This is a genomic window from Streptococcus sp. 4094 (assembly GCF_013277125.1).
In the GTDB taxonomy this organism is placed as follows: domain Bacteria; phylum Bacillota; class Bacilli; order Lactobacillales; family Streptococcaceae; genus Streptococcus.
The window spans coordinates 1-48,113 of sequence record NZ_VMMI01000028.1 but is presented as its reverse complement, the minus strand read 5'-3'; the positions used below and the strand labels follow the sequence as shown (position 1 = coordinate 48,113).

The 48,113-nt window shown below is 41.7% G+C and carries 38 protein-coding genes; 4 read left to right on the top strand and 34 right to left on the bottom strand.

Annotated features, from left to right (window positions below; all coding sequences use genetic code 11):
* The 7 genes from HT721_RS06935 to HT721_RS06905 all read right to left on the bottom strand — a co-directional run.
* On the bottom strand, nt 1–1,053 hold a 1,053-nt coding region (locus tag HT721_RS06935; RefSeq protein WP_173229383.1), incomplete at its 3' end, for a HAMP domain-containing sensor histidine kinase.
* The gene (locus HT721_RS06930) at nt 1,050–1,748 is read right to left on the bottom strand and encodes a response regulator transcription factor (protein WP_173213906.1); all 699 of its coding nucleotides are present in this window, start codon (nt 1,746–1,748) and stop codon (nt 1,050–1,052) included. The genes HT721_RS06935 and HT721_RS06930, both read right to left, overlap by 4 nt.
* A 166-nt stretch (nt 1,749–1,914) precedes the next feature.
* Nucleotides 1,915–4,158, bottom strand: coding sequence for a PavB family fibronectin-binding SSURE repeat adhesin (locus HT721_RS06925; RefSeq protein ID WP_173213908.1), 2,244 nt, complete (start codon nt 4,156–4,158; stop codon nt 1,915–1,917).
* 115 nt (nt 4,159–4,273) lie between these two features.
* Nucleotides 4,274–5,290, bottom strand: coding sequence for a glycosyltransferase family 2 protein (locus HT721_RS06920; RefSeq protein WP_173213910.1), 1,017 nt, complete (start codon nt 5,288–5,290; stop codon nt 4,274–4,276).
* 271 nt (nt 5,291–5,561) lie between these two features.
* Nucleotides 5,562–6,227, bottom strand: coding sequence for a TrkA family potassium uptake protein (locus HT721_RS06915; protein ID WP_050082205.1), 666 nt, complete (start codon nt 6,225–6,227; stop codon nt 5,562–5,564).
* A gap of 13 nt (nt 6,228–6,240) precedes the next feature.
* Nucleotides 6,241–7,620, bottom strand: coding sequence for a potassium transporter TrkG (locus tag HT721_RS06910; RefSeq protein WP_173213912.1), 1,380 nt, complete (start codon nt 7,618–7,620; stop codon nt 6,241–6,243).
* Nucleotides 7,621–7,653: 33 nt separating this feature from the next.
* A complete protein-coding gene (locus tag HT721_RS06905; RefSeq protein WP_173213914.1) occupies nt 7,654–8,418 on the bottom strand; it encodes a nucleoside phosphorylase in 765 nt (254 codons plus the stop codon).
* A 464-nt stretch (nt 8,419–8,882) separates the two neighbouring features.
* Here HT721_RS06905 and HT721_RS06900 point away from each other — a divergent pair, with 464 nt between their 5' ends.
* Entirely contained in the window at nt 8,883–9,098 is a 216-nt protein-coding gene (locus HT721_RS06900) for a hypothetical protein (RefSeq protein WP_173229381.1), read from the top strand.
* Here the strand turns inward: HT721_RS06900 and HT721_RS06895 are convergent.
* The 3 genes from HT721_RS06895 to HT721_RS06885 form a co-directional block, all read right to left on the bottom strand.
* Nucleotides 9,076–9,633: a sugar O-acetyltransferase gene (locus tag HT721_RS06895; protein WP_173213917.1), complete on the bottom strand. Its 558-nt coding sequence runs from the start codon at nt 9,631–9,633 to the stop codon at nt 9,076–9,078. The genes HT721_RS06900 and HT721_RS06895 overlap by 23 nt on opposite strands.
* 102 nt (nt 9,634–9,735) lie before the next feature.
* Nucleotides 9,736–10,590 (bottom strand): VOC family protein, encoded by an 855-nt coding sequence (locus HT721_RS06890; protein ID WP_173213919.1) that lies wholly within the window; start codon nt 10,588–10,590, stop codon nt 9,736–9,738.
* A gap of 240 nt (nt 10,591–10,830) precedes the next feature.
* Nucleotides 10,831–12,063: a carbohydrate-binding domain-containing protein gene (locus HT721_RS06885; protein ID WP_173213921.1), complete on the bottom strand. Its 1,233-nt coding sequence runs from the start codon at nt 12,061–12,063 to the stop codon at nt 10,831–10,833.
* Between the two features lie 229 nt (nt 12,064–12,292).
* Between HT721_RS06885 and HT721_RS06880 the strand changes: the two genes are divergently transcribed.
* Together HT721_RS06880 and HT721_RS06875 are read left to right on the top strand one after the other, a co-directional pair.
* Complete coding sequence (locus tag HT721_RS06880) at nt 12,293–13,069, top strand: polyphosphate polymerase domain-containing protein (RefSeq protein WP_173213923.1); 777 nt, start codon at nt 12,293–12,295, stop codon at nt 13,067–13,069.
* The gene (locus tag HT721_RS06875; protein WP_173213925.1) at nt 13,062–13,745 is read left to right on the top strand and encodes a DUF4956 domain-containing protein; all 684 of its coding nucleotides are present in this window, start codon (nt 13,062–13,064) and stop codon (nt 13,743–13,745) included. The genes HT721_RS06880 and HT721_RS06875 overlap by 8 nt, the downstream gene beginning before the upstream one ends.
* Before the next feature lie 226 nt (nt 13,746–13,971).
* Here HT721_RS06875 and HT721_RS06870 read toward each other — a convergent pair whose 3' ends face one another.
* The 9 genes from HT721_RS06870 to HT721_RS06830 form a co-directional block, all read right to left on the bottom strand.
* Entirely contained in the window at nt 13,972–16,335 is a 2,364-nt protein-coding gene (locus HT721_RS06870) for a cell surface protein (protein WP_173229379.1), read from the bottom strand.
* Between the two features lie 601 nt (nt 16,336–16,936).
* Entirely contained in the window at nt 16,937–18,124 is a 1,188-nt protein-coding gene (locus tag HT721_RS06865) for a CAP domain-containing protein (RefSeq protein WP_173213927.1), read from the bottom strand.
* Nucleotides 18,125–18,253: 129 nt separating this feature from the next.
* Complete coding sequence (locus HT721_RS06860) at nt 18,254–19,291, bottom strand: aldose epimerase family protein (protein WP_173213929.1); 1,038 nt, start codon at nt 19,289–19,291, stop codon at nt 18,254–18,256.
* A gap of 116 nt (nt 19,292–19,407) precedes the next feature.
* Nucleotides 19,408–20,574, bottom strand: coding sequence for an SIS domain-containing protein (locus HT721_RS06855; protein WP_173213931.1), 1,167 nt, complete (start codon nt 20,572–20,574; stop codon nt 19,408–19,410).
* Between the two features lie 361 nt (nt 20,575–20,935).
* The gene (locus HT721_RS06850; protein WP_078706327.1) at nt 20,936–21,340 is read right to left on the bottom strand and encodes a PTS sugar transporter subunit IIA; all 405 of its coding nucleotides are present in this window, start codon (nt 21,338–21,340) and stop codon (nt 20,936–20,938) included.
* A gap of 6 nt (nt 21,341–21,346) precedes the next feature.
* Nucleotides 21,347–22,162, bottom strand: coding sequence for a PTS system mannose/fructose/sorbose family transporter subunit IID (locus HT721_RS06845; protein WP_050235419.1), 816 nt, complete (start codon nt 22,160–22,162; stop codon nt 21,347–21,349).
* Nucleotides 22,149–23,054, bottom strand: coding sequence for a PTS mannose/fructose/sorbose/N-acetylgalactosamine transporter subunit IIC (locus HT721_RS06840; protein WP_000617004.1), 906 nt, complete (start codon nt 23,052–23,054; stop codon nt 22,149–22,151). Before HT721_RS06840 ends, HT721_RS06845 begins: the two co-directional genes overlap by 14 nt.
* 27 nt (nt 23,055–23,081) lie before the next feature.
* Nucleotides 23,082–23,558, bottom strand: coding sequence for a PTS system mannose/fructose/N-acetylgalactosamine-transporter subunit IIB (locus HT721_RS06835; protein ID WP_050289171.1), 477 nt, complete (start codon nt 23,556–23,558; stop codon nt 23,082–23,084).
* Nucleotides 23,555–25,342, bottom strand: a complete 1,788-nt coding sequence (locus tag HT721_RS06830; RefSeq protein WP_173213935.1) for a beta-galactosidase — start codon at nt 25,340–25,342, stop codon at nt 23,555–23,557. The genes HT721_RS06835 and HT721_RS06830 overlap by 4 nt, the downstream gene beginning before the upstream one ends.
* Nucleotides 25,343–25,689: 347 nt before the next feature.
* Between HT721_RS06830 and HT721_RS06825 the strand changes: the two genes are divergently transcribed.
* On the top strand, nt 25,690–26,406 hold the full coding sequence (locus HT721_RS06825; RefSeq protein WP_001007208.1) for a GntR family transcriptional regulator: 717 nt from the start codon (nt 25,690–25,692) through the stop codon (nt 26,404–26,406).
* A gap of 259 nt (nt 26,407–26,665) precedes the next feature.
* Here the strand turns inward: HT721_RS06825 and purB are convergent, their stop codons facing one another.
* The 15 genes from purB to comA form a co-directional block, all read right to left on the bottom strand.
* The gene (gene purB / locus HT721_RS06820; RefSeq protein ID WP_033688008.1) at nt 26,666–27,961 is read right to left on the bottom strand and encodes an adenylosuccinate lyase; all 1,296 of its coding nucleotides are present in this window, start codon (nt 27,959–27,961) and stop codon (nt 26,666–26,668) included.
* A 174-nt stretch (nt 27,962–28,135) separates the two neighbouring features.
* Nucleotides 28,136–30,523, bottom strand: coding sequence for an AAA family ATPase (locus tag HT721_RS06815; RefSeq protein WP_173213937.1), 2,388 nt, complete (start codon nt 30,521–30,523; stop codon nt 28,136–28,138).
* A gap of 22 nt (nt 30,524–30,545) precedes the next feature.
* Nucleotides 30,546–31,619, bottom strand: a complete 1,074-nt coding sequence (gene purK, locus HT721_RS06810) for a 5-(carboxyamino)imidazole ribonucleotide synthase (protein ID WP_173213939.1) — start codon at nt 31,617–31,619, stop codon at nt 30,546–30,548.
* Nucleotides 31,606–32,097 carry a 5-(carboxyamino)imidazole ribonucleotide mutase gene (gene purE, locus HT721_RS06805; RefSeq protein WP_038804287.1) on the bottom strand — a complete coding sequence of 164 codons (492 nt, stop codon included), beginning with the start codon at nt 32,095–32,097 and terminating at the stop codon, nt 31,606–31,608. Before purE ends, purK begins: the two co-directional genes overlap by 14 nt.
* A gap of 14 nt (nt 32,098–32,111) precedes the next feature.
* The gene (locus tag HT721_RS06800) at nt 32,112–32,570 is read right to left on the bottom strand and encodes a hypothetical protein (protein WP_173213941.1); all 459 of its coding nucleotides are present in this window, start codon (nt 32,568–32,570) and stop codon (nt 32,112–32,114) included.
* A 19-nt stretch (nt 32,571–32,589) separates the two neighbouring features.
* Nucleotides 32,590–33,852, bottom strand: a complete 1,263-nt coding sequence (gene purD / locus HT721_RS06795; RefSeq protein ID WP_173213943.1) for a phosphoribosylamine--glycine ligase — start codon at nt 33,850–33,852, stop codon at nt 32,590–32,592.
* A 121-nt stretch (nt 33,853–33,973) separates the two neighbouring features.
* Entirely contained in the window at nt 33,974–35,521 is a 1,548-nt protein-coding gene (purH, locus tag HT721_RS06790; RefSeq protein ID WP_173213945.1) for a bifunctional phosphoribosylaminoimidazolecarboxamide formyltransferase/IMP cyclohydrolase, read from the bottom strand.
* A 24-nt stretch (nt 35,522–35,545) separates the two neighbouring features.
* Nucleotides 35,546–36,055 (bottom strand): VanZ family protein, encoded by a 510-nt coding sequence (locus HT721_RS06785; RefSeq protein WP_050391181.1) that lies wholly within the window; start codon nt 36,053–36,055, stop codon nt 35,546–35,548.
* An 84-nt stretch (nt 36,056–36,139) separates the two neighbouring features.
* Nucleotides 36,140–36,685, bottom strand: a complete 546-nt coding sequence (gene purN, locus HT721_RS06780) for a phosphoribosylglycinamide formyltransferase (protein WP_173213948.1) — start codon at nt 36,683–36,685, stop codon at nt 36,140–36,142.
* Nucleotides 36,682–37,704, bottom strand: a complete 1,023-nt coding sequence (purM, locus tag HT721_RS06775) for a phosphoribosylformylglycinamidine cyclo-ligase (protein ID WP_173213950.1) — start codon at nt 37,702–37,704, stop codon at nt 36,682–36,684. Before purM ends, purN begins: the two co-directional genes overlap by 4 nt.
* 213 nt (nt 37,705–37,917) lie before the next feature.
* Nucleotides 37,918–39,360 carry an amidophosphoribosyltransferase gene (gene purF / locus HT721_RS06770; RefSeq protein ID WP_049522364.1) on the bottom strand — a complete coding sequence of 481 codons (1,443 nt, stop codon included), beginning with the start codon at nt 39,358–39,360 and terminating at the stop codon, nt 37,918–37,920.
* A 93-nt stretch (nt 39,361–39,453) separates the two neighbouring features.
* Complete coding sequence (locus tag HT721_RS06765) at nt 39,454–43,179, bottom strand: phosphoribosylformylglycinamidine synthase (RefSeq protein WP_173213952.1); 3,726 nt, start codon at nt 43,177–43,179, stop codon at nt 39,454–39,456.
* A 67-nt stretch (nt 43,180–43,246) separates the two neighbouring features.
* On the bottom strand, nt 43,247–43,954 hold the full coding sequence (gene purC / locus HT721_RS06760; RefSeq protein ID WP_173213953.1) for a phosphoribosylaminoimidazolesuccinocarboxamide synthase: 708 nt from the start codon (nt 43,952–43,954) through the stop codon (nt 43,247–43,249).
* Nucleotides 43,955–44,123: 169 nt separating this feature from the next.
* Nucleotides 44,124–45,473: a competence pheromone export protein ComB gene (gene comB, locus HT721_RS06755; RefSeq protein WP_173213954.1), complete on the bottom strand. Its 1,350-nt coding sequence runs from the start codon at nt 45,471–45,473 to the stop codon at nt 44,124–44,126.
* Between the two features lie 12 nt (nt 45,474–45,485).
* Complete coding sequence (gene comA, locus HT721_RS06750) at nt 45,486–47,639, bottom strand: peptide cleavage/export ABC transporter ComA (protein ID WP_173213955.1); 2,154 nt, start codon at nt 47,637–47,639, stop codon at nt 45,486–45,488.
* Nucleotides 47,640–48,113: the final 474 nt, after the last annotated feature.

The window sequence follows — 48,113 nt, the reverse complement described above, 5'->3', positions numbered from 1 at the left end:
CTTAGTTTGGGAATTTACCCCAGAGAGGTTAAGAAGGAGGGTAAAGGTGCTTCCGAGGCCGTACTGGCTAGTAACTGTGATTTCTCCACCCAATTGATGGGCCAATTCACGCGCAATCGCAAGACCTAAGCCATGACCACCTGTTTTCATATTACGCGAAGTCTCTACACGATAAAGGCGTTTGAAAATATTCTCCAAATCCTCTGGGGCAATGCCCTGTCCCTCATCCGTCACACTGATTGAAAGCTGGTTCTTCTCCAGCTTAGCCACCACTTCCAGCTTGGTTCCTGGAGCAGAGTATTTAAAAGCGTTATTGACCAGATTCACCAAGATACGAGAAAGCTTAGCATAATCTCCCTCAATCCGGGCAGACTCTGGGATTACCTGCAAGTGGACATCTCTTCTTTCTTGCTCAATCAAGAACTGAAATTCACTCATGCACTCAATCAAGAGCTGGTCCAGAAAAATACTGTCCTTGCTGGTAGTTTCTACCTGATTTCTAGCTGTATTTAGAGTCAAAAAATTCAACTCTTCAACCAGTTTATTGAGTCTTTCCGTCTGGCGCCCAATAGTTGCTAGATAATGGTCCTGTTCTCCTTCCTTGATAACCCCATCCAAAATCCCTTCTACCGTCGCTTGGATTGAAGTGATGGGAGTCTTAATATCATGCGAAAGTTGAGCAATCATCAAGCCCTTTTCTCGTTCGCTTTCTTCCAAGGAATCAAAGCTTGCCTGCAAATCATGGGACATTTCATTAAAAGCTTGCCCTAATTGTTGAAATTCTAAAGGGCCTTGAACCTCCAGATTTGAAGGAAAATCCTTGTCCGCTACCCGCTTGGCATGTTCCTTGAGTTTGCCCAACGACGTAAAGACCGGTGATAGGAGAAAGAGACTAATCCCAGCACCGACAAGGCTGGCAACGATGGTCATCCCAAGCAAAAAGTAAATCTCGCTTTTCTCAATCAGCATTTTTTGAACAGCCCAAAAAACAACCAAAATGGTTAAGAGGGTTGAAATAATATATCCAACCAAAATATAACTTTTTAGTTTCATGTTTGTCCTCTCGGTTTCTCTATCTTATATCCCAACCCCCAAACGGTCTTAATAGTGGGCGTTTGGTCACTACTATATTTTGCCAACTCCTGTCGAAGAGCATGGATATGCACATTCAAGGTATTGGTATCATCCACATAGTCTTCTTGCCAGACCTTTTCATAGAGGTCTGTCTTGGAGAAAACTCGCTCTGGATTGCTAGCTAAAATCCACAGCAATTCAAATGATTTAACAGTCAAATCCAGCATTTCTTCTTCTATTTGAACTTCATGACTACTATGATTCATTTTCAGATTACCAAGGGAAATCAGCTCTGTTTCGCCCCCACGATGAAGGCGGCGCAAAATATTATGGACCCGCAAAACCAGCTCACGAGGGCTAAAGGGCTTAGCAATAAAATCATCTGCTCCCAAGCTCAGACCGTAAATCTTGTCCTGTTCACTGGTCTTAGCAGTAATAAATAGGAAAGGCTGCTCTGGTGATAAGTATTGAACTTCACTGATTAAATCATAACCATCCATCCGAGGCATCATGACATCTGTGATAATCAAATCAATCGGTTTTTTCTTGAACAGCTCTAGCGCTTCCAGTCCATCATGGGCTACCAAGACCTGATAACCTGCCTGAATTAAGTATCTCTGATGAATATCGGTGATTTCTACCTCGTCGTCAACGAGTAAAATTGTCTTTCCCATCTGTCTCTCCTTTGATAAAAACAGTGCTATACTGCTTTAAGTATAACACTATTTCTATTGTTTTACGATGATTTTAATCTGCTATTGAAAGAAAGTCCTGATTGCTGATTGAGTTGGTAAACTAGCCTTAGTCAGCCCACTATCCATCATTTATTTCCTTAGCTGATTAGTTTTCTTCTTTTTTGTTTTTCAAACCTAGACCACCGAGTAAACCTGCAAGTGCAAGCCCAAGGAAACCAATACTTGCCATTGATGTTTGAGCTTCACCAGTATTTGGTAGCATAGCTTTATCATCTGACATCATCTTGTCTGACATCATCGTATCAGACATCTTGTTAGCAGAAGCAGCCATGTTTTCACCTGCCATCGTATTGGTAGAGCTTGTCATAGTGTCAGCAGGCATGCTATCTGTAGTACCTGGAGCTGGAGTCTCAGTCTTCATACCTGATTTTTCCATTTGGTCATTTGCTGGCATTGCTTTATCAGTCTCTTTGGCTGGTGCCATCATGTCCTTATGGTCAGTAGCTGTTTGATGAGTCGCACCTGTAGCATGACTGTGATTCATCGGAGTCACGCCAGAGCCAGAGTTAGAAGGTGAGAAAGAACCATTCGCTGTGTCTGATGTTTCTTTAACATTTATCTTAATAGTAACTTGTTTAGTTGCTACGACATTTGTCAAGTCAGCTTTACCATCTTTGTTACCGTAAACTTTAACAGTAGCATTGTAAGTCTGAGTACCATTAGCACGAAGCTGATCGATTAAAGCTTGACCTTGTTTACCAACAGTATTGCCATTTAAGTCTACTTCATAGAAATATTGACCTTTTGTTTTCACATTTTCTCCTAATGGAGATAAAGCAGGATTTTTAGCTACACCATTATCAGACCATGGAGCCTTGTCAGAAGCTTTTAGTAATAGACGAGTCAACATACCATCACCAGCGAATAGTTCATAAGGAATTACTTGGTTTACACCGGCTGTGAATGGACCTTTTCCTTCAGCTTTTTCAAGATAAGCAGCAGGAACATCGATACTGTCTTTAATGTTATCTTTAACAGCTTTTTCGACAGTTTCTTTAGCAACTAATCCATTGATGTTGATGTCTACATTTTTAGTAGCAACTAGATTAGTCAAGTCAGCTTTACCGTCTTTATTTCCGTAAACTTTAACAGTAGCTTTATAAGTTTGAGTACCATTAGCACGAAGCTGATCAATTAAAGCTTGACCTTGTTTACCAACAGTATTGCCATTTAAGTCTACTTCATAGAAGTATTGACCTTTGGTTTTCACGTTTTCTCCTAATGGAGATAAAGCAGGATTTTTAGCTACACCATTATCAGACCAAGGAGCCTTATCAGAAGCTTTGAGCAAGAGACGAGTCAACATACCATCACCAGCGAATAGTTCATAAGGAATTACTTGGTTTACACCGGCTGTGAAAGGACCTTTTCCTTCAGCTTTTTCAAGATAAGCAGCAGGAACATCAATACTGTCTTTAACGTTGTTTTCAACTGCAGAGTTAACATCGCTTCTTGTTACAAGACCGTTCAAGGTAATATTTACTTTACGTTCCTTGACAACCTTAGTCAAATCAGGTTTATCTCCGGCTGCTTCATAGACAGTTAGGGTAGCTACATAGGTATTTGTACCATTAGTACGAAGTGTATCTAATAAATCCTGACCCTGCTTACCTGTGGTGTTACCATTCAAAGATACTTGATAGTAATACTTGTCATCAGGTAAATTTTTCACTGGTGGAATTTTCTCGTTTTGAGCGACACCGTTATCTGACCATGGAGCCTTGTCAGATGCTTTGAGCAAGAGACGAGTCAACATACCATCGCCTGCGAAAAGTTCATATTTAAGTGGTTTGTTTACACCAGCCAAGAAAGGACCGGGAACTTTGGCTTGTTCTAGGTAGCCCGCTGGGACATCAATACTGTCTTTAACATCCTTATCGACAGCTTTTTCAATATCTTCTGGAGTTGCTTGTGTCCCTGCCACATCATCTGTATCTACAGCGTCTTTTAAGACATCTGTTAGCTCTGGATTTTCTTGAGCTTCTTCACCTTTTTCAAAAAGTGTATCCAGACGAGAAGGGCTTGTTTCCTCGCTCACTTCAGTTCCTTCTGTAGTTGTCGGAAGTGAATTCGTATTTCCAGCAACGGCCTCAGGTTTCGCTTCAGCAAGAACGGTGTCTCCCTGAGTTTCTGCTAAGTCACCCTCTTTCGTTACCGATTCCCCTTCAGGTAAGACTTGAGCAGGGGTTGGATTGAGCCCATCGGCACGTACAGAACTTGGCTGACCAACTAGGACAAAAAAGCCACTGGCTACAACAACTGAGGCAACACCGACACTAAGACGGCGAATAGACCAACGAGTATATCTTTGATTTGGATTGAATTTCATAGGATTCTCCTTAGAGTTTTTCTTTATTTGATGACTCTAGTATAATCTCCTAAAATTAAAAAGGACTAAGAAAAAGTTAAAATTTTTCTTAAATCCCTCTTATAAAATACTTATATCAATTAAATCCATAAACAGATTTGGTGATTTGATAGACAACATTGGACAGTTTGCGAGCTGGCAAGACAGAATGTTTGGTCAAACGGCTGAGCATGGTCTTGCGGATAGCCTGAAAAACCTCTGGATTTTCCTGCTGAATATAGGTCCACAGCTCCCGTTTTTTGGCAAGATGCTCTGCTGTGCCTGCTCGGTTGAGCAGGGCACTGGAAATCACCGTCGTAATCTCAATATGATTCAGCAAATATTCTCGCATTTTGGGGTGACTCACTTGGGATAAATCAAGCTGGTCTACCAAGAGTCGATTGACTTTCAGTTGCTGATCAATGCGCTTAATCATCACTTGCTCATTGACAGACTGGTCCTCACGCCCAATCAAATAACGATAGAAATCGACAGGTAGATAGTACATGGTTTTGACCTGCTGAAGGGGTGTAAAGACAAAAAGATTATCGACATAAAAAGTATGCTCAGGCAATTGGAACTGGCTCGCTCGCAACAAATCTGTCCGGTAAATCAGCGAGTGCATCATGATATACTGGCCTTTTGAGAAATTTCCGACCTGATCCCAGCCAAAAATCTGCTGGACAGGCAAGACTGACTCGTAACTCATACTCTTCTTACGAGACTGACCTTCCTTTTCATAGACAAAATTAGTCACAAAGGCGTCAACCTCTTGACCCTTGCTCTCAAGTTCCTGCAAGGTTTCAAGAATTTTCAAATAAGCACGAGGATCCACCCAGTCATCACTATCAACTACTTTAAAATAGCGCCCAGAAGCCTCCGCCAAGCCGCGATTGACAGCACCTCCATGGCCTTTATTTTCCTGATAGATGGCTCTAACGAGGTTAGGATACTTGCTAGCTAAACGCTCAGCGATTTCCTGAGTCTGGTCCTGAGACCCGTCATTGATAATCAAAATCTCAACTTGCTCACCACCAATCACTAACGACTCCACACAGTAATGAAGATAGACTGCTGCATTATAGCTAGGAATGGCGATAGACAATAACTTCATAATCTGCTCCTTTAGGGGACTGATTTTTTCTTATACTCTTCGAAAATCTCTTCAAACCGCGTCAACCCTATCTGCAACCTCAAAACACTGTTTTGAGCAACCTGCGGCTAGTTTCCTAGTTTGATCTTTGATTTTCATTGAGTATTACTCTCTCTTGTCACTTCTTTCTATTTTACCATAAAGTTCAGCCTTTGAAGAACTTTTACTAGAATACAAGGCTTCTGTCTCTCTTTGCTATCTTGGGCATCAAAAAAGAGGAGAGCTTCCTCTTTTACGAATTCAATGCTGCTAGGGTATCCAAATACTGGTTGTTGATGACCGCCAAAATATAGGTATCTGCCTTCAAAAGGTCATCTGGTCCAAATTCAACATCCAATGGGGAATTTTCCTGCTCTCGGAAGCCCAAAATATTCAGATTGTATTTGCCACGAAGGTCTAATTTACTCAGACTTTGACCTGCCCAAGACTGAGGAATTTTCATCTCCACAATAGAGACATTTTTATCCAACTGAAAGACATCAACACTATTATGGAAAAGAATGGTCTGTGCTAGGGACTGCCCCATTTCATACTCTGGCGAGATAACCGAGTCAGCTCCAATCTTTTCCAGCACTTTCTTAGCAGTCTGACTTTTGACCTTAGCAATAACAGTCGGTACCCCCAAACTCTTACAGTGCATAACCGCAAGCACACTCGACTCCAGATTTTCACCTGTCGCGACTACAACGGTATCGCAGGTATCAATCCCTGCTGATCTCAATAATTCTTCATCTGTGATGTCACCAATCACTCCACGCGCCAAAACTGGCTCAAACTGATTGATGCGCTCTGCGTGGTCATCAATAGCGATAATATTCATATCCTGCTTGGCTAGGGCAGCTAGGACACTACTTCCAAAAATTCCCAAGCCTAAAATTCCAATCGTACGATCTGACATGCTCTTTCCTTTCTTAACCAATACTAATATCTGCTTTCATATAGTGAATCATATCTTTCTTTTCTGGATGGTAATCTGCTAGGCTGACCAGCAGAGTCAAGGGACCAATTCGTCCGATAAACATGAGAACCATAATCACACTTAGAGCTAATTTCCCTAAATCTGGAGTTAAATTTGCCGTCACTCCGACTGTCCCAAGAGCAGAAATGGTTTCAAATATGAGGTGGATAAAGGGAGGATTTCCCTTGGCTGTCATCCCTAGTAAAATCAAGCCCAGCAAGAAGGTCATCAAAAAGATAATAAAGACACTAAAGGATTTTTGAACCGTTCGCGGCGCAATCGTCCGTCGAGCGATATTGGCATGAGGTAAGCCTAGAAGCTCACTTCGTGCAAAGACCAAGAGGACAAAAAATGTGGTAATCTTGAGCCCCCCAGCTGTTCCTCCTGGAGCCCCACCTAGAAACATCTGCAAGATATAAATCAATAAGGTAACAGGACGAGCCATGCTGTAATCAATTGTCCCAAAACCAGCCGTTCTCATGCTGACAGTTTGGAAAAAGCTGACCAAGACCTTATCTGCAACAGGGAGATTGCCAATCGTCCCTGCATTGTTCCATTCAAGAACGAGACTGCTCACCGTCCCAAAAGCTAGTAGCCCCACCGTCAGTAATAAAACCAGTTTGGTGTGAAAATGCAGGCGCCCTTTTTTCTTTTTCCCTATATGCGTAGCAAGGTCAAACCAGACCATAAATCCAAGACCACCTGTGATAATCAAGCCTGCGATGACCAGATTGACCAAGGGATCAGTCTGAAAAGCAATCAAGCTCGTACTTCCAAAATTATCAAAACCGGCATTACAGAAGGCGGATATAGCTAGAAAAATAGCACTAAAGAGACCGCGCCCCCAGCCAAGTTGAGGAACAAAACGAAAACTGAGGAATAGAGCTCCCAAACCCTCAACCAAAAAAGTCGTGAGAAAAATAGAATAGACAAACTTTCTCAAAGATCGAGTCTCTCCATAACTAAAACTATCCTGAATAGTTGTACGGCTACGAAGACTAAGCTTTTGCTTGCTCTGGATATAGAAAACCCCAATAAAGGTCATGAGCCCCAGACCACCAATCTGAATCAAGAACATACAAATGAGCTGACCCCAAATATTGTAGGTATCAGCGACAGGCTGGGTAAAAAGACCTGTCACACAGACCATGGATACAGTTGTAAAGAGATGGTCAAAATAAGTCGCTCGAGAGCTAGGCACTTGCACAAAAGGCAAGCTCAAAAGAAGAGAGCCTAGTAAAATAACCAAGGCGAAACTCAAAAAAATACGACGAGCAGGCGACAAACGAGATAAGCCTAGCTTTATTTTTTCCTTAGATAATTTAAATAACATACATCCATTGTACCATAAAAAGTAGGAGAGTAGCTATATCTGAAAGGATATCTCAAGGCAGAGTTCCAAGGCCTTATCAAAAGCTTCCGAGCCCCAGTCACGACTATCGTACTGGTCCAAGTCAGCTAGGGAATCTGCTGTGAACAACAATTCACCCCAGAGAACCCCACGCAATTGAGCTACTGCCGCAAGCGCAGCACACTCCATCTCCACAACAGCACAGCTTTCTTCCTTACGATAAGCCACCTTTTCAGCCGTTTCTCGGTAAAAACCATCTGTCGTCCAGGTCATAACTTCTTCATAGGGAATCCCTCTGACTTCCAAAACTCGCTCAATGGCAGCAATAGCCTCTGGCTGCATTTCCATATAACGAGAAGGTGCCACATAGTGGTAACTGGCTCCTTCATCTCGCAGAGCGCGAACAGGGACTAGAAAGGCATTTTCCTCTATATCGGCTAGCACACCACAGGTACCTGTGGAAATAATCTGCTCCACACCATAGCCAATCAACCAATCCATAAACTGGGCTGCTGGAGCTGAACCGACAGGAGCCTGAGCCAGACAAATCTCCTCGCCTTTGTAGTTGATGACGTAGACTGGATAGGTCTTGGTGGCAGAAACGAACTCACCAACACTGTCCGCCCCTACTTCCCTCGCATAGCGGTCAATCTCCTCACCTAAAAAAGCATAAACACACTTCTTGGGCAACTGCAAATCCAATCTCTCGTGATTGGGCATGATAACCGCCTGAGGATTGTCATCAAACTCTAAAATAGGAATCGCATGCTTCTGAATCATAGTCTACCTCCTCTAATTTTGTACTATTGTATCAAAAGCTGACCGAATGTCAAGGAGGAGGCTGAGAATAAAAACAATACAATAACAATATTTTTGACAGAGACTCTTTTTAATGGTACAATGGACTTGCTTAAAAGTTCGATGAAATAAGCATATAAGAAAACACCACCGGTTGCCGCCAGTGGTGTTTTTTTGCGCTTGCTCAAGGCGCTCAGGCTATTTCTTTTTCTTGTCGCATTTGCTTGCTACAAATCGGATAAGCCACTCCGATAAGACATTCGCTAGTGTACCAGCAAGAATAGGTAGCAAGACAAGTTCGATGAAAACGCACATAAGATCACCTCCTGCCTGCGCAGTCTAGTGTTTGCGACCTTACTATTGTATCATCTTTGACTGAAAATAAATAGAAAAATCATTGATATCATCTAGTCATCCACAAAAACTCTCTCCTACACTAATACTTCTTGTATCAAAAAGCATCCCAATTACAAGATGCTTTGCAATTGCTTAATGAAGCAGACTTGCTAAGATATAGAGTAGGTGAATGTGAACCGGGTAAAAATGTAGAAGAAGTTTTTATCTCCACTCCCTTTTTCTCCATTATTGAAGAACAAGAGAATGATAGAAAAAAACAACACCCGCTGTTCCTTTTTACTTCTATTCCACAGATATCTCCTTAATCACGCGCGCAGGGTTGCCAGCTAATACAACATTGTCCCCAAAGGACTTGGTAATCACTGCCCCTGCTCCTGCGACGACATTATTTCCAAGTGTGACTCCAGGCAGGACAATGACGCCACCACCAGCCCAGAAATTGTCTCCGATTGTGATAGGCTTACCGTACTCAATACCTGAATTACGCTCATGTGGATCCAGCGGATGAAGTGGAGTCAGGAACTGACAGTTGGGACCAATCATGGCATTGTCCCCGATACGAATAGGGCAGACATCCAGCATGGTCAAGTTCCAGTTAGAATAAAAATTTTCCCCTAGATGGATATTGACACCGTAGTCCACCATCAAGCGAGTATTGATATAAAGATTTTGCCCAGTTGAGCCAAACCAAGCCTTAATGATTTCAGCTCCCTTCAAGGGATCTTCTTCCTTATTAAAAGCAGCCTGCTTTTGGCGAGAAGCCTGAGCCAAGGCCCGCAATTCTGGGTCCGATGGACGGTAAACCTCTCCTGCAATCATTTTCTGGTATTCACTAGTCATTGTGTTCTTCTCCTTATTCCCTACTATCATATCAAATTTTCTACATATCTGACTAGGATAAGGAGCATTTTATACAATCTATGCTCTGGTCTTTATCACATCCTATCTAGCTAAGCGGATACGCGTCACGATTCCGTCTGGGTCTGTCACTTCCAACTGAGTTGATGTCAGCCACTTGATAGACGCTTCAACTTCCTGTCCTCTTTCGGCAATTGCTAGAAATTCTTCTTTGCTTGCGACTTCAATGACATAGTAGGCCAAGCCGGGTAAACCTTGTTCACGTCTGGCTAGCCTTTTTCTTCCCCACTCGTTGACCGCTAAATGATGATGATAATCCCCAGACGCAATCCAACTAGCGCTAGGTAGACTAAATTTATCCTCTAGTCCTAAAACCTTTTGATAAAACCGGCTTGCTACTTGACTATCCTTGACAGAAAGATGGATATGCCCCATGCGCGTAGTAGAGACTATCTCAAAAGGTTCTACTTTACGTCCCATCTCATATATTTCTTGAGCAGATAAGGCTTCGGTTACTCCGACAATGCGCCCATCCTCACGAATATCCCAGTCCTCTATAGGCTTATCACGATAAATTTCAATCCCGTTCCCTTCTAAATCTTCCAGATAGATTGCTTCACTGTAGCCATGATCCGCCCCACCGACTAGCTGAATTTGCAGCTCTGCTATATGCTTAAACAGATTTGCCAAATCCTCACGACTTGGTAAAAGGATAGCTAGATGATAGAGACCATAGTGATCTTGCACCTCCTCTAGCCTGTCTGTTTTCAGTAAATGAACCAAAGCCTTTCCACCAGCTCCTAAAATACTTTCAGATTCTGTCTGAGAAAGGATCTCCAAGCCTAGAATCTGATGATAGAAGGCAGTCTGACTCACCACATCCTTTACATTTAAAACTGCCTCTGCCAAATAAATCTTACTATTGTATGCGTAGGTCACCTATTTCTCCTTTGCTCTTTTTATTGTAACTTTATTCATTACAACATTATACTCCTTTTTTACTTGGAGTCAAGTAGAACAACTCAAATAGCAGGACCAAACGAGGTTGGGCAAAAAGTCGACTTCAGGAGAAAATGAAGTAAATCTCCCCACAATAAAACGCATAGTACCAAGGTTTCTCTGACCTGATACTATGCGTTTTTCTGATTTCAAAGACTTCTTGCCCAGCATCGTTTGTGTTTATCCTCGTCCGCCAGGGGCTGGACCGCCAGGACCTCCATTCGGACCTCCGCCTCCAGGCATAGAATTGACAATATCTGTTTGTTTTTCGCCGTTGATGTAGATATCCCCACCTGTGTAGGTTGCTGTTCCATCAAAGTCAAAGCCTGATTGTCCTATCAATTTAATGGTTCCGCCTGTGACCGTGATATTCCCGTTTGAGTCAATTGGATCTGTGTCCCCTTGACCAACTTCTACAGTTAGATTTCCACCTGTCATGGTAAAGTAAATGTCGCTTTGCTGGGCATTTTTATTGGCTGCATTGACCCCATCATCTGTCGAGTAGACATTGATATCTCCACCATTGATCGTAATGGCTTTCCCTTCAATTCCTTCTGTGGAATTCTTGACGGTGTAAGTACCACTATCAATCACTAGGTTGCCAGAAGCGTGAATGCCGTCATCGCCTGCTGTGACTGTTATGGTATTGTTCGCCAAATACATATTTCCGACAGTCATATCGTCATCATTATCAACTTTAACACCATCTTCCTTGGCATCGATCGTCATGGTCGTACCAGTGATGTTGAGTTCATCATTGACATTAAAGGCATCTCCTACTGATGTGATGTTAAAGGTTCCACCAGTGATGTGAAGCGTATCATTTGCCTTGATAGCATTGCTTTTCTTGCCATCTACAGTAAGAGTCCCTGAACCATTGATGGTCAAATCAACCTTAGAAAAGAGAGCGGTATTTGCCTTTTCATCACTGTTAGAGCTTGAGTCAGAGAGACTGTTGGTGGTTCCCTCTGCTAGAGTGAGGTAGACATGACCTGCGCTTGTAGCCGAAATAGCCGCATCTGTATTGGTCATGGTCGCGCCTTTTAGGACAAGTTTCACATCATCAGACTTATCAGCTGCGATTTTAATTTGCACTCCGTCAGACTGACCAGAAATGACATAAGTACCTGCTTTTGAGATGGTCACCGTTGAGCCAGAAACTGTCACACCATCTCCAGAGACGTTTGCAGATGAACCAGACAATTCAATCTTAGAAGCAGTGCTTTCATCATAAGAAGTGTCGTAGTCCTTTTCTGTAAAATAAGAAGATTGACTGTTTTTAGCTGAAGTTGTGATAGCAGTGGTATCTGCCGCTGCAGTTGTACTTGACTTGGTCGTTGACTGCCCACAAGCTGTCATCAAGGTCAAAGCTGTTAAACTGGTTAAGATTAGAGTCCATTTTTTTGATTTCATACTTTTTTCCTCGCCTTCATTTAGCTTGACCTTAGTTTACAGGGTAAGTCTGAAAAAAATCTAAACTTTTTCTGAAAGTTTTCTTAAGTTCAGTTTCAGTTAAGTTATCTTTAACAAAAGTTTTAGGAAAATTCCATAGACTAATTACAAGCAAGTTCAACTTGCCCAGACACACCTATCTGCTAATAAGATAGTGTACTGAAATAGTTTGATAAAGGAGACAAGATTTATGAAGCCAATTGAAACAAGCTTTAAACGAATTGAAACCAAATATGTCGTTACCAAAGCTGACTTGGCTAATTTAATAGAGGACTTAAAAATATATCTCGTCGAGGATGATTATCCAACTTCGACCATTTCCAACATCTACTTTGATACAGAGCAATTTGATATGATTCAGAATGATAGCCAATATACTAAGCGCAAAGAAAAGATTCGGATGCGAACCTATCTCAGTCAAGTCCAGCCTAATAGTCAGGTGTTTTTAGAAATCAAATCTAAGGACAGAGCTGGTGTCGGGCTAAAATATCGTCTCTTATCGACTCCCCAGTCTATCACCCAGTTTATGACCAAGGGACAGCTGGATAGCAGTATCAAGGATCGAATGATGATTGAAAAAATTCAACAACTCCAAGAGGAATATCAGAAAGCCATCATCCCTCGTATGTATATCTACTACGACCGTTTTTCTCTCAAGGAAAAGAAAGAAATTAGCGGATTCCCCTACAATAAAATTCGTGTCACCATTGACCAAAATCTAACCTATCGTAATAATAATATCAGTTTATTTTCAGGAAAGGACGGTTTCCCTCTACTAAGCGAGGACATTGTTATCATGGAAATCAAAGCACCGGGCAGAAAACCCCAATGGCTACAAGATATTCTCGACCAATATGGACTGGTAGAACAGAAATTTTCAAAATATAGCTGCGCCTACCACAAGTCTCAAGGGCTGGACTATAACCCACGACCAAGCACAGAAAGTGTAGGTACTACTTATGTCTAATCTTTTCAACTCTATTTTCAACGACACAACTGCTACTGCCAATCCCATCCAGCTCTTTCTAGCTCTCTTGGTCAGCCTGATTTTAGGTTTGGCTCTGACCTGGGCCTACAAACACCGTACCCTCTATACACGGGAATTTGCGGTTAGTTTGACCCTACTCCCCTGCTTGATGACCTTGGTCATCTTTCTGGTAAATGGCAGCTTAGGAACCTCTATCGCTGTTGCAGGAACCTTTAGCCTCATTCGTTTCCGTTCAGCCACCAGTGGCTCACGGGAACTAATTGCTATCTTTCTTGCCATGATTATCGGGCTGGCGGCAGGGACAGGCTACCTAGCCTTAGCTGTTCTCTTCACCGTCTTTATCTTAGCAGTATGGCTTCTTTTAGAAAAACAACAAAGCAAGAGCAACCACCAACGTCGCAGACTATTAACTATCACAATCGCCAACCAAGAAAATCAACTCCAAACTATCCAATCTGGGCTATCACAATTCTGTACTGAGTTAGACCTCATCTCCATTGATACCAGCAATGATGGAGAACAAGTCACCACTGTCTACGAAGTGGATTTCAAGGCTCAAACTAATGATTTCCAAATCATCAATTACCTCACTAAAGAACAAGATACTTACCAGGTTTCCCTGACCAAGAATGCCAAGAAGAGAAAGAATTTGTAATTTTCAAATCAAATAGCAAACTAAGAATCTCTTGAGTGCCGCCATTCTTTACCAATCAAAAAAACTCCGTAGTCTCTAGCGCCATAAATCCGGCTAGAGATTACAGAGTTATTTTTTAATCTAAACTTCCTACAAGAGTATATTGTCTACTGGAAGGATATGGTATTTGTAGGGAATACTTTAAAGAGTTCTTACAGGAAGTCAATATTAACTAGTTATATTAGGTTTAGTTTACCCATTCACCATTAGCATTGACTCTATAGCCCTCTACAGTTGTGTTGACTGCAAGGGCACCTGAGCCATTGACATAGTACCATTTGTCTGATACTTTGAACCATTGGCTTGCTTTCATAGCACCTGATGCTTCAAGATAGTACCAGGTATCTCCATCTTTCACCCAACCTGTTGCCATTGAACCGTTAGCATTTAGGTAGTACCATGAACCGTTGACTTTAGCCCAACCTGTTGCCATAGCGCCGTTAGCGTTGAGGTAGTACCATGAACCATTGTATTGGAGCCATCCTGTCGCCATAGCACCATTAGCGTTGAGGTAGTACCATGAGCCATTGTTTTGGAGCCAACCTGTTACCATAGCACCATTAGCGTTTAGGTAGTACCATGAACCGTTGTCTTGTAGCCATCCTGTCGCCATTGAACCATCAGTATTGTAGAAGTACCACATACCATTTTCTTGTTTCCAACCTGTTTTTGGAGCGGCTGGTTTAGCTGGTTCTACTACAGAATATGAGCTGTATGATGGAACATATGATGAGTATGAAGGGACATATGTCGGATTAGATGGTCTTGCAGGAACAGAAGGTTGTGCTGGAGTTTCAGCTGGTTTTTCCGCCGGTTTTTCCGCTGGTTTTTCTGCTGGAGTTTCAGCTGGTTTTTCCGCCGGTTTTTCCGCTGGTTTTTCTGCTGGTTTCTCCGCCGGTTTTTCTGCCGGTTTTTCCGCTGGTTTTTCTGCTGGTTTTTCTGCTGGTTTCTCCGCCGGTTTTTCTGCTGGTTTCTCCGCTGGTTTTTCCGCTGGTTTCTCTGCCGGTTTTTCCACTGGTTTTTCTGCTGGTTTCTCCGCCGGTTTTTCTGCTGGTTTCTCCGCCGGTTTTTCCGCTGGTTTTTCCGCTGGTTTTTCTTTAGCTTTATCTTCTTCTGCAGCTTTCTTATTTAATTCATCGATAAATTTTTCAGCTTGTTTTGCAGTTAAGCCTTTTTTGAAGCCTTCTACAATTTGTTTTCTTGTTTCATCTGATGCTGCTTTTAATGCTGCAATTGTATCAGCTTTTGCTTTTGCTTCTTCTGGACTATTAGTTTCAGCTTTTTCTAATTCTGCGATTGCTGCTTTCAATGCTGCATCATAGTTTGCTAAAAATTCTTCCTGAGCCGCTTTCTCTTTTTCTGCTGACTTTTTATTTGCATCATCGATTGCTTTTTCAGCGTCTTCTGCAGTTAAGCCTTGTTTGAAACCTTCTACGATTTTAGCTTTTGTTTTATCTGCTTCTGCTTTTAATTTTGCAATCGTATCTTGAATTTGTTCTTCTATTTCAGGATTATTTTTTGCATCTTCTTCTAATTTTGCAATCGTATCCTTTAATGCCTTGTCAAAATTAGCTAAAAATTCTTTTTGAGCAGCTGCTTCTTCCTTAGCTTCTTGTTCCTCTGCTACTTCCTCTTCTTTAGCTTTTGCTTCTATTTCTTCTTCAGCATCTTCTGCAGTTAGACCTTTTTTGAAGCGTTCTTCATAGTCAGCTTTCTGAGCTTTAGTTCGTTTTTTAAATTCATCAATAAACCCTTGAATTTGGTTTTGTAATTCTGGATCTTCTTTTGCATTGTCTAAATATTCTTTTAATTCTTTAACTGTAGCTTCTGCAGCTTTATCAAAATTAGATAAGAATTCTTTTTGAGCAGCTGCTTCTTCCTTAGCTTTTTCTGCAGCTTCTTCTGCAGCTTTTTTATTAGCTTCATCTATTGCTTCTTCAGCGTCTTCTGCAGTTAGACCTTCTTTGAAGCGTTTTTCATAGTCAGCCTTCTGGGCCTTAGTTCGTTTTTCAAATTCATCAATAAACCCTTGAATTTGGTTTTGTAATTCTGGATTTTCTTTTGCATTGTCTAAATCTTCTTTTAATTCTTTAACTATAGCTTCTGCAGCTTTATCAAAATTAGATAAGAATTCTTTTTGAGCAGCTGCTTCTTCCTTAGCTTCTTTTTCTTCTGCAACTTCCTCTTCTTTAGCTTTTTCTTCTACTTCTTCTTCAGCCTTTTCTACAGTTAGACCTTCTTTGAAGCGTTTTTCATAGTCAGCCTTCTGAGCTTCAGTTCGTTTTTTAAATTCATCAATAAACCCTTGAATTTGTTTTTCTAATTCTGGATCTCCTTTTGCATTCTCTAAATATTCTTCTAATTCTTTAACTATAGCTTCTGCAGCTTTATCAAAATTAGATAAGAATTCTCGTTGCTTCTCTGATAAAGATTGTTCGACAGCTTGTGGAGCGTCTTCTGCTCTTACAACAGTAGGCTGAGACGCAACAAAACCAGCCCCTAAGATAGCGACGCTGGCTAGACTTGTTAAAATCATTTTTTTCTTATTCATCATTTACCTCTTTTCTGATAATCATTTTCAGACTATGCCTATATTAAGTATACCCCCCCCCACAAATCTTTGTCAAGTGTTTTATATTAAATTTTTGTTACATTTTTGTTCGGGATTTTATTTGTTTTATCAAAGTTTTTATGAAAATCGTTTTGAAAACTTTGATATTTCTTTACATTTTCTTTCCTAGAGTTTCTCTTTTATTCTGGTGTGTATTTGCTTCTCACACTGCTTTTCTATTGCAGATGAGACTCAATGAAAATCAAAAAGCAAACTAGGAAGCGAATCGTAGGTTGCTCAAAACACTNNCGAAGTCAGTAACATATACCTACACCAAGGCGAAGCTGACGTGGTTTGAAGAGATTTTCGAAGAGTATAAAGCTCACATTCCAGAAATAAACAGATACCAAAAGCAAATGTTCAAGCTTGATTTTTGAATTAGGAATACTCCAGCGATGACTCGTCCTTATTTTCAGTGAATAGCAACTGACTCTAAACACTCCAAAAAAAGAGGCCAATGTTTGCCATCAACCTCTTTCTTATCGTTCATTCTTTTTACTAAGTAAGATGAATACTTTACCTATGACTTACTATCTTCATTCTAGTTTACCCATTCACCATTACCATTTACACGGTAACCATCTGGTGTTGTTGTGCTAACAGCCAAAGCGCCTGAACCATTTGCATAGTACCAGTGTTGACCTACTTTAAACCAACCCGTCTTCATGATCCCTTCTTCATCAAGGTAATACCAGGTACCATTTTCCTTGTACCAGCCTGTTTTCATAGCTCCTGAGCTATCAAAGTAGAACCATCTGCTACCATCTGTTCCCCAGCCTGTAAACATAGCGCCTGAGTTACTTAGATAATACACCGATCCATCAACTTCTACAAATCCAGTCTGCATGACACCTAGGTCATTCAAGTAGTACCATTGACCACCTGTTTTCAACCAGCCTGTCTTCACATCACCAGACTCATAAAAATACCACTTGCCATTAGACTGCACCCAGCCAGACTGATCAGACGTAGATTTTCTGAAATCTTTCAGCGGTGTTTCTACAACCATTGCTTTACTTTTAACTGTTGAAAGGTTTGAGGCAGTCACTTCTGTGTACTGAACAGCAGAACCATATCCACCAGCTAATTCCTCTGAAGAAGTCGTAGTTCCTAAAGCCAGAGCAACCGTTGCTGCCTTCTGAGGACTAGCTGCATTTTTAAAAGCAGCAAGACCCACATGGGTAAATTTAGGGTTAATCAAGTTCTCATAATAAGATGAAAATTCTTTTGATGTTTTATCTTTCTTTTTCGCCACATATTGCGCCTTTTCAGCATGCCAGTTTTCAATTGCTTTTAGAAATCCATCAGGATTCAAATCTAAAGCTTCTCCACTTAGGCTATTACCAGATGGAAAGGCAGTCCAGTTGTTTTTGCTGGAAAGACGTTCAGCCTTCAGCGCAACAGATACCTCAGCAGCGCGTACAAAAGCCGTTTTTTCATGGTCAACTGACCATTTGACAGGAACATACTTATCTACCAAACCTTCGTCGGCTGCTTCTTTACGAATTTTATTGATAGCATCTAAAATAGATTGTTGATGAGGAGGCAAAAATTCTCCCTTGATTCCAACCAAAACATTGCCACTAGAAGGTTTTAGCACCTCTGAGGTCAATACATTACCATCAGCAGATTGCGTTGCCACCAATCTGTCATTCGCAAAAACATCATTTGTCAAAACTGCTCCTGCCAAGGTCAAAGCCAAGGCACTAGCAAATACAATTTTCTTCATTGTTTACTCCTTATATCTTTTGAATCGTATCTTGATAAATACTTTTTAACACCTAATTATATCATATTTTCCTACTATTTGTCTTTGCTTACCTATTCCTAAATCCCAAAAGTAGGCGCAATGATTCTTTTATTTCACAACAAGCTCATAACGTGTCTTACTTGTAAAGATTTGACCGGCTTTGAGAATGACTTGGTCTTTGAGGTTACTGTGAATGGCATCTGGTAAAGCTTGCGCTTCAAGGGCAATCCCATTGTGCTGTACCATTGGCTGACCTCTTATGATGACACTCTCATCCACAAAGTTTGCTGTGTAGACTACAAAGCAAGGAGCCTCTGTCTTGAAGAGCAGGAAGCGACCTGAGTTTTGGTCATAAAGGAAACCAGCATTATCATGACCTGCAGGAAGGGCAAATGGATGATCCAAACCAGATACCAGCTGGATTTGCTCATCTTCTTCTGCAAAGATATCCTTCAACAAGGCACCATTGTAGATGTGTTTGACCACATCACGATTGGCATCTGGAGTTTTGGCTGGAACACCGTCGGGAGCGATTGGATAAATGCCCTCTGTGTTTAGTTGGAAGACATGGCGGTCAATGGTCTGCGTGAAATCACCAGACAAGTTGAAATAGCTGTGGTTGGTTGGATTGACCAGCGTATCCTGATCTGTTGTTACCTTGTAGCTGATTTCATAGGCACCAGTTTCTTCCAAGTGATAGCTGATCCAGATTTTGAGATTGCCGGGAAATCCTCCTGTCCCATCTGTACGCTCTGTGTAGAGGGTCAAGCCATGGTCGCTCACTTCAACTCGTTCAAACAAGCTGGAATCCCAACCAGTTGAACCACTGTGGTTACAGTTGCTAGCATTGTTGACTTCCAGATGATAGGTCTTGCTATTCAGCTCAAAGGTCGCACCTGCAATACGGCCCGCCACAGGACCTACGCTAGCTCCATGCTTGGGACTATTGCCTACATAGCTATCAAAATCATCAAAACCCAAAATAACATTGGCAAAATTTCCAGCCTTGTCAGGTGTGACATAGCGCAGGATGGTCGCACCATAAGTCATGACCTCAAGTTGGTAGCCACCGTTCGTCTCAAAACGATAGGCCAAGACATCCTTGCCCTCAACATTTCCAAATACACGCTCTGTATATGCTTTCATTCTGTTCTCCTTTTACTATTTCTCCCAAGCAAACAAACCATAGAAAGCACCTTGACAATCTATGGTTTACTTGTATGATTTACAAACCCCTTTATCAAGAATCTATAAACGCAGTATTACTTTTGATATTCGTGGATGATAACACCTTGTACCACACGGTTTACTGTACCAGTAGGTGATGGTGTGTCTGGTTTATTTTCTACCTTGAGTGAAGTCAATAGGGCAAAGAGTTGGGCATAAACGATGTAAGGGAAGACACGGTAAATATCATTCAAGACACCGCCACAACCAAGGGCAACTTCTTTGACATTTTCAAGACCAAAGGCTTGATCACTCAAAAGCACAACACGGCGAGCAATCTGATCACCAGCAACTTCACGAACCAAGTCCAAGTCGTACTTGCGAGTGTAGTCTGTTGTTGTACCAAAGAGCAAAACAACTGTATTTTCGTTGATAAGAGATTTTGGACCGTGACGGAAGCCGACTGGACTTTCATACATGGTCGCCACTTGGCCAGCTGTTAATTCCAAAATCTTGAGCTGAGCTTCATGAGCAAGCCCAAAGAAAGGACCAGCGCCTAGATAGATGACACGGTTAAAGTCTAGGTCAACAAGTTCTTTGACATCTTCTGCATTGTCTAAAACTTTACGGGCAAGACTAGATACAACTTCAAAACGTTCAGCTTTCACAGCAAATTCTGTAGGATCAAAGACCAAAAGAGCTGTCAACATCATAGAGGTAAAGCTAGAAGTCATGGCAAAGCCAGCATCATTAGAGGCAGCTGGTTGCAAAAGCAAGAGATTGCGCTCATCTCCATGAGCTTGAAGAGCCAATTTACCATCTGCTGCACAAGTAATCGTCACTTGGTAAAGCTCATCCACCAAGGCTTTTGCCAAATCAACAGTCGCCACACTTTCAGGCGAATTTCCACTACGGGCAAAGGAAACAAGGACAGTTGCCACATCTTTTTTCAAATAGGTTTCTGGATTGGCAACGATATCTGTTGTCGCAATAGCATTGAAATTCCATTTGCGTTCGTCATAGACTTCCTTAAAGTAAGGTACCAAGGTATCTCCCACATAAGCAGAAGTCCCCGCACCTGTCAAGATAACCTTGATATAGTCATGTTTATCCGCAATCCCTTGTAGAAAGGCTGCAATTTCTTCACCTTGTGCTTGATAAGATTCAAAAGCTTCTTTCCATACATCAGGCTGTTGGTAAATTTCACGTGTAGTGATTTCTGCACCCAATTCGAGTAAGTCTTCTTTTGTATAATGTAGCATTGAGTTCCTCTTTTTCTATTAAAGATGGGAATGGGAGTAAGCCCCATTCCCATGTATATTCTATATCAGTTATTCTGACGATGTTCACGTTGTCACATGAATTGAATCGAGTTCCAACTAAAATCTTTGGGAAAAAGACCGATTATCGTCGGAGCATCGCTCCATCCTCCTATCGCCTATTTTCCCTGTGATTTTCACGCTGTCACATCGTATACTCAATGAAAATCAAAGAGCAAACTAGGAAACTAGCCGCAGGCTGCTCAAAACACTGTTTTGAGGTTGTGGATAGAACTAACGAAGTCAGTAACCATACCTACGGCAAGGAGACACTAGTATGGTTTGAAGAGATTTTCGAAGAGTATTATTCATCTTCGTCATCATCGAAGCCCGCTAACAGGTCATTGACTTTCACAATGCTTTCTGCAGCACGGTTCTTATAGTCCGCATCTGCGCCTGTAAGGCTCGCATTGATAAATTCAATCACCATTGGAAGATTCATCCCTGCGTAAAGTTCGATGTCACGACCTTCCATAATCAAACGGCTTACCACGTTACATGGTGTTCCACCGAGAAGATCCGCAAAGACTAGAAAATCATCCAATCCTTCAATAGCAGCTTCAAATTTTGCAGTAAATTCTTCTGGCCCATCTTCTGGAAGAAGAGCTACTGTGTAAATGTTGTCTTGTGGGCCCATAATCATTTCTGTGCTACCTTTAAGCTCCTCACAGAAGCGACCATGGCTCACCAAAATTAATGATTTGGTCATAAGGAATTACATTCCAAATGCAAAGTGACCAAGGGCAGAAAGACCTACTGCAAGAGCGATAATGATACCGATAGCTTTAGTAGAAGTCATACCTTTCTTACCAAGCAACCAGAAGATAAAGGCAGTAAAGATTGCTGGAAGCAAACGTGGGAAGATTTGGTTCAAGATGTCTTGGAAATCAATCATCTTTTCACCGATTGGCAACTTGTAAGAAATTTCAAAGTTGATCATTGTTGCTACAAGAGCACCCATCATGAAGACACCAAGTACAGATGCAGCGTCAATCAAAGCTGTCAAGGTACTTTGCATGTTGTTGATAAGGTTAACCCCTTCTTTGTAGGCAAATTCCAACTGTTTCCAACGGAAGATGTCATACGCTACTGCAACTGCAATCCAAAGGAAGATACCCCAAGGTTGGCCAGCGATAGCCATAGTTGCTGCGACTGACCCCATGATAGCAGGTACAAGTGAACCAAAGATTGTATCTCCAAGAGGAGCAAATGGTCCCATCAAACCTGTCTTGATACCGTTAACGGCGTCTTTTGAACCCACACCATCTTTTTCTTCCATGGCAAGGTCAAAACCAGCGATAATGGTATGGAAGAATGGTGAAGTATTGAAGAATTGAGTATGAACTTTCATCATTTCTTTCAATTCAGGAGTTCCATCCCCATACATTTTACGCAATTGAGGCAAGATCATATAAAGGTAACCAGAAGCTTGCATACGTTCGTAGTTCCAACCTAATTGGAAAGTAAACAAGCTACGTTTGTTGATTTGATTAAAATCTTCTTTTGTTAGTTTGTAATTAGAATTCGTCATCTTCGATTTCCCCACTTTCTGATGGTGTAGAAGGTGCTGCTACAGCTACTTTTTGGCTATTTTTGAAGTGAAGCACTGCAAGGAAGATACCTACGATAGAAATACCAATCATAGACAAACCTTTGAAGTTGTTCACGAAACCAATTTTTTCAGCAACTTCAGCAGGAAGAGTACCTACGATACCAGCAACAGCGCCACCAAGACCTGTTACATATGAGTAAAGAACAGTCAACATAGCTGTCAAACCAAATCCCATAGCAAGGTAGTGAAGGTTACGTTTAACTGGAAGGTAACGAAGCAAGATTGCAAATCCAAGACCTGGAAGCATACGTCCTGCGAGTGTCAAACCATCTGCAATCCATTGGTATTCTGTCACTAAGTCTACTACATGTTGTACAAAGGCACCACCAAAAGCAAGCGCAAAGAAGACTGGAAGGGCACGAGATAGAGCCCAAGGAATCGCACCAAGCAGGTAGTTGCGTTCAATACCTTTATAGTCATAGCGTTCGATTGCAGCATCCACACGGTGAGCGAAGAAGGTAGTAGTCATACGACCAAGAACGTCGAAGTAAGTCAAGAGAGCTGCTACTGGTACAGCGATTGTAGTAATTGCAAGCGGTGCATCAATTCCTTGTGAAACAGAGAAGGCTGTCGCAAGAACCGCACCAGAAGTTGCGTCGATACGAGAAGCACCACCGAAGGTACCAACCCCAAGAACGAACAGTTGCAAGTTACCACCGATAAGCAAACCGGTAGTCACATCTCCCATGATTAAACCAGTAATGAAACCAGCAAATACAGGGGAACCTGCAGATGAAACGATCGTCAACTCATCACAGATTTGATAAGCTGAGTACAAAGTGAGAAGTAAAATTTGCCACCATTGTATCATAACAATGACCTCCTAAAAATTTTTTTCCTATTTTAATAAGCTCAAAAAGTCTGAAATTGGATCATTTGGAACCATTTGAGCAGTAAGTTTAACACCTTTTTCTGCCAGTTTGTGGAAATCTTCCACATCCTTGTCCACTACGTTGATAGAACGTGTAATAGAACGAGTTTCTGGTGTTTGAGACATATTCCCAACATTTAGGGTTTCAAGTGGTACACCTGCTTCTACCAAACCAAGGAAGCGGTCTGGCTTACGAGCCACGATAAAGAGACGTTGGCTATCGTATTTACCAGCAAGAATATTGGCTGCGGCTTTCTCAACTGGCAAAATACTCAATTTTACACCTGGTGGTGTCGCAAGTTTCAAACCACTCTTTTCAACGTCATTGTTGACAACTTCGTTATCTACAACCATAATACGTGAAACATTTAGTTTCCCAGCCCAAAGATTGGCTACTTGTCCGTGGATCAAACGTCCATCGATACGGCATCCTACAATTGTCATAAGTTTTCCCCCTTTATATGTTTTAGTGTAGGTTTACGAGTTAAATGAATCTCTTCTTTATATTGACCTTCTGTTTCAAAGATGATGATGCGGTTATCACCTTCCTTGAGATAGCTATGAGGGATATAAAGCGAGAGGGTCGGGCCGACGTTCCAAAAACGTCCTAGATTCTGCCCATTGACAAAGGCAACTCCCTTACCAAACTCAGACAAGTCTAGGTAAGTATCTTTTGGCTCTTGGACTGTAAAGTCATAAGCGTAAAAGGCTGGTTGTCCTTGAGTCCATCCTTTTGAAAAATCAATTTTCTCAGGATTATCTAGTGGGAGTGGATAGTGTTTCCAGTTTAGTAAGAAGTGCAAATCCTTACAAACCCCTGTCCGAATTCCCTTACGTTGCGTATCCGCTAAGAACTTATGACCATAGTTGACACGCCCCATATTTTCTATCAAGACATCAATCCTAGATAACGCTTTCTTTTCGCCTTGATAAAAAATATCTTCCCCAATCTCTGTCTGATATTGGGTTTTGACCCATTGATCATCGACATACAGCTGAGCCCTATCTCGACCATCAATGATACGAAGTCTTTCTTCTTCTGCATCCCAGTTTGTTTCTGTTCGATAGAGTAGGTAGCCATAGCTTTGTCCCAACTCCTCCATCTTTTTAGGATAGAGACTTTCTACTGGACTTGACAAGCTATCCAAGGTTTCAAACAAGGAAACTTTTTCAACCAGTGGAATAGCATCCAACTCCATACTCTCTTTGTAGAGGGGTTCCAACTGCGGATACTCTGGAAAATGTGTTGCCATCATCTTCTTGACTGCCAGATATTTGGCAGTTGGATTTCCTTCTTCATCCAGAAGGGCATCGTAATCATAAGATGTAACTTGTGGCAGGTCCAAGGTTCCTCGAGCTGAGCAACCATTCATGAAGCCAAAGTTTGTACCACCGTGGAACATGTAAAGATTGATGGAACCTTGCTCCAAAACCTCTCGAACTGCATCTGCCAATTCCTTAGGATCCCGTGTGATAATCGGTTCTTTCCAACGATTGAACCAGCCATCCCAGAACTCCATACACATGAGCGGCCATTTCTTGCCATGTTCATCAAAGAATTCCTGCATCTGTGAAAAGTTGTAAGGTGCCTTAGAACCAAAGTTGCCTGTTACAAAGAGATCATCTTCAATTAAGGTTCCCGCTTTTAGAGTAGCTCTCCAAGGACCATCTGATGTAAAGAGAGGACAGGTTACGCCACGCTCTTCCATCAGCTGTCGAATGGCTCTCAGGTAAGCCTTATCTTCTCCGTAAGAACCATACTCATTTTCAACCTGCATCATGAGGATATTGCCACCATTGTCCAACAGATGTGGAACCAATCGTGGTAAGAGCTGATCATAATAGCGACCGACAGCCTCAATATAGGCAGGATCTGAAGAACGAATCCTCATGTCTTTGGTTAAGAGCCAAGCCGGCAAACCACCGAATTCCCACTCCGCACAGATGAAGGGTGACGGACGAACGATAGCGTAGAGACCCAAATCTTGTGCTGTCTGAAGAAACCTCTCCAAATCCAGAGCCCCTTCAAAGTTAAACTCGCCCTCACGAGGCTCGTGTAAATTCCAAGCAACATAAGTCTCTACCGTATTAAAGCCAAGAGCCTTCAAGTTATAGAGCGAATGATACCAATCTTCTGGAGGAACCCTAAAATAATGAATGGCGCCAGATAAAATCTTAAATGATTTTCCATCGAGATAGAAATCATCTCGTATCTCAAATCGTGTCATAAAACTACCTTCTGACCGCGAAAGTTTACGCTTTCATTTGTTGTTATAGCAATTATAAACCAATCTGTTTGAATTGTCAATAGAAATTGTCGGAATATTTGCTAGAATTTTACTATTATACACACGTTCAATTAGTTTCAAACATTTTCAGACCCATTTCAAACGCTCTTTACATTCAGAATATAGAACCTAAAATAATTTTGTATAAAATACATTTATAAAATACGAGCAATCCCTATATAGCTTAATTTTTCAAACTATTATTCTAATTTTTTATTCAAAAGACTACTATTTTTTTCGCTTTTATGGTAAAATTTTCTATGGAGAAGGAAAATAGAGGTAAAAATATGGCAATTCCCAAATATCAATACATAAAAGACGAATTAAAAAATAAAATCATCTCTGGGCAGTTTAGCAGTGGAGATAAATTTTACACTGAAGCAGAACTCATTTCAATGTACGATGTCAGTTCTATCACAGTTGTCCGCGCCTTAAACGACCTTGCTAAAGATGGATATATTGTCCGCCAACAAGGAAAAGGAACCTTCGTTTCACGTGCACGCAAACACAAGCTTGTAGAGTTTTCGGATGTAGAAGTTTTTGAAACTAAAGATGATAAAGTTACCGTCCTTTCTATTGAGCGCGGAAACAAATTAAACTACTTAGAAAAACTTGGGCTACGCGGTGACCAGTTCTACTACAAGATTGAACGTATACGCGCAACGAATGGTGTCGTATACATCTACCACACATCTTACATTCCAGAACAATACATCAACGCAAATTATCCAAATCTTGAATATTATAGCTCTATCTATAACCGTTTCAAATTGGATTACCACATTCATATGAATGATGAACATTTTGAAGAAATCAATGAAATAACATTTCCAACTCCAGAACATGCGGCTTCGGTCCTCGGAGTCGATGAGCAATTCCCAACCGTTTTACAAACCAAGACTACTAAGTTAGAATCCACTGGCCAAGTTCTCGCATACAGCGAAACTTATAAACGAGCGGATTACTACAAGATTAAATTCATCTCATGTGACCGTGATCACTAAGAAGAAAGCCTGAGCCTAATCGCTTGGGCTTTTTTCTATGCTTATTATATGACATAGTAGATTGAAATAGAATATGGACAAATCGATTAGGAAATTCAAATCAATTTCTAGTAATATTTTAGAAGTCACAGTATACTATTCTATATTCAACATATTATAAAATATTGGTTATTTTTTTCAAAAGCACTTTAATAAAAAAGAAACATCGAAGTTCTGCTACTCCAGTAAATAGAGTAATAGAACTTCGATTTTATTTTAATTATCCTAAACCAAGACGTTCAAAGATATCATCCACTCGTTTAGTGTAGTAAAGAGGGTTGAAAATCTCGTCGATTTCCTCTTGTGTGAGGCGTGATGTTACTTCTGGATCTGCTTCCAACAGTGGTTTAAAGTCTACTTGATTATCCCAAGAGTAGGCTGTTTTTGGTTGTACCAAGTCATAGGCTTGCTCACGGGTCATCCCTTTTTCAATCAAAGTCAACATAGCCCGTTGGCTAAAGATCAAACCAAATGTAGAGTTCATGTTGCGAATCATGTTTTCTGGGAAGACCGTCAAGTTCTTGACAATATTTCCAAAGCGGTTGAGCATGTAGTCAATCAAGATAGTTGTATCTGGTGTGATGATGCGCTCAGCTGATGAGTGGGAAATATCGCGTTCGTGCCAGAGAGCAACGTTTTCATAGGCTGTAATCATGTGACCACGGATAACACGCGCCAGACCAGTCATATTTTCAGAACCGATTGGGTTGCGTTTGTGAGGCATTGCTGAAGATCCTTTTTGCCCTTTAGCAAAAAATTCTTCTACTTCTCGTTGTTCTGATTTTTGCAAACCACGAATCTCAGTCGCCATACGCTCGATTGAAGTCGCGATGCTAGCAAGAACTGCAAAGTACTCAGCGTGAAGGTCACGAGGAAGGACTTGTGTAGAAATTTCTTGGGCACGGATACCCAATTTGTCGCAGACGTATTGCTCAACGAATGGTGGGATGTTGGCGAAGTTTCCAACCGCACCAGAAATCTTACCAGCTTCCACACCAGCAGCCGCATGCTCAAAACGCTCGATATTGCGCTTCATTTCACTATACCAAGTCGCCAATTTAAGACCAAAGGTTGTCGGCTCAGCGTGCACACCGTGGGTACGACCCATCATGATGGTAAACTTGTGCTCCTTAGCCTTATCAGCGATGATGTTGGTGAAATTTTCAAGGTCACGACGGATGATGTCGTTGGCCTGCTTGTAAAGGTAACCGTAGGCCGTGTCCACCACGTCAGTAGAAGTCAAGCCATAGTGGACCCACTTGCGCTCTTCACCAAGCGTCTCAGAAACCGCACGCGTGAAAGCCACCACGTCATGACGAGTCTCCTGCTCAATTTCCAAAATACGGTCGATGTCAAAGTCCGCTTTCTCGCGGATCAAAGCCACATCTTCCTTAGGGATTTCCCCCAACTCAGCCCATGCCTCGTCAGCCAAGATTTCCACCTCAAGCCAAGCACGGTATTTATTTTCTTCACTCCAAATATTCGCCATCTCAGGGCGAGAGTAACGGTCGATCATTGTTGTTTCTCCTTAAAAATCTTTTTTATCTATGAGGCTCAGGAAACTTTGCATTATTAGATGCTAAATTAGGGTTTGTAGAAAATAAAATTAGGAAGTAATAATCCTTTGATTACTCTAATCAGCTATCATGCAAACTTCAACCATTGCAATAAGTCAAATGGTATGATTCTCTTATTCTAAAATCTCACACTTCCATTGTTCAAGTCTATTTTCCGCATTTGATACACCCTCTAAATGTTTTAAAACATGTAAATCATCTAAAAGATAAAGCAAAACTAGTAAATCTCTAGCTGTTTTTTTTCGTTCTTCATCAGAAATGGTATCAAAGAAATCAATACTCAAAGTTTTAACCGGATCCTTAAAATGACTTTCACCGTTTAAAACCAGTCTATACATAAGATTCTCAAAATAAGTTCTGTATTCTTTATCAATTTTTTCAACAATTAAAGGATCTGTTGTTAGCTCGGCAATTCCCTTCTTATAATTAAAACTACCATAGGCTTCTAAAATTTTTCTCATTGCATTCCCAACAAAACTTTCCGAAGTAGGTGTACTATTTCCCAATGCATAACCGAAGACTATTTCAAGTAGTTCTGTATAATCGTGAGTACTAGTTTTGAATTCTTGTAATTTACCAGAAACCAATTCTAACTTCTTGTATTTAGATTTTTGTCCACCTTCCTCTTCTTTACAGGATTCCATTATCTCTTTCAAAAAGATATCAAAGTCATATATTGTTTGTTTATCATGGGTCATTAGTAAAACTCTAGTATTACTATTCCCCTTAAAAAATCTAGTTAAACAGTATTTTAAATACGAGGTTATTCCAACTTTATTTTCCATATCAAAACTAGAAATTGGATCGTCAATAACAATAAAATATTCATGACTATAAGCATCTGCTAACTCTCTCTGTTGAATTATCTCAGTAAAGAAATAACATAATGCCAGCGCATTTCGTTCCCCTACGGAAACCCTACTGGGGACCACAGACTTACCTCTTGATAACAGATAGTATTTTCCGTTTTGATTCTGTATAGCTAACCGATTTTTTGAAAAAAATATGTAATTTAAACTTTTATTAATTTCATCAACTGCAATATCTATATTAAGTTTCTTGTCTTCTAAATCAGAAATCTGCTTTTCATAATCCTTTACTCGTTTACTACTGCTATTATAATTATTTTCACAAATTGCTTTTTTATTTGTTTTCTCTTGAAACTTTTTGTATGCATCTTGAATTTCATAAAAAGCTAATTCATTATTTATTTGAAGGAGATCTACTTTTAACTTTTGAATATCCGAGATTTCTGAATTATGTTTGATAATTGCTTGGTTAATTTTTTCAATATCATGCTCTGCTTGACTTAATTCTTGAGAAAAGCTTATATTAGGTAACTCAACTATATTATATGGATTATCAATCTTCTTATCGATTATTGAGTTAATTTCGTTAAATTTAGCATTCAAAGCATTAATACTATTTTGATAAGACTGAATTAATATTGGATCTATCTGTTCATAACCAGAAAAATCTTGATTAATCTCATCAATTTTTTTACCTCTCAATGCGGATTGGTGTTCTTCGACTGCTCTTGATAGTAGTTTAGTTATGCCATTCGTGAGTTCAACTTTAACATCTTCTGATACTGATTGAGTACAGAAAGGACATTTTTTTTGATGTTCATCTTCAAAGAAATCTTTAACTTCTCTCAAATGACGTTCACCTTTTGTGGAATCAGATAATAATGTCAGTAAATACTTATCCCTAGAATTCAACTCAGGTTCTTCGATTTTTTCAGACAATAAAGTTGATAATTCATTGCTATCAAAATTAATATCAGGTAAAGATAGTTCATTATTTATAGTAACTGCGGAATCTCTTATTGAAAAATATCTAGCTTTTTTATTGTTGAATTCAACCTCTAACTCATTTTTATCTAAGATTGGTTGTAAATCAACAAAATTTTGAAAGGTATTATTATGAACGGGAGATGCAGCTCGATTTCCTTTTATCTCCCTATCTCTTTCGGCCCAGTTGCCTACTCCTTTCAAAGAATCTGTCATTTCCTTTTTCCAAAAGTCTGGAGATTTTTCATTTTTTTCATCTAAATATTCTTCATATTCAGCATAATAATCTTGAGATTCAATTTGTGATTCTGATAACTGCGTTCTTAATCTATCCAGTTCCTCATCGATATCAACCTGTTCACCTAAAATTACAATTGTATCTAACCCTTCTTGAGCAATTTTGACTTTCTGATCAACATAGTGTTCATTGAAAACAAATATCGATTTTCGTTCAGTATCACTAAGTACAATATTATTATTATTTTTATCAATAAATGATACTCTATCTGTTCCAAACTCACCATTTTTTAATTGATTTATTCCTCGAGCAATGGTACTTTTCCCTGAACCATTCCTTCCAAACAATAAACTTGCCCTATCGTTTTGTACTGGATTTGTTCCCTCAAAATTTCCTTCAAAGAGTTCTAATTTTGTTTCATCTTCAAAAATACCTGATTTTATATTAATTCCTTTAATTTTTTCAAACATTTTTTCTTTAGACCCCTCTCCCCTAAAACTCTCCCACACTATCTGGTTCATCACTAAATAAAGTCACATGTCCCATCTTGCGGTTGTGCTTCGCTTCTATTTTACCATACATGTGGAGGTGGGCGCTTGGATTTTCTGTGACATATTTTTCAGCAGCTTCGACATGCTGGCCGAGGACATTGAGCATGACGACTGGAGCATGCAGTTTGATAGCTGGCAATGGTGCCCCCAGAACACCCAGAATATGGGCATCAAACTGGGAGAAGTCGCAAGCTTCAATAGAGTAGTGCCCAGAGTTGTGTGGTCGTGGGGCAATCTCGTTGACAATGATATCATCAGCTGTCGCAAACATTTCCACGCAAAGGGTTCCAGACAAGTTGAGTTGCTCAGCGATTCTCACTGCCATAGCTTTGGCTTTCTCGGCTAAACTTTCAGAAATGCGAGCAGGCACAATAGTTTTTGAAAGGATATTGTTTCGGTGGATATTTTCCTGAACTGGGAAAACCGTCACGTCCTTGCCATTTCCTGATACAATGACAGAAATTTCAAGGTCAAAATTGACAAATTCTTCCAAAACACAGTCTGCTGAATCGGCTAGTGCATTGGCTTCTTCCAAGTCTTCTGCCGAGCGAATGACCTTTTGTCCATGGCCATCATAACCACCTGTTGCCGTCTTGAGGACATAGTTTTTCGACAGGTCGATATCTGCCAAGTCTTGGCTAGAAGTCACAACCTTGTAAGGTGCTACAGTGACTTGAGCCTTGTTTGAGAGGAAGTCTTTCTCAAAGATCCGGTTTTGGGAGATGCGAAGCAGGTCGGTCCCTTGAGGGAGTTGCCCATCCTTGATAACAGCATCAAGACCGTCAGCATCTACATTCTCAAATTCATAAGTCAGGACATCGCAACGCTCAGCTAGCTGACGAAGGGCATCCACATCGTTATAAGGCGCCACAATGATTTCCGCCACACGAGAGGCTGGGCAATCCGCAGCAGGATCCAGCGCAATGACCTTGTGCCCCATATAGATAGTTGAGATCGCCATCATCTGACCCAGCTGACCGCCACCGATAATTCCGATTGTTTTAGATGAGCTCATTGGTAGACTCCTCTGCGATTTTTCCTTGTTCTTCTGCAAAATCTGCCAAAGCTGTCGCGATAGCTTGATCCTCTACTGAAAGAAGACGGAGGGCGAAGAGAGCCGCATTTGTCGCACCAGCTTCACCGATAGCCATTGTCGCAACAGGCACCCCACCCGGCATCTGAACGATAGAATAGAGTGAATCCACTCCACTAAGAGCACGAGATTTGACTGGCACACCAATGACTGGAAGGGTTGTTTTAGCAGCGACCATACCTGGCAAATGGGCTGCACCTCCAGCACCTGCGATGATAACCTTGATGCCACGACTACGAGCTTCTTCGGCATGTTGGAACATGAGGTCTGGTGTACGGTGGGCAGAGACAACTTTCTTTTCGTAGGCTACACCGAAGCGGTCTAAGACTTCTGCTGTTTTTTGCATGGTTGCCCAGTCAGATTTTGAGCCCATGATGATGGAAATTACTGGTTTAGTCATAATTTTTTCTCCAACTAATTCAATTTGTTATATAATTTTGAAAGTTGTTTTTGTAAACTTTTCTTAAATAAATCATCAAATTTTATACACTTTTTATTTAATTCTTGTCTGAACTCTTCATATTCATCAGAATCTTCAATTATCAAGTCTTTATTTTTAATATACTCAATTATCAATTCAGTTAACTCATTATATGAATCATCTATTCTAAATTCTTCATCCAGTAAAAATTTTATAGCATCATATTGCTGTCTTGAATATGTAGCAGTTTTGGATAGATTACGTATATCTAATTTAGAAAATTCTTCAAGATAAGATTGATAAAAATCATAAAGTTTCTCATATCTAAGTATTACAATTTTATCTAACCTATTTTTATAGAATGATCTTATTGAAAACATTGCTTGATAAATTGCAATGAAAGCAGTTAAAAAACTAGTGATAATTGCTATATTTTCTGTCGAAAAATTCATGAAAAATCTCTTTTCTGGTTTATTTTATCGCCTTACTTCCGATATCTGTTCGGTAAAAGAGGCCTTCTGTTTTTTGTTGGGAGAGTTCTTGGTAGATGGTTTCTTGGGCTTCTTTGACGGTATCTGCTGTGGTAACGAGCATATAGACTCGTCCGCCGTTGGATAGCAGTGCTCTGCTATTTTCCGCAAACTTAGCACCTGCATAGTAGGTGATGATGTCGCCATCGGTTTTGGCTGGAAGCTTGATACCCTTCTCATAAGCCAGTGGGTAACCGTTTGATGCGACAACCACACCCAGAGTCACACCCTTGTCCGTCCAAGTGATGGCTGGTTCTTTACCTTCCAAAATATTAGTAATATTTTGCGCAAAGTCAGATGTCAAACGAGGCAAGATAATCTGTGTTTCAGGATCTCCAAAGCGAGCATTGAACTCGATGACTTTAGGACCTTCTGCTGTCAGGATAAGCCCTGCGTAGAGGATGCCAAGATACGGACGGCCTTCTTTGATCATCCCTTCAAGAACTGGCTTGACAATAGTCTCAACCGCTGTGTCAACTACACTCTGTGGCAAGTGTGGAACTGGCGCATAGGCACCCATACCACCCGTGTTAGGCCCTTTGTCGCCATCATAGACACGTTTGTGGTCTTGCGCTGTCGGCATGATATAGAACTTGTCGCCATTGACAAAGACAAAGAGTGAAAATTCCTCTCCTTCAAGGAATTCCTCAATAACTACACGTGCACCGGAGTCACCAAATTTATTGTCCAAAAGCATCTCATGAGCGGCTTCGACCGCTTGCTCAACCGTCTTAGCAACGACGACACCCTTCCCAAGCGCCAAGCCATCCGCCTTGACCACGATAGGAGCTCCCTGCTTTTCGATATAGGCCTTGGCTTCCTCAAAGTCCGAGAATGTGCCATAGGCTGCTGTCGAAACGCCATATTTGACCATGATTTCCTTAGCAAAATCCTTGGACCACTCCAGCTCAGCTGCCAATCTTGTCGGACCAAAGGCTTTGAGACCAGCTGCATGGAAATCATCCACGATACCAGCCGCAAGGGCGTCATCTGGCCCGATAAAGGACCAAGCAATATCGTTGGCCTTTGCGAAGTCAATCAATTTAAAATGTTCGGAAATAGAGATATTTACCAATTCCAGACTATCCAGAGTCATCCCATCATTCCCAGGAGCTACAAATACTTTTTCAACGTCTTTTGACTCAAGCAACTTCTTAGCAATCGCATGTTCACGACCACCCGAACCGACAACTAACAGCTTCATCTTGTTACCTCTTTTGCGAATTATTTAATAACATTATACCACAAACGTTCGCTTTAATCTTGTTTCACTCCGCATTTTTACGCAAAAAAGGAAAGAAACTGTTCTCTTCCCTTTAACGTTCTTAATGTCTAAAATGTCTCACGCCTGTGAAGACCATGGTCAAGCCATACTTGTCAGCGGCTTCGATAGACTCTTGGTCACGGACGGATCCACCCGGCTGGATGATGGCCCTGATCCCTGCTTTGGCGATTTCTTCCACATTATCCGCAAATGGGAAGAAGGCATCCGAAGCAAGGACAGCGCCATCCAGACGATCCTTGGCTTGGTCGATGGTAATACGAACGGAGGCCACACGGTTGGTTTGACCTGGGCCAACACCCAGTGTCATATGGTCATTGGTGATGATGATACCATTTGATTTGACGTACTTGATAGCTTTCCAAGCGAACTCAAGAGCAGTCGCTTCTGTCTCAGTTGGCTGGCGTTTGGTCACCACTTGCCAGTCAGCTGGGCTTTCTTTGACCACGTCTTGGTTTTGTACCAGAAGTCCACCGACAACACCTGTGTATTCTGCTTCCACTTCGCTAGCCTCTTGAGCATCAAATGGCAAGGCAAGGATACGCAAGTTTTTCTTTTTATTAGTCAAAATAGCTAGCGCTTCATCCGTATAGCTTGGTGCGATGATGATTTCAAGGAAAACACCATGCATCTTTTCAGCTGTCGCAGCATCCACCTCACGGTTAAGAACAACGATACCACCAAAGATAGACACTGGGTCAGACTCATAAGCGTAGTCCCAAGCAGTCTCAATGTCATCAGCCTGACCAATACCGCATGGATTCATGTGTTTGAGAGCCACAACGGTTGGACGGTCTTTGAAGTCACGGATGATACGGATAGCAGCATCCGCATCACGGATATTGTTGAATGACAATTCTTTACCGTTGAGCTGTTTGGCTGATGCAATTGAGTAGTCTGTCGGCAAAGCTTTTTGGTAGAAGTCCGCATCCTGTTGAGGATTTTCACCGTAACGCATAGCCTGCTTAAGGTCATAGGTCAAAGTGAGTTTTTCAGGTTTGCTTTCTCCGACTTGAGCTGTAAAATACTCTGCAATCAAGGCGTCATAAGCCGCTGTGTGACGGAAAACTTTGGCTGCCAAACGTTGACGGGTTTCGTAAGTGGTTTCGCCGTTGGCTGACAATTCGTCAAGAACTACAGCATAATCCTCTGGATCTACGACAACTGTTACGCTGGCGTGGTTCTTCGCTGCTGAACGAAGCATAGATGGCCCACCAATGTCAATGTTTTCCACTGCATCAGCGTAAGTCACATCTGGTTTGAGGATGGTTTCCTTAAATGGGTAAAGGTTGACCACAACTAGGTCAATAAGCTCAATTTGATTATCCTTAGCTGCTTCCAAGTGACTATCAAGGTCACGACGAGCGAGTAATCCACCGTGAATATTTGGGTGAAGCGTCTTGACACGACCGTCCATCATTTCTGGAAAACCGGTCACATCATCAATCGCAATGGTATCTACCCCAGCATTGTCAAGGGCAACCTTTGTCCCACCTGTCGAGATGATGTCCCAACCAAGTTTTTTTAGTTCTTGGGCAAATTCAACAATGCCCGCTTTGTCTGAGACGCTGATTAAGGCGCGTTTAGTCATTATATTCTCCTTTTTAATCATTAGTTAAACACCAATTAAATGCAGTAACAGTAAAACAAGATAAGCAAAACCAAGGCTAAGCATACCTAAGATATTGACCCATTTTCTAGTCTGTGATTTGAACACTCTTATAAACATTTGGTAAATCAGCAAGCCTACACAAACACCTAGCGTATTTAAAGCCAAATCCGTTATATCTGTTATACCTATTGCTAAAATATACTGTAAGCACTCAAACAATAAACTAATCAAGAAACCTGTCCCGACTATTCTTAAACTAGATAAATTAGTTTTTATCAGAGGGAAACAAACACCTAATGGAATAAAGGAAATCAAATTAAATAACATTTCAGCAAAAACAATTTTTCCATCTACTATTAGTGGTTCTGAAAATGGAATCCAATTGATGTACCTTGGAGCTAAGAAAAATGCTATAAATTCAGGATTAGTTTCAAACTTAAATAAGATTCCCCAAGTTAATAACATCAGATAGACATAAAATACATATCGAGTTGTTTTTTTAGATTCTAACATTACAAATACCTCCGTTTGAAGCCGTCTTCAACAAGATACTGACTCCAATTTAAAATCAAAGATATCATATGAATCAACAAAAAGTCAATCTGTAAATAGAGTCTTCACTACTTCCGGATACAACTTGTACTCTGCCTCATGAATCCTAGCTTCAAAGCTTTCTATGGTATCATCAGCTAGTCGCGGCACACGTACTTGTTTGATGACCTTTCCTGTATCCACTCCAGAATCCACCCAGTGAATGGTCACGCCAGACTGATCCACGTCAGCATTCCAAGCATCCTCAATCCCATGAGCTCCTGGAAATTCTGGCAGGTAGGCTGGATGAATATTGATGATTCGACCTTCATAAGCTGCCAGCAAGGTGGGCCCAACGATTTTCATGTATCCTGCTAGACAAACCAAGTCAATCTGGTGCTCTTCCAAGAGTTCGACAATGGCTGCTTCGTAGTCTGCCTTGCTCTCAAACTCCTTAAGTTCAAAGGCATAGGACAGAACGCCGAGCTTGTCTGCACGCTCAAGCACATAGGCGTCACGATGGTCTGAAAAGACAAACTCTACTGGAAATTGTTCCGCTATCACCTGAAAATTTGAGCCATTACCAGAGGCAAAAACCGCTATTTTTTTCATTTGATGATGACACTTTCGTTTTCTTTCTTGACGATACGACCGATTTCATAGACTGGTTCATCCAACAATTCCTTGATACGACTTACATTTTCAGGGCTAACTGCCAGCATAAGCCCCACACCCATATTGAAGATTTCAAACATTTCTTCATGTTTGATTTTACCATATTTTTCAAGAGCTTTGAAAATAGGAAGCACTGGAACCTTGTCTTCCTCAATCTCAGCTGCTAGGTCATCTGCAAACATACGAGGGACATTCTCGATAAAGCCACCACCTGTGATGTGGGCAATGCCGTTGACCAACTCTTCCTTGATGAGTGGCAAAACAGCCTTGACATAGATACGAGTTGGCTCAAGAAGAACGTCCTTGAGTTGCTTGCCTTCCAATTCTGGAAGAACTTCCTCACCTGTGTAATCCGCAAAGACACGACGGACGAGAGAGTAACCATTGGAATGAATCCCACTTGAAGCAAGTCCGAGAAGAACATCTCCCTCTGCCACCTTTGAACCGTCAATGATTTGAGATTTTTCTGCAACACCGACCGCAAAACCAGCCAAGTCATAGTCATCTTCGCCGTACATGCCAGGCATTTCAGCCGTTTCCCCACCGATGAGGGCAGCACCTGCCTGCACACAACCTTCTGCCACACCAGCAACCACTTGTTCTAGCTTAGCTGGTTCATTCTTGCCAGTTGCGACGTAGTCAAGGAAATAGAGGGGCTCCGCACCTGCAGCAATGATATCGTTGACACACATGGCCACACAGTCCTGACCGATAGTATCGTGCTTGTCGTACTTGATAGCCAGCATGAGTTTGGTTCCGACACCGTCAGTTCCTGAAATCAAGACGGGTTCTTTAACCCCAGTCTTTGAAAGGTCAAACATACCACCAAAACCACCAAGAGCTCCCATAACACCTGCACGCTCCGTACGAGCCACGTGCTTCTTGATCCGTTCAACAACCTCATAACCCGCTTCAACATCCACGCCAGACTGGGCATAAGCATTTTTATTTGTCATTTTTATGTTCCTTTTCTTTGAGAAAGATTGCGACGTATTTTTAGATAAACAATTATTTTATCTAAAAATACTAGTCAGGTCTCTAGCTTTGTTCCCATAGGAGAAAGCGTCTACTGACAAATGCTTTAGCTTTTAGTCAGTAGTGAGACGTGGAGCATAAGCATTTTTATTTGCCATTTTTATATTCCTTTTCTTTAATGGAGGATCTATTGTCTATTTGTAAAAACTCGTCTTTTCTTCCAAACTTCTACGATAGTCTTCTTCATAGTCGTAGAGAGGCGTTGGGTAGTCACCATCAAAGTAAGCGACACATAGACCACCATTTGGCGCATCTGTTTCAATACCAATTGAATCAATCAACCCCTCAACAGAAAGATAAGTCAGACTGTCCGCACCAATGATTTGGCGAGTTTCTTCGACCGTATGATTGGCCGCAATTAGCTCCTGACGGGTCTGGATATCAATCCCGTAGAAACATGGATAAGCTAGCGCTGGACTACCAATAGCAACGTGAACCTCAGTTGCACCCGCTTCTTTCAAGAGCTGAACGATCCGACGAGAGGTTGTTCCACGTACAATAGAGTCATCAATCATAACCACACGCTTGCCTTTTACAACACCAGAAACAGCAGATAGTTTCATCCGCACCCCTTGCTCCCGCAATTCTTGAGTCGGTTGGATAAAGGTACGTTGGGTGTATTGGTTCTTGATAAGTCCCATTTCATTTGGCAGACCAGATTCTTCCGCAAATCCCATAGCCGCGCTAAGGGAAGAATTGGGCACACCGACCACAATATCTGCTTCATGCTTGAATTCACGCGCCAATTGAGCACCCATACGTTTACGTGCCGTATGAACATTGACACCATGAATGTTAGAATCAGGGCGAGCAAAATAGATATACTCCATAGAACAGATTGCTAACTGAGTATCATCTGTATAGCTATCATACTGGATGCCCTTGTCATCAATGATCACAATCTCACCTGGCTTCAAATCACGAATCCATTCAGCACCAATAACCTCAAAAGCACAGGTTTCAGAGGAAACCACCACCGCTCCGTTGGCCATTTTCCCGATAGAAAGTGGACGGAAACCATTGGGGTCAAGAGCCGCAATCAACTTGTCCTCAAACAGCAAGATATAGGCAAAACCACCTTTGACAAGGCTGAGCGCTTCCTTGATTTTGCCCATCAGGCTAGGATTATGACTGCGACGAATGAGGTGAGCCAAGATTTCAGAGTCCGAAGTCGCACTGAAAATCGCTCCTCTATCTTCCAATTCTTTCTTGAGAGAGGCAGCATTGGTCAAGTTTCCATTATGAGCCAAACCAAACTGCATATCGTGAAAACGGAAGAGGAAAGGCTGGATATTATCTACAGAAGCTTCGCCAGCAGTCGCGTAACGCACATGCCCAATCGCACCAGTTCCCGTCAATTTATCCAAATTAGCAGGATTTCTGAAGACTTCTGATAAAAGTCCCATGTCACGATGGCGCTTCAATTGTCCCTGATCGTTGGAGAGGATTCCTGCCCCCTCCTGACCACGGTGCTGAAGACTATGGAGACCAAAATAGGTCAATTTAGCAGCATCTGGATGTCCCCAAATACCGAAAACACCACATTCTTCATTAAGAGATTTTACTTCGTATGTCATTTTATATACCTAATTTTCATTTGTGTATCATCAAGAGCTAGATTTACCTGACTTTTACATTACTGATACTATCTATTAGAAAATCTGCAAGTCTTATTTTCCAGTAAAGTATTTAACCGCTGACGCGAAGAGGTGCTGGTCTTTATTTCCTGGTATGTTTTGGAAAAGACCGTCTTCATAACGTTCTGAGTGTCCCATCTTACCGATGATTTGGCCGTTCTTGCTGGTAATTCCTTCGATGGCATGGACAGAACCATTCGGATTGTACTTAGAGTCCATACTTGGTTTTCCATCAAAGTCAACGTATTGGCTAAAGATTTGACCATTGTCACGGAGCTCCGCAAATTCCTCAGCCGTCACGACAAATTTCCCTTCACCGTGTGAAACAGGAATGGCGTGGATGTCACCCACTTGCACCCCAGTCAACCATGGTGAGTTGGTATTGGCAATCCGAGTTTCCACCATCTTGGCCACGTGTTGATTGGCATCATTGTAGAAGAGGGTTGGACTAGTACTATTAGCATCCTCGAAATTCCCGTATGGAAGAAGACCTGATTTGACCAAAGCCTGGAATCCATTACAGATACCGATAATCAAGCCACCACGGGCGATAAAGCTATCAATAGCTGCACGCACTTTTTCATTAAGCAAGATGTTGACGATAAACTTAGCTGAACCATCTGGCTCGTCCGCAGCTGAGAAACCACCTGCAAAGAAGAGAATGTTAGCCTTACCGATGTTGTCAACCATGGTTTCAACTGACTTGACAATGGCTTCTTCATTGAGTGTCACGAATGGCACCAAGTTAACCTCTGCGCCTTCTTTTTCAAATGCCTTGGCTGAGTCATATTCTGAGTTGGTTCCCGGGAATACTGGGATATAGACCACCGGTTTTTCAACCTTTTCTTTTGCTTTAATCACAACATCTGATACCACAGCTGGTACTTCAGCCAGTTCTTTGGCTTGAGCAAATTCTGTTGGGTAAACTTCTTCCAATTTGCCTTGGAAGGCACTGTCAAGTTTGTGTCCATCTAGCTTCACACCGTTGACAGTCAGTGTAAAGGCTGCTTTCGTTTGTCCAATCTTCTCTAATCCAGCAATTTCTTCAGGCGATGTGAAGACAAATCCGCCCAATTGAGCTGTCAAAGAACTTTCAAGTTCAGGCAAGATTACCTCCGCACCGATATGGTTCCCAAAGGTAGCAAGAGCCAAACTTTCAACTACACCACCGTATTTGACAGCTGATGCAGATGTTACTTTGTGTTCAGCTTGGATGGCTTCAAATTGAGCAAAGTTAGACTGAATCAAGTCGAAATCAATCTCTGCAGAGAGGGATTGACCTGGAATGTAGTAGATGTTTTCACTGGCAGTCTTGAACTCAGGAGAGAGAACCTTACGGCTATCCGCTGTCGTCACCCCAAAGGCAACCAAGGTTGGTGGTACGGTTAATTCTTCAAAGGTACCAGACATAGAGTCCTTACCACCGATAGATGGCAAGCCAAGCTGAATTTGTGCCTCGATAGAGCCTAGGAGAGCTGCTACTGGCTGACCAAAACGCTCAGCTTGTTTATCCATACGCTCGAAATACTCTTGGTAAGAGAAACGAGCCTTAGACCAGTTGGCACCAACAGCCACCAAACGAGCAGTTGCTTCAATAACCGCATAAGCAGCACCGTGGTATGGAGACCATTCTGCAATATAAGGATTAAACCCTTGAGCCATGACAGACGCAGTATGAGTCACACCGTGTTGGACTGGCAATTTCTGTACAGATGCCTCAGTTGGTGTGAGTTGATAGCGACCACCAAGTGGGTGATTAACCGTTGAACGACCGACCGAACAGTCAAAGATGGTCTGCAAGCCTTTTTGACTCGCATGGTTGAGGTCAGATAGAACCGCAAGGGTATCTGCTTCCAGTGTGTCAGCGCTTGTTGTACGCTCTTCTGGGAGTTTGACATCCTTGTCCACAACCTTTGCATCGACAACGACACGTACACCATTGGTATCAAGGAAACGACGCTCCAAGTCCACAATTGTCTCACCATTCCAGTGCATAACCAGATTTGGTTTTTCAGTGACTGTCGCAACCACAACAGCGTCAATATTCTCTTTGTTACATTCTTCAACAAAGGCATCTACGTCTTCAAGACGCACCACAACCGCCATCCGTTCTTGTGATTCAGAGATGGCAATTTCGGTACCATTCAAGCCCTGGTATTTAAGAGGCACCTTGTTAAGATCAATTTCAAGACCGTCTGCTAATTCACCGATAGCCACACAGACACCACCAGCACCAAAGTCATTAGATTTCTTGATAACACGAGTGACATTGCCATTACGAAAAAGGCGTTGAATCTTGCGTTCTTCGATAGCATTCCCTTTTTGAATCTCAGCACCAGCAGTCTCTACAGACTCAACCGTTTGAACTTTAGAAGAACCCGTCGCACCACCGACACCGTCACGCCCAGTCTTACCACCGAGGAGGATAATGACATCGCCCGCTTCCGGTTTTTCACGGACAACATTGCCCTTGGGAGCCGCACCAACAACGGCACCAAGTTCCATACGCTTAGCAACGAAACCTGGGTGGAAATATTCACGAACGTAGGTTGTTGCAAGCCCAATCTGGTTACCGTATGAAGAATAACCATGAGCCGCTGTTTTAGAAATGACTTGTTGTGGCAGTTTCCCAGCGCGAGTTTCTGAAATCGGTGCTGTAATATCACCAGCACCTGAGATCCGCATGGCTTGGTAAACATATGAACGTCCTGACAATGGGTCACGAATGGCTCCACCAATACAGGTAGCAGCCCCACCAAATGGCTCAATTTCCGTTGGGTGGTTGTGAGTTTCATTCTTGAACATTAGGAGCCATGGCTCTTTCACACCATCAACATCCACTTCGATTTCTACTGAGCAAGCATTGATTTCGTCTGACACTTCCATATCATCCAAACGTCCATTAGCACGCTCATAACGACCGAAAATAGTCGCCATATCCATCAAGGTTTGCGGTTTTTCAGAACGCCCCAACTCATCACGCATGGCAATATACTTGTCATAGGTTGACTGCAATTGCTTTTGAAATTTAGAAGCTGAAAAGTCGATGTGTTTCAACTCTGTCTCAAAAGTCGTGTGACGGCAGTGGTCAGACCAGTAAGTGTCCAAAACCTTGAGTTCTGTTTCCGTCGGCACGCGCCCGATTGACTTGAAATAGTCTTGGATAAAGAGTAAATCATCCACTTCCATGGCCATCCCTTGCTCGGCCTTGTAGCGAGCAAAGTCTTCTGCCGTATAGCTTTCAAAGAAAGTCAATTTTGGAATGGTCTTGTCTGACTCTGAAAATTCCTGCTTGGCAATCCCTACCGTGATGTCCTTGAAACGAGAATCAACTGGGTTGAGCAGATAGTTCTTGACCGCTTCCAACTCAGCCGCATCAATATCTTTATTCACCAAGTAAAGTTGGGCTGTATTAACCGTTACATCAGTCGAACTTCCTAGTAAAAGCAAGGCTTCCTGCGAAGATGCTGCACGCTGGTCAAACTGCCCTGGTAGGCTTTCAATGGCAAAGAAAGCATAGTTGGCAAGATCCGCCTGCACAGCTACTTCATCCAAAACATGGTCTGTCACCTGCTCAGAGAATATGTGCTTCTCTGCAGGTGCAAACAAGTCCTCAACCAAGTCAAAGACATCATACACTTGCACGATGCGAATACTTTTCAAGCTTGAAAGTCCCAAGTTATGCTGGAGTTCTCTAACCAAACTCTCTGACTTGACCTGAAAATCAGCCTTTTTTTCAACAAAAATACGTTTATCCATCAATTCTTATTCCTTTATTTCAGCTCTTGCAATGTTTCCAAATGACCTTGAGAGTCTTGCAAATAGATTATTTCAATTCCTTCAACTTTTCCCAAACAATCTCATAAACGTCTGTTAGCTCTCCTAATCCCCTACGGAAAACATCCTTATCCATGTGGTTGCCATCTGCATCCCACAAACGGCAGTTATCTGGTGAAAATTCATCTGCCAAGATAATCTTGCCATCCTTGTCAAAACCGAACTCTAGCTTAAAATCAATCAACTTAAGCCCAATCTCAGCAAACCAGACCTTCAAAAGTTCATTAATACGACGCGTTTCTTCCTTCAAGTAGACGATTTGCTTGTCATCCGCAATCTGTAGGAATTTCACATGCTCGTCATTGATAAATGGATCATCCAAATCATCATTTTTGTAGTAAAATTCGACAATCGGAGTCTCCAAGGCAATTCCCTCATCCACACCAAAACGTTTTGAAAAGGAGCCAGCAGTATAGTTGCGGAGCACGACTTCCAAAGGAATAATCTTAACCTTTTTATTGAGTTGTTCCGTGTCTGAAAGCTTCTCCACAAAGTGAGTCGCCACACCAGCCGCATTTAATTTCTCAAAAATAAAAGATGAAATCTGATTATTCAACACTCCCTTGCCCGCAATCTGCTCCTTCTTAACACCATTGAAAGCAGTCGCCTGGTCCTTGTAAGTTGAAATAATAAGATTTTCATCCTCAGTTGTATAGATATCTTTAGCTTTTCCCGAATAGATCAATTGTTTTGACATTTTAAAGTTCGCCTTTCGTATTACTTGAGCACATTCTACCATAAAAAACCTAAAATTACAAGAATTTAACCGAATAAATAACGTGGTAACCTCAAAAATCATAAAGAAAAAACTGCAAGAAAAAGATTTCTCACAGTTTTAAAATCATTTAACTCTAAAAACACGAACATTACTCTTTGCTCAAAAATTGATCTAAATAATAACGTAGATAACTTTTCCTGCCCGTAATCATCTGCAGACGACCTTCCACCCCGTACCGAAGTTTTGCAGCCTGCTCAGAAGTTAGATTAGTCTCCGCCTCAATTTTAAAGAAATTCCCTTTTTCAGTCTTGGTAGCTGTCGCATCAATACTTGTAATAGTAGAATCTAGGAAAAGTTGATTTTTGGCATCATGAGTCGTAGTATAGCGAACAGAATCACCGACCTTAATCCTTGCTACATCCTTTGAACTAAGATAAGCTGTTAGTTTGGCTTTTCCTTCTCTTTCCAAAGATGGATAGAGTTGGGCTAGTAGGGTACCTTCTGCTACCATGGTAGAATCACTAGACTCAGGATTAAGGTGAAGCACCCCATCCTCACTAGCCGTAATTTTCCCCTTGTCTAGAAGATTTCCCTGAACCTTCCTACCTGACTCTGCCTCCAAGATTTTCTGGTCTAGAAGGGTCAATTCCTGACCAACCTTTGCTAAGTGTTGAGATTTAAGGGACTCTAATTGACTGCTTAAGCCTGACGCATAGGCTTGCTGGGTACCTGAACCTGCATACTGAACACGGTAAGTAGCAAGACTAGATTCTAACTGAGAAAGCTGCGCTTCAACCTGCGTAACAGCCTGGGCCTTAGCTTGCGGATTTTCCTCGCCCTGAGACTTGTAGGACTGGTAGAGAGAGTAGGCTAGATTCTGACTAGCCAAGGAAGCACCTGTTTCAATAGCTGACTTAGCTGTCTGGTAATCGCGAATTTTAGCCTCTGTTTGACTGATGAGGTTCCCGATTTCAGCTTGGGTTTGGCTAGCTGCTGCATTCTGGGACGCGATGGTCTCATTTTGTTGCGATGTACTAGCCCTAAGACTAGCCGCTTGGCTGAGGTAGTCGCGAAAGGTGGCTTGGTAGCCAAACTTATCCTCCTCTGGAAAGTGGTTCTCCCCTTCTTGCAGACTTTTTTGCAAATACTCCAATTGCTTTTTTTGATCCTTAAGCATGTCCAACTGACTGTCATAAGACTTCGCTTGGACACCCTCTGCCTCTTCCTGATATTGAACCAGAAGCTCCCCCTTCTTAACCAGCTTATTTTCTTCCAAATGATTGACAAGAATACGATTGTTGCTAGTTGACTGGATATTTGAAAGGATACGACTAGGCTCGACAGTAGCTCTAGTTGATAAACTCATCTCCTTCTCTGCAAATGTTGCAAAGCCAAGTAAAAACACGAGCAGAAGGGACATGGGGACAATCACCCGACTGGAAAAATTATGGTAACGACGATTATAAAACTCCGCACTTTCTAAAAATTCTGGTTTCATCCTCTCCTCTTTCTAGCTATTTACCAAATGGGCATAAAAGCCACCCTGTGCAAGCAAATCAACATGCTTTCCTTCTTCGACAATCTTGCCCTGATCCAAGACAACAACCTTCTCTGTCCGCTCAGCAATGGTCAAGCGGTGGGCGATGAAAATCAAGGTCTTGTCTAAAGCCATGAGATTATCGACAATTCGCTTCTCTGTCAAAATATCCAAACTGCTGGTCGCCTCATCCAAAATCAAGATCGGCGCATCTGTCAAGAGAGCACGCGCCAGAGCAATTCTCTGACGTTGACCACCTGAAATCCCTGCCCCATCCGAAGTCAATTCTGTCTGGTAATTCAGTGGCATGCGCTCAATGTCCTCCCGAATCTCTGCCAATTCGACCGCCCGTAAGATATCCTCTTGAGTCGTCCCTTCCTTGGCTCCAAGGAGAAGATTCTCCAAAATCGTTCCGTTAAAGACATAGGGCTGTTGAGGCAGATAGTTAATATACTGGCGCAGAGCCTTTTTATCAATCTGATTGAGATTGACACCACCCAGACTAATCTCCCCTTGACTTGGGTCGTAAAAATTAACCATCATCTTGGCCAAGGTCGTCTTACCTGACCCCGAAATCCCCACAAAAGCCACCTTAGAACCCTGCGGAATAGTCAAATTGATATCTGACAAGACGTCTCGACCATAGCCATACTTGTAGGAAACCTGCTTGAAGGTCATCTCTCCCTTCATCAAGCTCAGATCCTCAACTGTTTTCTTCTCCTCAAACTCCGAAGCTACCAGATACACTTCATTTAAACGGTTATTGGCAACCTGCGCTGTTTGAAGCTTGGTTTGCAGGTTGATGATATTCTCCAAAGGATTGGTAAAGTAAACAAGCAAGGTATTATAGGTAATCAACTGCCCCAAACTCATCTTGCCATCCATGACCAAAACAGCCCCCATCCAGAGAATACCGACATTGAGCAAGAGATGGGCAACTTTTTTCAGAGCCTTTTGCTGACTCTCTGCCCGACTATAGGTAAAGGATTTTTTCAGATAATCCACAAATTCCTTGTCAATTTTTTGGTAACGCTGACTTTCACTGGTCAAGGACTTGATAGTCTCAATACCGTTGATGTCCTCAATGATAGAAGAAGACAGAACCGCATTAGCTTCCATGGTGTCCCGATTCATCTTTTCAAACGGCTTCATAAAGGCAAAGATAATCACTGTGTAGATCGGAAGTGCCAATAAAGTCATGAAAAAGAGATTGGTATTTTGTGAAAATAAAACAAGGGAAATAATGACAACCGTTGACACATCTAGGAAAATCGAAAGAATGGTCGAAGCCAGCGCATCAATGATACTGTTAGCATCCGTGAAACGAGACACAATTTCCCCTGTCCTGCGTGTCGCAAAGAAGGACATAGGTAGGTGAAAAACATGCTTGATATAGGACAAAATCACATCAATCGACAAGCGTTGCCCCAAAACAAGTAAGAGATACTCCTGAGCGTAAGACAAGACCTGCTGGAGAATATAAACGATAACCAACCCAATAGAAATAATCCCCAGTGTCGAACGCATCTGATCTGGCACATAGGTATCAATGATAGACTGCAGATAATAAGAACCCACAATATTAATCAAGGTTACCAAGAGTGTTGCCAAAACGATATTGGCAATCAAACCACGCTGTTTCACTAATATAGGGATAAAAGAGAGCAGGCCATTCTTCTGATCCTTATGAGGCTTGTAGTCTGGACTAGGTGCCATAAACAAAGTAACTCCTGTCCATTCTTCCGCAAAACGCTCACGTGGCAGTTTGGTCAATTTCACCCCAGGATCTGGATCGGCAATATGAATGCTATCCTTATCCTGCCCAGTCACCACATAGTAGTGGAGCAATTTTCCTTCCTTAAGCACATGGGCAACAAAAGGAAAAGTCAGATCTGGCAAGTCAAAAAGCGTCATATTCGCCTTGATGGCCCGCGTCTCAAAACCAAGCTCCTCTGCCACCTTGACCAAACCCAAAGCCGTCGTCCCATCCATGGTCGTCTTAGCCAATTCTCGCAAGTGAGCCAAAGAATAATAACTACCATAGTAGCCAAAAACCATGGCTAATGAAGCTACACCGCAGTCCATCTGATCCACCTGCGGACGATAGTGACGTTTCCCAAATTTCATATTCATCTCCTTTTTCTAAACTCATCTGATAATAACTATCTTACCCCAATCCCCAAACAAAAACTGGACTTCCTTCCCAAATGTGCCTATCTACCTCCCAACTGCACTTTTTAGATAAAAAAATAGGCAGAACAAACGTCATGCCTAAAATATATATTTATTTCTTTTTCTTCCTAATTCTTTTGTCAATCATATACAACACGATAATCGAAAACAGCGGTGGTACAATATAACTCTTTTCACTCATTGTCAGCTGAAATCCCAGAGTTGCTAGTATCTTAAAGATGAAAATATTCATCAAAAATACATGTAATACTCAAGGAAAATCAAAAAGCAAACTAGGAAGCTAGCCGCAGGTTGCTCAAAGCACTGCTTTGAGGTTGTGGATAGAACTGACGAAGTCAGCTCAAAACACTGTTTTGAGGTTGCAGATGGAAGCTGACGTGGTTTGAAGAGATTTTCGAAGAGTATAAA

Bases quoted from the DNA above. Each gene is read 5' to 3' on its own strand.
- purK (WP_173213939.1), bottom strand. From the start codon at position 31,619: ATGAGCTCATCTAAAACAATCGGAATTATCGGTGGCGGTCAGCTGGGT.
- purD (WP_173213943.1), bottom strand. From the start codon at position 33,852: ATGAAGCTGTTAGTTGTCGGTTCGGGTGGTCGTGAACATGCGATTGCT.
- HT721_RS06905 (WP_173213914.1), bottom strand. From the start codon at position 8,418: ATGATTCAGAAGCATGCGATTCCTATTTTAGAGTTTGATGACAATCCT.
- HT721_RS06765 (WP_173213952.1), bottom strand. From the start codon at position 43,179: ATGGATAAACGTATTTTTGTTGAAAAAAAGGCTGATTTTCAGGTCAAG.
- HT721_RS06930 (WP_173213906.1), bottom strand. From the start codon at position 1,748: ATGGGAAAGACAATTTTACTCGTTGACGACGAGGTAGAAATCACCGAT.
- purH (WP_173213945.1), bottom strand. From the start codon at position 35,521: ATGACTAAACGCGCCTTAATCAGCGTCTCAGACAAAGCGGGCATTGTT.
- HT721_RS06860 (WP_173213929.1), bottom strand. From the start codon at position 19,291: ATGAAAGCATATACAGAGCGTGTATTTGGAAATGTTGAGGGCAAGGAT.
- purE (WP_038804287.1), bottom strand. From the start codon at position 32,097: ATGACTAAACCAGTAATTTCCATCATCATGGGCTCAAAATCTGACTGG.
- HT721_RS06870 (WP_173229379.1), bottom strand. From the start codon at position 16,335: ATGAATAAGAAAAAAATGATTTTAACAAGTCTAGCCAGCGTCGCTATC.
- HT721_RS06815 (WP_173213937.1), bottom strand. From the start codon at position 30,523: ATGTTTGAAAAAATTAAAGGAATTAATATAAAATCAGGTATTTTTGAA.
- HT721_RS06875 (WP_173213925.1), top strand. From the start codon at position 13,062: ATGTCTAATCTTTTCAACTCTATTTTCAACGACACAACTGCTACTGCC.
- comA (WP_173213955.1), bottom strand. From the start codon at position 47,639: ATGAAATTTGGGAAACGTCACTATCGTCCGCAGGTGGATCAGATGGAC.
- HT721_RS06800 (WP_173213941.1), bottom strand. From the start codon at position 32,570: ATGAATTTTTCGACAGAAAATATAGCAATTATCACTAGTTTTTTAACT.
- HT721_RS06825 (WP_001007208.1), top strand. From the start codon at position 25,690: ATGGCAATTCCCAAATATCAATACATAAAAGACGAATTAAAAAATAAA.
- HT721_RS06910 (WP_173213912.1), bottom strand. From the start codon at position 7,620: ATGTTATTTAAATTATCTAAGGAAAAAATAAAGCTAGGCTTATCTCGT.
- HT721_RS06880 (WP_173213923.1), top strand. From the start codon at position 12,293: ATGAAGCCAATTGAAACAAGCTTTAAACGAATTGAAACCAAATATGTC.
- comB (WP_173213954.1), bottom strand. From the start codon at position 45,473: ATGAAACCAGAATTTTTAGAAAGTGCGGAGTTTTATAATCGTCGTTAC.
- HT721_RS06830 (WP_173213935.1), bottom strand. From the start codon at position 25,342: ATGACACGATTTGAGATACGAGATGATTTCTATCTCGATGGAAAATCA.
- HT721_RS06865 (WP_173213927.1), bottom strand. From the start codon at position 18,124: ATGAAGAAAATTGTATTTGCTAGTGCCTTGGCTTTGACCTTGGCAGGA.
- HT721_RS06835 (WP_050289171.1), bottom strand. From the start codon at position 23,558: ATGACAATTGTAGGATGCCGTATCGATGGACGTTTGATCCACGGACAA.
- HT721_RS06925 (WP_173213908.1), bottom strand. From the start codon at position 4,158: ATGAAATTCAATCCAAATCAAAGATATACTCGTTGGTCTATTCGCCGT.
- purM (WP_173213950.1), bottom strand. From the start codon at position 37,704: ATGACAAATAAAAATGCTTATGCCCAGTCTGGCGTGGATGTTGAAGCG.
- purC (WP_173213953.1), bottom strand. From the start codon at position 43,954: ATGTCAAAACAATTGATCTATTCGGGAAAAGCTAAAGATATCTATACA.
- purN (WP_173213948.1), bottom strand. From the start codon at position 36,685: ATGAAAAAAATAGCGGTTTTTGCCTCTGGTAATGGCTCAAATTTTCAG.
- purF (WP_049522364.1), bottom strand. From the start codon at position 39,360: ATGACATACGAAGTAAAATCTCTTAATGAAGAATGTGGTGTTTTCGGT.
- HT721_RS06850 (WP_078706327.1), bottom strand. From the start codon at position 21,340: ATGACCAAATCATTAATTTTGGTGAGCCATGGTCGCTTCTGTGAGGAG.
- HT721_RS06840 (WP_000617004.1), bottom strand. From the start codon at position 23,054: ATGATACAATGGTGGCAAATTTTACTTCTCACTTTGTACTCAGCTTAT.
- HT721_RS06895 (WP_173213917.1), bottom strand. From the start codon at position 9,633: ATGACTAGTGAATACCAGAAAATGATTGCAGGAGAGGTTTACCGTCCA.
- HT721_RS06915 (WP_050082205.1), bottom strand. From the start codon at position 6,227: ATGTCAGATCGTACGATTGGAATTTTAGGCTTGGGAATTTTTGGAAGT.
- HT721_RS06885 (WP_173213921.1), bottom strand. From the start codon at position 12,063: ATGAAATCAAAAAAATGGACTCTAATCTTAACCAGTTTAACAGCTTTG.
- HT721_RS06845 (WP_050235419.1), bottom strand. From the start codon at position 22,162: ATGACGAATTCTAATTACAAACTAACAAAAGAAGATTTTAATCAAATC.
- HT721_RS06785 (WP_050391181.1), bottom strand. From the start codon at position 36,055: ATGTTAGAATCTAAAAAAACAACTCGATATGTATTTTATGTCTATCTG.
- HT721_RS06855 (WP_173213931.1), bottom strand. From the start codon at position 20,574: ATGCTACATTATACAAAAGAAGACTTACTCGAATTGGGTGCAGAAATC.
- HT721_RS06920 (WP_173213910.1), bottom strand. From the start codon at position 5,290: ATGAAGTTATTGTCTATCGCCATTCCTAGCTATAATGCAGCAGTCTAT.
- purB (WP_033688008.1), bottom strand. From the start codon at position 27,961: ATGATCGACCGTTACTCTCGCCCTGAGATGGCGAATATTTGGAGTGAA.